Here is a 57671-nt window from a genome sequence, read left to right as displayed (position 1 = left end):
GGAAAAAAGGCCCGCTTCGAGGCGTTGGACGATGTAACGTTCAAGGTGATTTTCGCCGCGCCCAACGGTCTTTTCCCTCTGCGGCTGGCATGGGCGAACGACGATCAGACCACCCGTGCGCCGAAACACTACCTCAAGCAATTCCACATCAAGTACAACCCAAATGCTGAACAGGAAGCCAAGGCCAAGGGCGCGTCTGGCTGGATTCAATTGTTTCAGCGAGAAGCGGGCCTCGTCGTGGACAACGAGTTCTTTCAGAACTCGCAACGTCCCGTAATCCACGCCTGGAAGATGGCGGTTGCGCCAGGACAGAGCACCGACCGTGCGGTCGCCGAGCGCAACCCGTTTTACTGGAAGGTCGATACCGAGGGAAATCAACTGCCCTACATTGATCGCATCGTCTACCAGATGGTCGCAGACGCACAGGTGTTGTTATTGAAGGCGATGCAGGGCGAAATCGATCTGATGGACCAGTATATCGCCACGCCGGCAAACCGGGCAGTGCTTTACGACTCCCAGGACCAGGGCCAGTTTGGCTTATATACGCTGACCTCGACCGAAACCAATGAGATGGTTTTCCAGCTTAATCTCAATCATCCTGACGAAGCCAAACGCAAGCTTTACGGCAACAGGGATTTCAGGGCTGCGCTGTCAATGGCGCTGGACCGGCAGGCGATTATCGATACAGTTTTCATCGGACAGGGAACGATCTCCCAACCGGCCGTGCGGGCGGAGGATCCTCTTTATAACGAACGTCTGGCTACGCAATTCACCCAATACGACCCCGACGCCGCCAACGCGCTGCTCGACAAGATCCTTCCCACCAAGGATGGTGAGGGTTTCCGGCAGGATGAAAACGGCAAGCGTGTGACGGTCATATTCGAGATCGACCAGGCTCGAACCACATTCCTTGACATTTTCCAGCTGGCGCTGCCGATGTTTCACGTGGTGGGTGTGGACGTGCAGATGCGAAGCATGGACCGTTCGCTTTGGGAGGTGCGCGTGCGTCAGGGCATCGACTATGACGCCACTGCACACCGCTTCGGCGGCAATGCCGGCATCGCTGCTATTCTCGATCCGCGCTATTTCATTCCCAACACGACCGAGGCGCTCTACGCCAAGGGCTGGCAATTGTGGTACCGCGATCCTGCTTCCAAGGGTGCGGTCGAGCCGCCTCAGCCGGTCAAGGACGCATTGTCACGCTATGACCGCGTGCTGGGCTCGCCGGACCCGGATGTCCAGCGCAAGCTGATGTCCGAAATACTGGAGATCGCGGCCGACCAGTTTTACGTCTTCGGCGTTTGCCTGCCCAGCGACAGTTACGGCGTGGTGAAGAACAACATGCAGAACGTTCCCAAATCCATGCCGAATTCGTGGGGATATCCCACACCCGGGCCCGCCAACCCCGAAACCTTTTTCAAGGCCTGATCCCACCGTTCCATTCCGGCATCAACTGAACCTGGATGGAAACATCAAACCTTTTAGCCGCCCCCAAAGGGCGTGACGGCATAATATTGTCATTGGAGAACACATGTTGCATCGACCAAACGCCATTTCCGGAGCTGCCGCTCGTTCTCCGGATTGGTTTAAATCCGCCACTCGCTGGACCCAATTGACCTTTGCAGAAGACGATCCGGCGAAATATGATCCCGAGTTCTGGATCGACGTCTTCAAGCGCACCAAGTCGAATGCAGTCTGCCTTTCTGCCGGCGGCTATATCGCCTATTACCCAAGCGAAATCCCCCTGCATTACGTGTCCAGCTTCATTGGGGATACCGATCCGTTTGGCACGATCGTGGAAGGCGCGCGCAAATTGGGAATGCACGTCATGGCGCGCGTCGACCCACATGCGATCCACGAGGATGCAGCACTGGCCCATCCCGAATGGGTGGCCATCAATCAGGACGGAAGTCCGCGTGAGCACTGGGCATTTCCCGGTATCTACGTCACCGATGCGCTGGGAAGTTATAACCGCGACTTCACAACCGACGTCATTCGCGAAGTCGTAACCAAATATGACGTCGATGCCGTGTTCGCCAACCGCTGGCAGGGCCATGGCGTGTCCTACAGCGACGACAATCGCAAACGTTTCAGGCAGGAAACTGGTTTTGATTTGCCGATGAGACCGGATGCGACGGATCCGGCATGGCAGGCGTGGGCGGCGTGGCGCAGACGCATACTCACCGAGCTTGTGGTCTATTGGGACGAGACGGTCAAATCCATCCGTCCCCATGCCAGCTTCATTCCAAATATGAGCGGTTCGTCACTGATGGAATTCGACCTTTCGCTCATACAGAAACATTGCCCGATCCTGTTCGTGGACCACCAGGCGCGACAAGGTGTGGAGGTTGGCTGGTCTGCTGGACGGAACGGCAAACGCATTCGTGGAACGTTCCGTGACAGACCCGTTGGCCTCATCACCTCCATCGGACCAGAGGAAGAGTACCGATGGAAGGATTCCGTCCAGAGTGGTGAGGAAATCAAGCTCTGGATTCACGACGGCATTGCGCAGGGCCTTTTCCCATGGTTCACCAAATTCAATGCCTGCGTTCCTGACAATCGCTGGGTGCAGCCCGTTGCAGAAGCCTTTAATCTTCATGCGGACATTGAGCCGTATCTGGAGGGCATGCAGCCAACTGCCGAAATCGCGATCATTGATCCATCCACGACGTTGCGGCACTGGGCACCGGAGCAACGTCATATCGCCGAACATAATGATCTCGGCTTTTATCATGCGCTGGTGGAAGCGCGCATTCCGTTTGAATTTCTATCCGATCAGGTCATGACCCCGGATGCGCTTGATCGCTTCAAGCTCATTATTCTGGCCAATGCCACCTATCTGTCGGACGGACAATGCGCGGCCATCGAACAGTATGTACGGCGCGGCGGGTCGATCGTTGCCGCGCATGAAACCTCGCTCTGCAATGAAGTCGGCGAGCGGCGCGGTAATTTCGGACTATCAAATGTCTTCGGTGCCTCGCTGGCATCGACGCCACGTGGCCCGGTCAAGAACACCTATGTTGCACTGTCCGATCCGCACCCTGTGAACGAGGGCTACGAAGGCGCCGCTCGCATTATCGGCGGCACACACCTGATTGCCGTCGATGCCAATCCGGACGTTGAAACGCCTTTCCTCTACGTCCCTGATTTTCCGGATCTGCCCATGGAGGAAGTCTACCCACGCGAAGCCCCGAACGGCGCTGCGGTGATTGCGCGTGAGACCAGCCATGGAGGTCGTGTGGTCTACATCCCATGGAACATTGGCGAGGTCTTCTGGAAAGTACTTGCACCCGATCATGGCAAGCTGATCGCCAACGCCGTGAACTGGGCTCTTGGCCAAGACCATCGTGTGACGGTCGAAGGGAAGGGTATCATAGACATCGCCGTTTATGAAAACGAGGACTCGATGGCAATCTTCCTCGTCAACCTTACCAACCCGATGATGATGAAAGGTCCTTTGCGGGAGGTCTACCCTATCGGTGAGCAGACACTATCGATCGAGCTGCCAAAAGGTCGCTCGTCTGCCACGGTGAAACTGCTTGTGAAAAGCGAGGCCGCGTCCTGCAAGATCGTTGGCAACCGTGCAGAAATCACCGTGCCCTCCATCCGGGACCTCGAGACGGTTCATCTGACCTGGCATTCATAAGCCGGATAGCGTGTAGCGGGAGCAACCCATGCTGACATATGTGGCAAAGCGCGTTCTTTACATGATACCGACCCTGTTCGGCATGTCCTTGATCGCATTCATGATCATTCAATTGCCACCAGGCGATTATCTGACCTCGCTTCTCTCCACCATGGCCGATGGCGGGCAAAATCTGGACGAGGCGACGATTGCGCGCCTGCGCGCGCAATACGGTCTCGATCAACCTGTCTATGTCCAGTATTTCGTGTGGATCAGCGGAATATTGACCCGGGGCGATTTCGGATACTCCTTCGAGTGGAACCAGCCGGTCTCGACCCTGATCTGGGACCGGATGGGATCGACGCTGTTGATCTCGCTGGCGAGTCTTTTACTGGTTTGGGCGATATCCCTCCCGATAGGGATCTATTCCGCGGTCAGACGTCATTCCTTCGGCGACCACGCCTTTACGCTTCTCGGCTTTATCGGGCTGGCCGTTCCGAATTTCATCATGGCGCTGACCTTGATGTATGCGAGCTACCGGTTTCTGGGACAAAGCGTTGGCGGCATATTTTCTCCCGCTTTCGTTGATGCGCCGTGGAGCATCGCAAAATTCAACGACATGCTCAGCCATATGTGGATACCTGTGATCGTCATCGCCATGTCAGGCACTGCCGCCATGATCAGAATTCTGCGGGCAAATCTGTCGGATGAATTGAGCAAGCCCTATGTCGTCACGGCGCGTGCCAAGGGTTTGCCGGAGCGCAAGGTCATTGTGAAATACCCCGTCCGCATCGCGCTCAACCCTTTCGTCAGCTCGATCGGCTGGGTGCTGCCGGATCTCGTTTCCGGCGTCACCATCACCGCCATCGTGCTGAACCTTCCAACGGCGGGACCGCTTCTGCTGCGGGCGCTGGTCGGCCAGGACATGTATCTGGCCGGAAGTTTCATTCTCTTAATGGGCGTGCTGACACTGGTGGGCATGCTGATTTCAGACATATTGCTGGCGGTGCTCGACCCCCGCATCCGGTTCAATTGAAGGGGTGGCCATGTCAATCAACCAGAACCCCACCATCGCGCTGGAAACCGGCCCCGCCATCAGCCCTCTGAAGTCCGGGCGCAAGGTAGTAAGCCTCGAGGCTGCAGGGCAATGGACGCTCATTCGCCAGCGCTTCTTTCGCCACAAGGTCGCAGCATTTGCTGCGGGTATTATTCTGTTGCTCTATTTCATCGGTGCCTTTGCCGAGTTCCTGGCACCGGGCATGCCGAACACGTCGCGCCCGCAATATACCTTTGCGCCGCCGCAAGGCATCGCTTTATTTGCGCCGGCTGCCGATGGCGGTTCCCGCTTTCTGCCGCACGTGAAAGGCTACAAGATCGAGATCGAGCCCAAAGCCCTCCGCCGCAGCTTCGTAGTCGACGACACGAAAATCATTCCTATCGGATTCTTCGTCAAAGGGGCGCCTTACAAGCTGTGGGGCATCATCCCGATGGAAAGGCATCTGGTTGGGCCGCTTGACGCCCGCGACCCGATGTATCTCCTGGGTTCGGATCGGCTGGGACGAGATCTCATGAGCCGCCTGATTTATGGAACCCGCGTCTCCATGTCCATCGGCCTTGTCGGCGTTGCCATTTCGCTGACGCTCGGCGTCGTGATGGGTGCGGTCTCCGGTTACTACGGCGGCTGGGTCGATACCCTCATCCAGCGTATCATCGAGATTGTGAGCGCCATGCCGACCATTCCGCTCTGGTTGGGGCTGGCCGCTGCCATTCCCCTAAGCTGGTCACCGCTTTCGGTTTATTTTGTCGTAACCCTGATTGTTTCCCTTCTGAGCTGGACGGGTTTGGCACGCGAGGTGCGGGGACGATTCTTCGCGCTGCGCGGCGATGACTTCGTGACGGCTGCCCGGCTGGACGGTGCAGGGGAAAGGCGGATCATATTCCGCCACATCCTTCCATCACTTACCAGCCACATTCTGGCGGTGGTGACACTTGCCATTCCGACCATGATCGTCGCTGAAACCTCGCTGTCGTTTCTCGGGGTCGGTCTGAAACCACCGGTCGTCAGCTGGGGCGTGCTGTTGCAGGATGCCCAGAACGTGCGGACAGTTGCCACGGCGCCATGGTTGCTGATCTGGCCGAGCCTTGCGGTGGTCCTGGCGGTTCTGTCTTTCAATTTCTTTGGCGATGGCCTGCGCGATGCAGCCGACCCTTACGATAGCTGAAAGGAAGTGAGATGACGAAGCACGAAACCTTGCTGGCGGTCAAAGACCTGTCCATCGATTTCCATCTCAGAACCCATGTGCTCCATGCCGTTCGCAATGTCAGTTTTGACCTTGACCGCGGAAAGACGCTTGCGCTGGTGGGAGAAAGCGGTTCAGGCAAATCAGTGACCGCCCGTGCCCTGATGCGGATCATCGACAAGCCCGGACAGATGACAGGCGGCCAGATCGTTCTCGATGGGCCCAAGGGACCAGTCGATATCGCGAAATTTGCCGTAAGCAGTCGCGAGGTTCTGGCCATTCGCGGTGGACGGATCGGCCTGATTTTTCAGGAACCAATGAGTTCGCTGTCGCCGGTCCACACCATCGGCTCACAGATCATCGAAGCCGTGCGTTTGCATCGCCGCTTGTCGAAGAGACAGGCTCGGGAGCGATGTATCGAACTGCTGCGCCAGGTGGAGATACCGCAGCCGGAAGTGATGGCCGACAGATACACCTTCGAGTTTTCCGGCGGAATGCGCCAGCGAGCGATGATTGCCATGGCGCTGGCCTGCGACCCGGAAGTTCTGATCGCCGATGAGCCGACGACGGCGCTGGATGTGACGACGCAGGCCGAAATCCTCGATCTCATCAAGCGGCTGCAGGTGGAGCGCGGCATGGCGATGCTCCTCATCACCCACGACATGGGCATCGTTGCCGAAGTAGCGGACGAGGTCGCCGTCATGCGTTTTGGCAAGATCGTCGAAAAAGGGCCGGTGGACGAGATTTTCCACGCCAGTCAGCATCCCTACACACGGCAACTTCTGGAAGCGACGGTCAAGCTCGAGAGAGGCGCAGCCACGCGCACGCTGCCGGCGTCGCTGACGGCCAACGTGGCTCCGATCCTGTCAGTGCGCAATCTTTCCAAAGTCTACGGCGCGCCGTCCGGACTGTTTTCGTATGGCGGTGGGCGCGGGCTGGTGGCGGTGGACGATGCTGGTCTTGACCTATTTGCCGGCGAAAATCTCGGCATTGTCGGCGAAAGCGGATCAGGCAAAACCACACTAGGACGAATGATACTGCGGATCGTTGAGCCGAGTTCCGGCAGAATTGCGTATCGCGGATGCCCGGATGCGGCTCCGATGGACGTCACCACGCTAAACAAAGTGGATTTGCGCCGCTATCACCAGGATGTGCGTCTTATCTTTCAGGACCCATTTGCGTCGCTCAACCCCCGTATGACGGTGAAGCAGATCATCGGAGATCCTCTGGTCATCGCCGGTGGCATGTCCGGCAAAGCGGTGGAGACCCGCGTTGGCGAACTTTTGCAGAAGGTCGGGCTCGATCCCTTGGCGATGGAAAGATACCCACATGCCTTTTCCGGTGGCCAACGCCAGCGGATCGGGATTGCAAGGGCGCTCGCCGTCAACCCGAAGGTCATCGTCGCCGATGAGGCGACTTCGGCTCTCGACGTCTCGATACGAAGCCAGATCCTCGACCTGTTGCTCGATATTCAAAAGCAGCTCAATCTCAGCTTTATCTTCATTTCGCACGATATCTCGGTCGTGCGCTATTTCTGCGATCGCGTTGCCGTCATGCACAAAGGTAAGATTGTCGAGATCGGAGATGCGGAAACAATCTGCACCACGCCCTCGCACCCCTATACCAAGCGACTGATCTCTTCTGTTCCCAACCCCGACCCCCGCAACAAGCGCATGCTGCACCGCCTGCGCGCAGACCAAGTTTGAGGTCATTGCCAATGCCGAAATTCGCCGCCAATCTGTCCATGCTTTATACCGAACATCCGTTCATGGAACGGTTCGCCGCCGCCGCTGCCGATGGTTTTGCGGCAGTCGAATATGTCAGCCCCTACGAGGAGGCGGCAGAGACGATTGCAGCGGAGCTCAGGAGGTGCAATCTCACACAGGCTCTGTTCAACCTGCCGCCCGGCAACTGGGCCGCAGGCGAGCGCGGCATCGCCAGCCTGCCGGACAGGGTCTCCGAATTTGAGACGTCCGTTGAAACGGCGATCCGCTATGCAAAAGTTCTGGGATGCCGAAAGATCAATTGTCTGGCCGGTATTCAACCGCCCGGTGTCGATCCGCAAGTTCTGGAAGACACGCTTGTCGGCAATCTCGGTCACGCTGCGCAACGTCTGGCGGATTCCGGAATTGCCCTTGTCTTCGAGCCCATCAACACTCGCGACATACCCGGCTATTTCCTCACCAACACCGATCAGGCCGAGCGGATCATGGACCGTGTCGGGCATTCCAACCTGCTGATCCAATATGATTTCTACCACATGCAAATCATGCAGGGCGATCTCGTCGCGACCTTCGAGCGCCTGCAGGACAAAATCGGCCACGTTCAGATCGCTGATAATCCCGGACGTCATGAGCCGGGGACGGGCGAGATCAACCACGATTTCATCTTTAGGCGTCTGGATGAACTTGGCTACGACGGATGGGTCGGCTGCGAATATCGACCGGCGTCGACCACCAGCGCAGGTCTTGACTGGTTGAAAGCATATCAACGGGAGGATTGAGCCATGAAAATAGGATTTATCGGACTGGGGGTCATGGGCCGCCCGATGGCGCAGCATCTGATCGATGCCGGACATGAGCTTTATCTTCACAGGGTCAAACCCGTGTCGAACTCCCTCCTGAAAAGTGGTGCGAGGGCATGCGGTTCAGGTGCAGAAGTGGCGCGCAGCGCCGAGATCGTGATTTTGATGCTGCCGGACACGCCCGATGTGGAAGCAGTTTTGTTTGGTGATGATGGCGTCGCGCACGGCCTTGATGCGGGAAAGCTCGTCATCGACATGAGCTCGATTTCACCGATTGCAACGAAGGATTTTGCCGCCCGTATCGAGGCGCTGGGATGCGATTATCTCGACGCGCCGGTGTCGGGCGGTGAAGTTGGCGCCAAAGCGGCGTCGCTGACCATCATGGTCGGCGGAAAACCGGATATTTTCGAGCGCGCAAGACCCCTGTTTGAAAAGATGGGCAAGAACATCACCCTGATCGGTGACGTTGGAAACGGTCAGGTTGCTAAGGTCGCCAATCAGATTGTTGTCGCCCTGAATATTCAGGCCGTTTCGGAAGCCCTTCGCTTTTCGAAAAAAGCCGGAGCGGACCCCTCGATCGTGCGCAAGGCCTTGATGGGTGGCTTTGCCGCGTCCCGCGTGCTGGAGGTTCACGGCGAAAGGATGATCAACGAAACATTCGAGCCCGGCTTTCGCATACGTTTGCATCACAAGGACATATCGCTCGCGCTTGAGTCGGCGCGTCTGCTCGAGCTTATGCTGCCCAACACTGCGATGGTTCATCAGTTGATGAATGGCGCGCTGGAAAGAGGCCTGGGCGACAAAGACCATTCGGCGTTGATCAAAGCCTTGTAGTTCAAACGAGACCTCCTGATTGATAGTCGGCTTACCAGCGTAAAGCGCGCAAAATCAGTAGATTGGTCCCTCGGTCGGGCCGCAAGACCGTTGGCGAGGAGCCGCATGTAGTCATTTCGGCTTCCCGTTCTGGAGCTCAGCGAGGAACAGCGAGATTCCGGATCCCTTGGGTGGGCGGCGGTCACCTGAGAATGGGTGATCGCTAAGACGCGCGTCCTAAAAATGAATTTGCCCTGTCGACAGGTGTCGATGGCAACAGTTCTGCGTAACTTCCCCGTAATTTTCGGCGGCCATACGTCTCTGCCTCAAAAGTCAATCGACGACCGCCGTGGCGGTGAACGGAAGGATAGGCATGAAAAAGATTATCTCGGGCATACTCGTTTGCGTGGTATTGACCGCGTGCAGCCAGACGGAAAAGGGCGCCGGCATTGGCGCGGCGAGCGGTGCTATAATAGGCGGGCTGGCAAGCGGTACCTGGGAAGGCGCAGCAGTGGGAGCCGCCGCAGGCGGCGCGGGTGGCGCTGTGATAGGAAACATCAGCGAACGTAACGACAGGAACCGCCGGGACCGTTGGGAACGACGGGATCACCGCGACTACAGCTGCAGATACCGGGATTATTACGGTCGCTGCCGCTAGAGATTGCAGCCGGCTGCCGCACGTCAAAGGCGAGAGTGATATCGAAAAACTCCGGCTCTTCACCCTCCGCAGCCACACCACTTTTATGACATCGGGAAATCTGACGGTCAGGACGTCACGAACGTTGAGCTTATCTCGATCACGGGCGGTCGTTTTGCTGTAAGGATTATCGGAAACGACAGTGCGACTTGAATGAGTAGGCGACTATGAAACTTCTACTTATCGAAGACGATCCAGAAATGACGGATGCCTTGAGGGTGGCCCTCTCGCAGCATGGCATTGTTCTTGATGCCGTTGGCGATCTGGCAACGGCGCGGGAAGCAATCGCCATGGCGGACTACGATATCGTCCTTATCGACCGGCAACTGCCTGATGGTGATGGCAGTACCTTTCTTGCGGATTTGCGTGGCGCAGGTTCAAACACGCGATCGATCATCATCTCCGCTCTGAGGTCCACCGACGAGCGTATATCCGGGCTGAATGACGGCGCTGATGATTATTTACCAAAGCCCTTCGAAATCGCTGAACTGGTCGCGAGAATGAGCGCTGTGCTGAGGAGGGCTCCGACAACGGGATCGTCCCTCCTGGCTGCCGGAAACGTTACCTACAATCGTGTGTCATGCGATGTACATGTCAATGGCGTCCGCCTTGCGCTCACCCGCAGGGAACTGCTGATCATCGAGACGCTTCTGAGAAACCGTGGTCGGACCGTGTTGCGCTCGTCCCTTGAGGGGCAGGTCTATTCCTTTGATGATGAGATCCAGTCGAACTCACTGGAATCCAACATGTCGCGGCTGCGCAGAAAGCTTGGCGAAGCGGAGGCCAACATCGTTATCAAAAACATTCGAGGCATAGGCTATTATCTTCATGAGCAGCAATAGGATGACCAGCACCTCCCTTCGCTGGCGTTTCACTTTCGGTTTTATTGTCCTGCAGCTCTGTGCGGTCATCGCCTCGCTCAGCTTGGTTTTCTATCTCCTTTCCGGCCTCAAGCCCGATGTGGCAATTACGTCCATCTGGCTGTCTCAGGAAATCGCAGATTCAGTCCGTCTCGAGCCGAATGGCCGAGCAAGTCTGATGCCAACGGCTGAACTTAAAGAGATTATGGAAGACTCGCCTAACCTTTGGTTCGTGGCAGACCTGGGCAAAGATATCGTTCTGGCACATGGCGTGCCTCCCGGGAAAATTGCCGATAACATGCCATTCTTGCGGACGTTCAGAAGTGTCGAACTTCATGGCGATCTAGATGATCCGTTGAGTGTGGGCCGCATGGAGCGTTTCGACACCCAGGCCGGTGAGGCGACGATCTTTGCTGGCGGTGTCCCGATGTCTCAATATGGTGTGACCGTGCTGCTGGGGAACCTTGCCATCGGTATTCCGGCGCTGATCCTCGTCGCCATTTCGCTCATTGGCGCTCCGTTTGTCACACGCTGGGCTTTGCGATCCTTCAGCGACCTGACCACGCGTCTCGACAGGATCGATCTCGACACACGTGGCGCCTTGGTGGAAGAGCGGGGTCTGCCCAATGAAGTGCTTCGCCTGGTGCGCGACATCAACAGGGCGCTGCGTCGTCTCGATAGCGGCTTCGAGGCGACGGAGCGCTTCTTCGTCAACGCGGCGCATGAACTTCGAACGCCGATCGCTGTCCTGCAGGTGAGGATTGATACGCTTTCGCCAAGTTCTGACAAGACCCACCTGCAGACGGCCATCAAGCGACTGACAGCGATCGCGAACCAGCTTCTCGACACCGAGAAGTACCGACAGAAGCCCCAGCAGAACGCACCTGTCGATCTCAACAGCGTTGTGTCGAAGGTGGTTGCCGATCTTGCTCCCCTGGCGATCTCTGAAGGCTACGAGATTTCGTTCGACAGCGATGCGGAAGATCTGTTCGTTCCGGGTGATGCCGAAGCTTTGGAGCGTGCATTCGTCAATCTGGTCCGTAATGCAGTCCAGTACGGAGGCGGAAGAGGACAGATATCAGTGAGCATTGAGGCTGACGGTAGCGTGATGGTCGCCGATCAGGGTTGCGGAATCGCCAGCGATAAGCAATCGCGCATATTCGAACCGTTCTACCGGGTCAGCCCTCACGGCTCAGGCGCGGGCCTGGGTCTCAGCATGGTCAATGAGATCGTGACCCGTCACGGCGGTTACGTTGAGCTTTCGTCCGCTCCAGGCAAGGGCAGCACATTTGCCGTGCGCTGGCGCGAGAAGCGCATTTTCCAGCGTCGGTAGCGGCCGGTGCCTACGCTAAGGGGTCAGGGCATCCGTATCCCTCGGCGTTGGCTGGGCACGGCCGCGATCGCCTGATATGTGGCGGGCAATCTCTGGCACGCCACCCACACTGCAAACACTCTTTGCCGATCGGTTGATTTTACGGTGCATGCCAAACGGAGCAGCCGCGACGACGGCTCCCTGTAATTTTCAGGTAACTCTCGTGACAGAGAAAGCCCGCAAATTTCATAGCACGGGCCACGACTAAATGACACGAAACATCACCCGCAAGCGTCTCATCCTGTCGGCGGTAACCCTTGTCGGTTTGCTGGGCATCTGGCTTCTGTTTCTGCGTTCGCCGGCGAAGCCTGAACTGGTGACGGCGCAGGCGCGAACGGGTGACATTGAAGAGGTGGTGCTGGCGACCGGGGTTCTCGAACCGCTCGAGCTGGTGCGGGTCGGCGCCCAGGCGTCGGGACGCATTGAGCATCTTGCTGTCAAGATCGGTGACATCGTCGAGGCGGGCCAATTGGTGGCCGAGATCGATTCTCAGACCCGGCGCAACACCTTGCGGGACCGCGAGGCCGCTTTGGCCAACATCCGCGCCGTTCACGCCGCGCGCCGCGCCGGTCTGGTGAAAGCCGAGAAGGATTTCGAGCGTGAGCGTGACCTGCTGGCAGGTGGTTCCACGCCGCGCGCCCAGTATGACGCCGCGGTTGCGACGCGAGACAGCGCGCGGGCTGAGGTTCAATCGGTGGACGCTCAGGTCGCACAAGCGCAGGTCGCGCTGGAGTCTGCGGGTATAGAACTGGACTATACGCGTATCACTGCCCCAATCGCGGGCACTGTGGTCGCGATCGTCACTGACGAGGGTCAAACCGTGAATGCCCTGCAGACTGCGCCGACCATCGTCATGATCGCGCGATTGGACACAATGACGGTACGCGCGGACATTTCCGAGGCTGACGTCGTGCGTGTGCGACGAGGCCTGCCGGTCTGGTTCAGCATTCTTGGCGATCCGAAGCGCCGGTTCGATGGGGAGTTGCGACAGGTGGAACCGGCCCCGGCTTCCATCGCCAACGAGAGCAACGCCGCTGCTAGCCGGATTAACTCAACCAATGGCGCGGTCTATTACACCGGGCTGATCGATGTGGCGAATGCGGACGGGGTCCTGCGGCCGTCCATGACGGCGCAGGTGTCCATCGTCTTGAGCCGCGTCAGCGGCGCCGTGCTGGTTCCGCTCAGCGCAGTGGAACGGGCACCCCGGGCAGGTGATACGGCGCGCGTGCGGATACTGGACGCGATGGGCGAGGTCCAGATCCGGCAGGTCCAGGTCGGCATCGATAACGGTGCGGACATCCAGATTCTTGGCGGTCTTCAGGCAGGCGAGACCATTGTCCTGGGAGCATCCACGGACGAACGCACGGATGGCCAGGCGCAACTGGCCGCAGCGAAGCGGTAGGGCGCGCTATGACGGAACCACTGATCCGCGTACGTGGGGTATCCCGCGCTTTCCCCGCAGGCGACGAGATGGTGCGGGTGCTGAAAGACGTTGACCTCGACATCGAGGCCGGCGAGATGATGGCCATCATCGGTGCTTCTGGCTCCGGCAAGTCGACGCTGATGAACATCCTTGGCTGCCTCGATCGTCCGACGGACGGCAGCTACTGGATCGAAGGACGCGAGACCTCGAAGATGTCCGTGGACGAACTCGCGGCACTACGCCGTGAGCGTTTTGGTTTCATCTTCCAGCGCTATCACCTGCTTGGCGATCTCAGCGCGGCCAGCAACGTCGAGGTGCCGGCCATCTATGCCGGACGCAGCCGATCCGACCGTCACAAGCGAGCGATCTCCTTGTTGACCCGGCTGGGGCTCGCCGAGCGGACGGGCAATATTCCGGGCAAGCTTTCGGGCGGCCAGCAGCAGCGGGTGTCGATCGCCCGCGCGCTGATGAATGGCGGCGAGATAATTCTGGCCGACGAACCGACCGGTGCGCTGGATACGAACAGTGGCGCCGAAGTCATGAAGATCCTGCGCGAGCTTCACGCCGAGGGGCACACCATCATTCTCGTCACTCACGACAAGAAGATCGCCGAACATGCGGATCGGGTTGTAGAGATCAGCGACGGCGTCATCATTTCCGACGAGCGCAATATACCCAAATCCGCGGCGATGGCCCGTCCCATCCGCGAGCACGCGCCGGGCGCTGGCTGGCGCGGCGCAATTGACCGGATGACTGAGGCCTTTCGTATGGCGGGCGCGGCAATATGGGCGCACAAGATGCGCTCGCTTCTGACCATGCTCGGTATTATCATCGGTATCGCCTCGGTAGCGGCAATCTCGGCGCTGGGAGCCGGTTCGCAGCAACAAATCCTGAGTAGTATCAGTTCGCTTGGCACCAACACGATCGAGGTGCGGGCCGGTAAAGGCTTCGGCGATCTGGAAGCGGGCAAGATACGGACCCTGGTTCCCGCCGATGCAGAAGCGCTGATGAACCAGCCCTACGTCGACAGCGTGACACCAACCGTCACGACAAGCGTAACTGTCAAGCGCGCCGCCGTGGCCGTCAATGCATCAGTCACCGGAGTTGGCGCGGATTTCTTTCGTGTACGGGGTCTTGAGCTGTCGCATGGACAACTGTTCGATGCCCAGGGTGTTATCGCCTACAGCCAGAATGTGGTGATCGATGCAAACGCCACGAGAGACCTGTTTCCAGACGGGGTAAACCCGGTGGGGCAAGTCATCCTTCTGGGCACAATGCCGGCGAGGGTCATAGGCGTGACGAAACGGGAAAACTCCTTCGGCCCGGCGGTTGATACGTTGACCGTTTATGCGCCTTACACAACCGTTATGGGTCGCATGCTGGGTCGGCCGAACGTCGACGGCATAACGGTCCGTATCAGAGACGATGTCGACCCGGGCAATGTCGAGGCCGCAGTTTCGCGCCTTATCGAGCGTCGGCATGGCACGAAAGACTTCTTCCTCACCAACTCAGCGACCATTCGCGAGACTATCGAGACCACCACGCAAACCCTGACATTGCTGATTTCGTCAGTCGCCGTGATCTCGCTGATTGTCGGCGGCATCGGCGTGATGAATATCATGCTGGTGTCCGTGACCGAACGCACCAAGGAGATCGGCGTTCGCGTGGCCGTTGGCGCGCGCCGCAGCGATATCCTCTCCCAGTTTCTTATCGAGGCCGTCATGGTCTGCCTTGTCGGCGGCTTCATGGGAGTGATGCTCGCCCTTGGGATCAGCGCTCTTTTTAATTTGCTGAGCCCCGACTTCAAAATGATCTTCTCTTCTGGCTCCATCCTTGTGGCCTTCGCCTGCTCCACCCTGATCGGAATTGTCTTCGGCTTCCTTCCCGCCCGCAATGCGGCAAAGCTGGACCCAATAGAAGCCTTGGCACGCGAATGATGGCCGGAATGCATGCGTGATGGCATAGTGAAGACTAGCAGTGGCCATTGCCGTTTGGAATTCCAATTGGGTCCGCCGCTCTGACTCGATCCTCATCGCGAAGTGCCAATCCGCGCTTGAAGACATGCGATCTGCACTCCGTTCGACCACGCTATGCTGCTGCAAAGTGGAATGAGAAAGGAGAGCTACTAGGTGGTAGTATCCAGTTAGCTCCCACTCTCTTCATGTTTAAATCGTGGACCCGCGCGACTGTGTTCAGGTCAACGTGCCGCCATCAACGGTCAGGATGGTTCCGGTGATTTGTCGGGCCGCGCCAGATGCGAGGAACGCTACGGCAGCCGCGACATCCTCCGGCTCGCCGTACCGGCCGAGCGGTATCAGGGCGCGCTGAAAATCTCCGAACTCGCCCTCGGCCGGGTTCATGTCCGTGTTGGTTGATCCTGGCTGAATGAGGTTGACAGTGATGTCACGGGGACCAAGTTCTCGCGCCAGACCGCGGGTAAACGATTGAAGTGCCGATTTGGTCATTGAATAAACCGTCGATGGTCCGACAATGCGTTCCGCGCCTGCGGAGCCGATTGTGACGATCCGGCCACCTTTGCCAAGATAAGGCATCGCGGCTTGCGATGCCAGGATCGGGGAGCGAGCGTTGACAGCGAAAAGAGCATCGATCTCGGCAACGGTGAAATCCGCCACATCCTTGTAGATCGCGATAGCCGCATTGTTCACCAGGATGTCGAGGCCGCCCAAGGCTTGCGCCGCTTGATCAACCGACCGCTTAACCGCCTCTGGGTCCATGCTGTCAGCCTTGATAGCCAATGCCTTGCGGCCTTTGCCCTCGATTGTTGCGACGACTTGCGCTGCCCGATCAGCGGCGCGTTCGTACGTGATCGCAACGTCGGCCCCTTTTTCTGCCAGAGCTATCGCTATCGCGGCGCCAATGCCGCGGGACGCACCAGTCACAAGCGCACGTTTACCTGCTAGTTCACTCATTGATCATTCCTTTCATTGTCGATAGGGGAAATGTTCGCCCGGCCACATTGCGCAGGGCATCGTGCGGCCTGCCACCGAACGATTGTTTTGGTTCAAGCGATCAGGACCGGCAGACCGCTCAAGCGGCGATTGTCCATATCGTCATGCGCTCGGGCTATCTCATCAAACTGATAGCGGATGGTTTCGAGATCATCGAAAATGCCTGAGCGCAGCGCATCCCATAGCTCGGAAGTTGCGGTCTCAACTGCTCGTCCCCGGACATATTGAGGGGTCCCACCACTGCGGACAGCTACCCCCCGACGCACAAGATCTGGGGCCGGCGCTGGCTGACCCGTCGCGGCTCCAATCGCGGCAATCACGCCACCGTCACGGACACTCGACGCGCCCAGAGCAAAGGTCGCCCGGCCAACCAAATCATAGACGATGTCGACACCGTGAGGTGCGATCGCACGGATCTTGGCGGCGATGTCTGGCTCGCCAGCGTGGAAGGCATGGGTGGAGCCGGCCGCGACCCTGTCGAACTTGTTCCGCGATCCCGCGACGCCGATCACCATTGCGCCCAGCGACTTCGCCCAGCGAGACAGGATAGCGCCTACGCTTCCCGATGCCCCGAGTACCAGCACCGTCTCGGCGGATTTCAGATCATGGAGACCACGCATCCCCATCCAGGCCGTCGCACCCTTCGCCAGGAAGGTCGCCGCAGTCTCGTTCGAGATATCGGCGGGCAGGCGGATGAGCGGCGCGGTCGGAATGATCCTCTCGGTGGCATAGGCCCCTTCCGAAAAGAAGTAAGCGACCCGGTCACCGACCGACAGCCCTTCGACGCCGGATCCGACTTCGGAAATCGTCCCGGCCGCTTCAAAACCGGGAACCGCAGGCAACGCCATCGGATACTGGCCTTTCCGTATCATCGTATCGACAAAGTTGAGGCCGATCGCGTCTTGAATGAGCCTGACCTCGCCGGCACGTGGAGCGTGCAGGTCTTTCTCGATAACTTGCAAAACCGACGGTCCGCCCGCCGACTGCATTTGAATGAATCTTGTCACGATATTGTCTCCGGGCTTCAGATGGCGCGCCGCGCACCGATTGCACACGGCTGGAGCGCCGCGATGTTCAGTCGAACTTGACGAGATTGAGAGCGGGCAGGGGACCACCTGGGAACTGAAGCAGCTGGCTGCCGGCTGCAAGCCCGCCGAGATCGATCCCGAAAAAGCCGATGCGATTAATGATGGCAGAGACCTCAGCCTTCGCCCTCCTATCGTCGCCCGAGTAAAACAGGACGCGCCTGCCTCCTTCCGAGTGGGGGTCGCCCGTCAGTTGAGTTGGCGTCAGATGGTTGAACGCCTTGACGACGAGCGCGCCTGGCACAAGGGCGGTGAAAATATCCGTAGAGGTGCGGCCGCCAAGGTCCGCAGGCCTGTAAAGCGGCGCTTCGATGGAGTTGTTGGCGTCGATTACGATCCTGTCGTCAAAGTTCAAACCGGCGAGCGCGCCAGGTATCTTTGACCAGGGGACTGCCACGAGAACGATGGCTTGCGCCGCGGCCTCTTGGACGCTTCCAGCCCGGATCGTGCTTCCAAGTTTTGAAACAAGCGCCGTGAGGCTTTCCGGTCCTCGGCTGTTTGCGATCACGGCTTCGATTCCTGCCCTGCCGAGCGCAGTGGCAAATGCGCTCCCGATATTGCCGGCTCCGATAATTCCAATGGTCATCACCCACTCCTTTACGGTTCGTGAGAATTCTGTCTGCGACGGTCGGTTTTCCCGCTACATCCTGGGCCTGATGCCGGTGGCGTTGCAGAAATTCGCTTTTGCTGTTGATTGGAATATGGCTGGCAAATACACCCAGCATAAGTCATAGATGGATTGTTTTAGTTTCAATCAATGCTTGAAGGTTACGTTTAATGGAGACACTGGCAAACCTCGAAGCGTTCGTTCGAAGTGCAGAAGCGAGCAGCTTTTCTGGGGCTGCACGGCGTCTCTCGATCACGCCGGCGGCAGTCAGCCGGAATGTTGCAATGCTGGAACGCAACCTCGGTATACGGCTCTTTCATCGCTCAACGCGGAAGTTGACCCTGACCGAGGCGGGGGAGTCGTTTCTGACAAGCATCGGCGACAGCCTGAACCACCTTCAGGGGGCAATCGACGGGGCATCACAAACGAAAGGCGAGCCCGTCGGTGTTTTGAAGCTCAGCATGAGTTTGTCATTCGCGATGGGATACGTTCTCCCCGCACTGCCCGACTTTCTGGCCCGTTATCCGGGCGTCCGACCTGACTGGCATTTCGACAGCCGCAAGGTCGATCTTATCGCTGAGGGTTTCGACGCCGCGATCGGCGGTGGTTTCGAACTCAATCCTGGCATCGTTTCCACGACGCTCGCACCCGTGCACGTTATCGCGGTGGCATCGCCCAGCTATTTTGCTGCACGTCGCCGGCCGGCCAGCCCCGCCGATCTGGCCGATCATGCCGGAATCTTGATGCGGTCCTCGAATTCGGGCCGGATCAGGCAATGGATGATGCGGGACGCTCAAGGACGCGAAGAGCGCGCGCTCCTCAACGAGACGATTGTGATGAGCGACGCCGCTCCCATGGTGCAGGCGGCGATCGCGGGGTTGGGCATTGCATTGTTGGCTGTACCCGATGTGCTGCCACATATGGAAAGTGGCGCACTCGAACGTGTCCTTCCGAAGTGGTATGCCGATGCCGGATCTATCTCGCTCTACTACTCCGGCCGCGCGCTCCAACCGCTAAAGACACGCGCTTTCATCGACTTCTATACTGAGTATTTCCGTCGCGAGCGCCTCAGTGCCCGGCTTGCAGGCAGTCTAGGCTGATGTCCAAACGCCTTGTTAGCTTCCTTTGAAGCCGTGGTCGTTTGACTGCGTCGAATATCCCATATTCAACACATGCTTGAAGATGATCCAACCGATATGATGCTAATATTCTAGGACAGGGATGGGCAAATATATCACTCCACGGACACGCAAAAGGAGTGAAAAAATGACTGAATTAGCCTCGTCTCGATATCTTCCACTGAACGGGAAGATCGCACTTGTCACCGGTGGATCGCGATCTATCGGCGCATCAATCGCACAGCGTCTCGCAGCGGATGGCGCTCAGGTTGCCTTCACCTATCGTGGATCACCTGCGAAGGCTGAGGAAGTTGCTGTCGCCATAGAAAAAACGGGCGCGCGCGCGCTGGCTATTGCCGCCGATGCCGCTGATCCGGACGCGATACGCGCCGCCGTTGCCGCGACGGTCGATAAGTTCGGCGGCCTCGACATTTTGGTGAACAATGCCGGTATTGCCCTTGCCGGTCCCATCGACGAAATCGCCTTCGATGACTATCAGGCAATGCTCGCTGTCAACGTAACCGGCGTTTTTGTTGCCACGCAGGAGGCCGTGCGCCATATGAAGGATGGCGGCCGTATCATACAGATCGGCAGTTCGATCACGAAATATGCCGGGGTGCCCGGGCTGTCAGCATACGGCCTCACAAAAGGGGCCGTCGCCGGTTTCAACCGGAGTTTGGCTCATGACCTCGGGCCACGCGGCATTACAGTCAACACGGTGCATCCAGGCCCAACCGACACTGACATGAACCCTGTTGATGGCGAGTTTGCCGCTATGCAGATCTCGCGTATCGCGGTGGGCCGCTATGGAAAGCCCAAGGAAATTGCGGACGTGGTCGCATTTCTTGCAAGTCCGGAAGCCTCGTTTGTAACAGGTGCCGACATCCGGGCCGATGGTGGCTTCACGTCCTGAAAATGCCGGGGCAAAATGCAAAATTGCTGCGCCAAGCGCAGCGAATTCGACGCCTCACCAATAATCAACGGCTCAAGGCCGGCTTGAACGACGCGGTTGCAAGACGCCGCAGCGGCTTGGCACGATCAAAAACAAGGGTCGCCTTTGGTGGTTTCACCGTTGCGATCTCGATCTGGAATGCGCGCCCAGCCGCCGTTCAAGCGCAAAACCGAACCGTTTCATATGAACCCGTGTTCGCGCGTATCGGAACCGGACAATAAACACGCATCATCGACGGTGATCGAGGATGTTTTCCAGTCCTTTATCCCAGTAGGGTTGATTGCCGAAGCGATTTACAAGCCAGTCGATGAACACTCTCACTTTCGGTGCCAGTTCGCGAGAGCTTGGATACAAGGCCCAAAGCGTCTGGGTTGAGACCAGCGGGTACTCCGGAAGGACCGGAACCAGCGCGCCGGACTGTAGCTCTTCCGACGCGCACCACGTGGCCATCAGCGCGATGCCCAGCCCGGCACAAGCGGCATCGCGCACTGCAGTGCCGTCATTGATGCGGAGACCCGGAGTAACACGTCGTTCGATCACCATCGAACCGTTCCCCCGAAATGTCCAGAGATCGAGCGTGCCGACGACGAGGCAGGTATGTTCCGCGAGGTCGTCGGGCGTGCTCGGCCGGCCGCGTTTTTCGAGATATTCGGGTGACGCGACCAGCACCCGATTGTCGGGAGCAAGCCGCCGCGCGACAAAGGATGTGTCGCTGAGCTCGGTATAACGAACCGCCACATCAAAAGCACCTTCGACCAGATCAACGATGTTGTCCGAAATGCGCAAATCAAGTGCCAAACCGGGATATTGCCTGCAAAATTCAGCCAGGCCCGGCACAATATGCATTCGCGCGAACGAGGCAGGGGCCGCTATTCGCAATGTGCCGCGAGGCGCTGCTTGCTCTCGCCCAAGTGCCGCTCGGGCGGCCTCCGCAGCGACGACAATATGTTCCGCATGCGGCAGGAACGCCAGACCGTCTTCAGTCAAAGTTGCTTGCCGTGTAGTGCGATGGACGAGCCTTGCATTGAGTTTTCGCTCGAGAACCAACAGTTTGGCGCTAGCGCCAGCGGGCGTCAGACCCAAGTCGCGAGCTGCGGCACTGATGCTGCGAAGTTGAGCAATCCGCACGAAGAGATTTAATTCGTCCACGTCCATTCGTCGACTTTCAAAATTTTCTTGAAGGTGATCCTTAATATGGGCCACTACCGAAAGCAATCGCGATAAATCACATAGAACATCGAAACGGCGTCGACGCTTCGAGGCCGCAATGCTGCGACGGCGGAGCAGGTTTTCCGTCCCATGCCGACGCCGGCGACAAGAATCATTACCTTCGATAAAAGAGGAGCCTGAAATGAAAGCGATGTCACTCAAATCCTTCGGCGGTCCAGAAGCCTTTGAGCTCGTCGAAATTCCAAAGCCAGTTCCTAAGGCGGGGCAGGTTTTGGTGCGGGTCCATGCCACATCGATCAATCCCCTCGACTACCAGGTTCGGCGAGGCGACTATCGCGACCTGGTGCCGTTGCCTGCAATTACCGGTCATGACGTATCGGGCGTTATCGAAGCGACCGGTCCGGGCGTAACAATGTTCGCTGCAGGGGACGAGGTCTGGTACACGCCGCAGATCTTCGACGGGCCAGGCAGTTATGCCGAATACCACGTTGCGAACGAAAACATCATCGGGCGCAAACCCAGCTCGCTGACCCATCTTGAGGCTGCGAGCCTTAGCCTGGTTGGCGGAACCGCCTGGGAAGCGCTTGTCTCGCGTGCTGCCCTGAGGGTGGGTGAAAGCATATTGATCCATGGCGGCGCTGGAGGGGTTGGGCACGTCGCTATCCAGGTTGCGAAAGCCATCGGAGCAAAGGTCTTTACGACCGTTCGCGAAGAAAACTTCGAGTTTGCGCGAAATGTCGGAGCGGACGTCGTCATTGATTACAGGAAAGAGGATTATGTCGCCGCCATCATGCGGGAGACCGAAGGCCGCGGAGTAGACGTCGTGTTTGACACCCTCGGCGGCGAAACATTGTCCCACAGCCCGAAGGCGCTTGCACAACTCGGCCGCGTCGTCTCGATCGTGGACATCGCACAGCCTCAAAATCTCATTGAGGCATGGGGCAGGAACGCGAGCTACCACTTCGTCTTCACGAGGCAGAACCAAGGCAAGCTCAACGAGCTGAGCACTCTGGTGGAACGCGGTCAGCTGAGGCCGCATCTTGGCGCCGTCTATTCGCTCGCCGACCTTCCGCTTGCCCATGCGCTGCTCGAGAAACCAAACAACGGTTTGCGCGGCAAGATCGCGATTGCCATTGACCCGCAAGCCGACACAAAGGTGCAATCATGATTTACGAGATCGCTGTGCTGCCTGTCCAAAAGGACAAGATCAGCGAGTTCAGGCAAGCGTTCGGAGGTGTTGTTCCTTTGCTCACACGTGCGCGGGGTTACCGCGGTCATGTCCTCGCCCAGGGGATCGAAACGCCGGAGGTATTCAATCTGATCGTGCGATGGCGGTCGCTTGACGATCATACTCCGGGTTTCGACGCGAGCGAAGACCATGAGCAGTTCATGGGAGCCATACAGGAATACTTCTCGGGGGAACCGACGGTCTATCATCTCGAGGACGACAATAGCGGCTCGCGTGACTATCTTCCTGGGAAAAGCGGCGCGGCTTAGAGCGCACAACGGCACGGGTTGCGCTAATAGCAACGCCGGGTTTCTCTGACGCCGACTTCCGCGATGCCACCATGTCCTTATTCTCCTGGCAACAACCAGCAAGGAGATCGCGACATGCCTGCAGTTCTAGTCCACGGCGTACCCGACACCCACCGGATCTGGGACACCGTTCGCTCTCATCTTGAACGCAGTGACATCGTCACGATCGATCTTCCCGGCTTCGGTCATCCGTTGCCGTCGGATTTCAGGTCAACAAAGGAAGAATATCTCGACTGGCTTATCAACCGGATCGATGAGTTCGGCGAACCCGTAGATCTGGTCGGTCATGACTGGGGCTGCCTGCTGACAGGCCGTCTGACGTCGATCCGGCCGGATCTGGTGCGGACCTGGACCGGCATCAGTGGGCCGATCGATCCGGAATATCCGTGGCACTATCTCGCCAAGATCTGGCAGACGCCAGGTGAAGGCGAGCAATGGATGAAGGATCTCGACCTCGAGGAATTTGCGGCGAAACTCGTCGAGGCGCAGATGCCGAAAGATGCGGCGGATGAATCGGTTCGGCATCTCGATACCACCATGCGGGCAAGCATTCTCGCACTTTACCGTTCCGCAATCGAGGTCGGGGAGGAGTGGAAGCCGGATCTACGCAGGATAACGGCGCCAGCACTCGTGATCTGGGGCCTGGACGATCCGTTTCTGCCGCACCGCTTCGCCGACGAGCTCGGCAACGCCGCGCACGCACGCGCCGTCGTTAAGCTGCGCGCCTCGCATTGGCCGATGATAGAGCGTCCGGCCGATGTCGCGCGCGAACTCGAGGCCCATTGGAGACACGCTTAACTCCCCGCGCTTGCGCCCAATCATTTGTCGGGAAACGAAACCATGTGACGCAGCAAGGCTAGCATTGCCCGGGCTGCACCAGACAGGAGCACGCCTACATGACCAATTCACCAAACACCCGGATCGGCGTCGGCATCGTCGGCGCCAGTGCCGATCGAGGCTGGGGCGGAGTTGCGCACGTCCCGGCACTGCGGGCGCTCGATGCATTCCAGATTCGCGCCGTCAGCACGACGCGTATGGAGAGTGCGAATACGACCGCTAGCCGACTGGGCGCCGATCTCGCCTTTGACACACATCAGGCACTGGTCGTTCGGCCGGAGGTCGACCTGGTGGTGGTTGCGGTCAAGGTGCCGGATCACCAGCAGATCGTTTCCGACGCGCTCGCCGCGGGCAAGATGGTCTATTGCGAATGGCCGCTCGCGCGAAATCTATCGGAAGCCGGAGCGATGGAGGGGCTTGCCCGCAAACGGCGGCTGCGTACGGTTATTGGCCTGCAGGGCGGCCTGCACCCGCCGATCCGCTACCTTCATGACCTCGTCCGTCAGGGCGTGATCGGCATGCCGCTCAGCACGAGCATCCGAGCGCATCTGAACGATGACATGTGGGTCGGCCGATACGACCCGCCATTCGAGTACATGGCTCGCGCAGCAAATGGCGCGACGCTTCAAAGCATCATGCTCGGCCACGCGCTCCAACCATTGGCCCACGTGCTCGGCGGATTCAAGAGCCTGTCCGCCATCGTTGCCAATCAGCGCGGCGACGGCGTCCGCCTTTCGTATGGCTCGTCCCTCCCGAAGGATGCGCCGGACGAGATCATCGTCGCCGGCGCTCTCGAAGGTGGGATCGTCACTTCTCTGCACTACAGCGCCGGACAGTCCGCCGGCTTGGTGTGGGAGATCCAGGGCACGGAAGGCAGTCTGCGCGTGGAGACGGCTTCGGGCTACATCCACTTCGGTGATATGACCATCACTTTGCGCCGCGGCAGCGAGCCTGCCCAGCAGCTACAGATTCCAACACGATATGCGGCTCCCGACCTGCAACTCGAAGCGCCTGCGGCGGGTGTCGCGCGGCTCTATGCCCAGCTCGCCGCCGACCTTCGCGACGGAATCGCAGATGCGCCAGACTTCGCGGTCGCGCTCGATCGTCACCGGGTGCTTGAGGCGATCACACAGGCGAATCTGACGGGTCATCGCCAGCATCTCAACCCCTAAAAAACCCAGGAAGGGTTCCAGCATGTGCTGTGGCTCATCTTTGCGCGTGCAACCCAAAAGCCGAGCAACCGCGTAAGCACCGGCGTGCTTTCGTATCACGCTCCAGGTCGGCGGGTGGGCGCCCGGCAATGCAAACGAAGTCCGACTTCGGTACAGTGGTGTGGTCGGGTCCCAGCGTGTGTCCGGTGTTGGAAAGCGGCTTCAACACGTCGCGGACCTTTATCGAATACGAAGATCAGAACCAGTTGAGCCACCGTTTTCCGATATAGTGGCTTTGACGAGATCCGGTTTGCGTAAAGGGGCGCATCATTGGTGAGAGGCTGGGCGCAAACGTCTCCGCTCGAGCCTCACACCGAACTCGGAACTAGTCCCGTCGTCGCTCTCTTCTCATGCGCTCATGCTGCCGGCGTGCATCTTCTGCCATGATTTGGCTTAGCCTTGCCGACTCAAGGGCCCGCAGTTGCGCGTCGTCGCGACGCTGCTGTTGCTGGAGCATGCATGCGGTATGTGACGATGATCCGTATCGTGCGCCCATTCCAGAGCAGGTGTCGAGATCGGCGTAGCGTTCCTGTTCCGGTGTCTGGCAACCGGTCAGGATAAGGAGGCCCGCGAACATTGTTCCGGCAGACAGGCGTCGAATGACGATGTGATCTTGGGAGGCTTTGCTCATTTGGTGTACCTTTTTTTTAGGCAAGTCAGTCAATTGCGAGAGCGAAGCGCGATCCCGCCAGACCCATATGGAATCTCACAGTTACGCAGAAATTACGTGATTCCGCACCAAGCTGGCTTTCACGGTTGACCCCGACGCGACGTCATAGTTCAGGCAGTGTGTCGATATTGTTTGGGTCTGGCGGCCCGCGATGGCGCCGTCGGCGATGCGAGGTTCGACATGACTGCACCTGATCTCATCCCGATTGAAACGCTTTTTGGAATGCCAGAATTTTCGCGGGCGCAGATTTCGCCCGATGGCCGGCTGGTGGCCTATCTGGCGCCCTGGCATGGGCGGTTGAATATCTGGGTGCGGCCAGTCGGACAAGGCGCGGGGCGGCGACTGACTAGCGATGACATGCGCAATATCGACGGCTTCAGTTGGACGCGTGATGCTCGCTACATCCTCTTCGTACAAGACACCCAGGGCGACGAGAACTGGCACCTTCATCGTGTGGAGGTGGACGGGGCAGAGACGGTGGGCGGGAAGGCTAGGACTGTCAACTTGACGCCCTATTCCGGTGTGCGGGTAATGGGACTGGACTTGTCCGCCGCGTTTCCAGGCAAGGCTTTCGTGCAGATGAACCTCAGAAGTCCGGGTTTGATCGACCTGTACGAGGTCGATATCGAAAGCGCTGAAACCAGGGTCGCTGCCATTAGTCCCGGTCGGTTCGTACGCTGGATCATTACGCCGAACGCACTGCATGCCTTCATCATCAACGACGGGGGTGACCACGAACTGGCTCGGTACGAGAACGGTGCTTTCACCGCGTTGGCGAAGCTGAGCGGACGCGACCAGCCAATCGGCCCGATGCCGCTTATGGTGGCGGCGGATGGAAAGAGCATCTTAGTTGGCTGCAACGCGGGCAGCGACCACACCTATCTTGCTGCCATTGACCTTGCGACGGGCACGCACAGGGTAGTCGACAGCCAGCCCGATTTCAGCCTCGATACGCCGCGGCCAGAGGCCGATCCGCGCTTTCCCTCGAGCCTGATAACCAATCCTGTGACAGGCGAGCTGCTGGGACTGCGTTATCTTGGCAAAAGACAGCTGATACGGCCTCTGAACGCGCATTTTGCCGCCGTGCTAGACAGCCTACAGCGGCTGTCAGAGGCGGAAATAGGGTACATTTCCTGCGATGCCGATGGGCGACAATGGGTGGCGGAATTTTGGGATGACCGGCATCCCGGCACGACATGGCTTTACGAACATGAGAGCGGTGAAGCGTATGTGCTTGGCGAGCGATTCTCAGCGCTCAAAGCCGAGCGGCTGGCGAGCGTGCGACCCGTCGATGTGCTGTCGCGCGACGGATTGACGTTGCCGTGCCATGTCACGCTGCCCGTCTGGTTCGCTGCCAAGGATGAGCCGCGTGCGCTGCCGACCGTACTTCTGGTCCATGGCGGGCCCTGGTATCGCGACGCCTGCATCTATGATCCGGAAGTGCAGTTCCTCGCCAACCGCGGCTATGCCGTGCTGCAGGTGAATTTTCGCGGCTCGACCGGCTATGGCAAGGCGTTCATGCAAGCAGCTATAGGGGAGTTCTCCGGGCGCATGCATGACGACCTGATCGACGGGCTCGACTGGCTAATCGGGCAGGGTATTGCCGACCCGGCACGGGTAGCGATCTACGGGTGCTCCTATGGCGGTTACGCCGCGCTGGTGGGCGCCAGCTTCACGCCGGAGCGCTTCGCCGCAACCATTTCCTACTCCGGCATGTCCGATCTCCGGATGCTGGTGGATGGGGCCGTCCCGTTCGTACGACCCGCGCTGATCAACACCTACCTTTCTTACATGGGCGATCCTGATATTGAGACGCAGAACCGGGACATGCTTGCACGCTCGCCGGTCAGCCGGCTTGATTGCATTTCCAAACCGCTTTTGGTGGTTCACGGCGCGAACGACGTGCGCGTTGCAAAGGCACAGGCGGATCTGGTGGTGGAAAGGGTGCGTGCGAATGGTGTGGAGGTCGACTATCTTCTCAACGAGCGCGAAGGACACTGGTTCATCAACGAGGATAGCAATATTGAGCTTTATCGGAGGATCGAGCGCTTTCTTGCACGGCATTTGAGGGGCGAGTAATGAGGGCGGCGCATGCGCAGTAAGGAGATTGCAGGACTGGCGGGTGTAAGCATCCGCACGCTGCGGCACTACCACCAGATCGGACTTTTGCCGGAGCCGCCAAGACAGAACAATGGGTATCGCGCTTACAGCGTGCCGCATTTGATCCGACTGCTGCGTATCGGTCAATTGACAGCGCTCGGTTTCTCGCTCTCGCAAATCCCAGCCTTTCTCGACGGTCGTGCCGAAATGAGCGAGGACAGTTTGGACGCCCTTCTTGAGGGGCTCACGCGGCAGATCGAACTTCTGGAGCGTCAACGCCGGACTGTCACAGCCCTGCGTGACGGCAAAGGACCGCCCGACATGGCGCCGGAATTTGCTGCCTCTCTGATGCCGCTGGAGGTCGGGCGAGACCCTAAAGCGGTGCGGGCTGGTCGGGAACAATCCGTACTCCTGTCACACCTTTTGGATGAAGGGCAGCGCGCAGAACTGGCCCGGCTCTATGATCAACTCGCGGATCTCGAATATGGTGCTACCGTGCGAGAGCTGGGGAATCGTTTCGACGCGTTGGGGCCAGATAGTGACGACGTCGAGATTTCAGCTCTTGCCGAAGATTACATCGCCCATCTTGGATCATGGATGAGAGACTTCGACAACGCGCTGAGCGGCGGCAGGAAGCGCCAGGCGGCAACGCTGCTTTGGCTTCATGCCCTGGAGAATACGAACGATCAGCAGAAACAATTACTGAGGGAAATCAACAGTGGGCTGAAATCCAAGCGGTGATTGCGCGGTTTGCGCTGATAGTCGTGAGATGATTGACCGGTCGCGGGCGGTAATCGGATCCATGACGTTGACATGCGCCCCTGTCCCGCGTCCAGACATCATCAAGCCATATTCCAAACATCTGGTTATGGTTGGGGTCAATCATAATCAAGAGCAATATCATGGATATCAACGTTGCTTTAAAAGCCTTCATCCGCACCGTCGAGAAGGGGTCGATTACTGCTGCGGCACGCGACCTGGGGGTAACGCAGCCGGCGGTCACGAAGCATATTTCGAACCTCGAACGGCACGTTCAAGCCAGGCTTCTGGAGCGCTCTTCGAAAATCGTTCGCCCGACGGCGCATGGGCTCGAATTATACGAAGCCAGCCGCATTGCGATCGCATCAATCGACGCGGCGCTGGAGGGCGTCCGCATCAACACGGGTGAAATCGAAGGCAATCTAAAAATTCACGCCCCATCCTGCATTGGTGTTGGTCATCTCGAGCGGATAGTCGGGGAATTTCAGGATAAGTATTGCGGGATTTCCGTCGAACTGGCTCTCGACGAGCGCACAGTCGACTTGGTCTATGATAATTTCGATTTGTCAGTTCACTACGGGAAAATCGAGGATCAGGACGTCATCGCACGCCGCATCGGGTGGGTGGAGCGATTTCTCGTCGCTTCCCCTCTCTACCTGCAACAGGTAGGGCAAATTGACGATACGGGACGACTTTCAGAGCTCGAGGTCATTGGCACTCCGAAGATGCTTGCCCAGCGCAATACTATTTCCCTGTTGGGACCTGATGCGCGCGCCGAAGACGTCACCGTCAGGCCATTGCTCATAACGAACAATGCGCATGTCATGATTGCAGCACTTTTACGAGGACGGGGTGTGGGACTTGTGCAGAAGAACCTCGTATTGGACTTGTTGGCCAGCGGCGAGCTTGTAAGAGTGCTTCCCGGATATTGGCTGCGGTCTACCGAAGCATTTCTCGCCTATCCGTCCACAAAGTTCATGCGACCGGTCGTCCGGGCATTTACGGACTTTGTTATGCCGCGGCTCAGGAACATTGACGGGATCTCCCCGGTGCAGCGGTAGCGGCGCATGGCATAGCCAACGGTTATGACGGCTATCACTCATGCAGATATGGAATATTCCCTCTGTTGGAGGATACCGTGCGATGCAAGCACGTGTGCCAGCCGCAACCCGAAAGTCGCCTTCCATGATGCAGAACCGAAACAGTTTCATATCCCGTCGTACGTTCATAGTCGGCTCTTTAGCCGCGCCGGTCATACTCGGCGGATGCACAACAGTCCAAGAAAGATCGGCGCCAGGCTCGCCCCAGCCCATTGCCACCCCGCAGCCTTCACCGGTCGACCCGGATCTCGCTTCCCGTTACGCTGCATTTGAGGACGGGGGACATGTCGTTCCTGCAGTTCCTTTTGAGCGAATGAACCCGGAATATCTCAGGCAGCGCGTTGCTGACCCGACCGGGGAGGCGCCGGGAACTGTTGTCGTCGATACGCCAAGGCGATTTCTCTATCTGGTGGAAAACGGCGGAACTGCGTTACGATATGGCGTTGGCATCGGGCGCGACGGATTTTCATGGGAAGGGAACGGATATATCCACTGGCGTCAGCATTGGCCAAGATGGAAGCCGCCAAGCGAGATGATTGCGAGGCAACCCGAACTGGAAAAATACTCTGTAGCAAACGGAGGGATGGATCCTGGACTGCATAACCCGCTCGGCGCTCGCGCTCTTTATATTTTCCAGAACGGAAAAGATACGCTGTATCGTCTCCACGGCAATCCCGAATGGCAATCCATCGGCAAGGCTGTTTCATCCGGCTGCGTCCGCCTTATGAACCAGGACATCGTTGACCTTTACGACCGCGTTCCGTTCCACGCGCCAATCGTCGTGCATCAGACGCCGATGGCCGTGTGATGGCAAACTGATCGTGACGCGTTCGCTGCTTGCCGCGATACGATGGCCGCCTAGTAATACTGCGGGGCAAGATCGCTGCAGATATTTTCTGAAGAGAGCCACACGTGGGGAAACGCCGCGAGCAGACCGTTTCTCAGCCATTGCTGGGCCGGGTGCCCGTCATTGCGACGATGCCAGGACAGCACGAATGGGACAGGGTTTAGGGGGAGCGGGAAATCGAAGACTGCAAGACGCTCCGCAAAGCCTGAATGAGCAACCACGCTTTCGATGACGGTCGCGACCATATCCGACGATGCAACCAATGCCGGCGCGGCGTGCATATGGGGAATAGTCACGGCCGCCCGCCTCCTGAAATTCTTCGAAGCCAGTGCGGCATCGGCGACATCCAGTCCCTCATTATCGGGTGCCACCAGAATATGCCTCAGAGACAGAAACATCTCGCGATCGAAAGGGCGGCCGAGGATTGGATGATCCTTCCTAAGGATACAAACGAACCGCTCCTGGAAAAGCCGGGCACTCAGGATTCGGCTCGTGGGCGTGGGGGGAATGCCGACCGTCAGATCAACGCCGCCGCTGTCGAGCAGGGAAACCGCGTCATCACGGCTGCTATAATCCCTGACCTTGATATCAATTCCGGGGGCTTTTTCCTCAAGCAGCGACAGGAGGCGCGGCAATATGACTGAACCTGCATGTGCCGAAACGGCAATGGAAAAAGATACGGTCGATTTGCCGGGATCAAAACCCTGCGTGAATTGCAATGTCCGCTGGATGTCCCGCAGAGCAAGTGAGATCGGTTCGGCAAGTTCTACCGCTCGCGGTGTAGGTTGAAGTCCGTTCGGCCCGCGAACGAATAATTCGTCCCGCAGCAGAAACCGCAATCTCGACAAAGCCGCGCTCATCGCCGGCTGGGTCCGGCCAATACGGCTTCCGGCGCGTGTCACATTGCGCTCGGAATTGAGGGCATCAAAGGCAACGAGAAGATTGAGATCGATACCGTGTAAATTCATGGGATGGATAATTAAACTCATCCTTCATCGATCTCAAGCATCTTTTCCACGTCAGCGGGAGTGTCCGTTTCCGTCATTCAGCAACCAACCCGGATACTCGACAGGCAGACGACTGACCTCATCGAGCTTCGCCAAGTCGGTATCGTCCAGCGCAATCGATGCGGACTGAATGTTTTCATGCAATTGCTCGACGCGCTTGGCACCGACGATGACGGTCGAGACGATGCTTTGCTTCAGCAACCAGGCGATCGCGATCTGAGCCGGGCTAGCGCCGTGTTTCTCCGCGACGGCTTTAAGGATCGCGATCAGGGGCTCCCCCCGGATGCGATCGATGGGTGGAAAATCCAATTCCGTCTGTCGGCCGCCTGCTGCGTTACCACCGGCGGAGTACTTTCCGGTGAGATAGCCGCCGGCAAGTGGACTCCACACCATGAGGCCAACACGTTCAGATGAGAGCAGCGGGCCAATCTCCCGTTCCAGATCGCGCCCGACAAGCGTATAATATGCCTGCAGTGATGTTACGGGCGCGAGAGCTCTGGCGCGTGTTATCCCGATCGCCTTCATGACCTGCCACGCGGCCCAGTTCGAAAGGCCGATGTAGCGAACATCGCCGGCCCGGACGAGTGTGTCGAGCGCCTCCAGCGTTTCCTCGATCGGCGTCGCGGAATCGAAGGCGTGAATCTGGTATAGATCAATGTAATCCACACCCAGCCGGCCGAGGCTTGCCCGGCATTCGGAGATTATATGACCACGCGAAGCGCCGCGATGGTTCGGTCCGTCACCCATGGCGGAGGCGACTTTGGTGGCGATCACGACATCTCTGCGCGACACGCCAAGGTTCCTCAGCGAGCGTCCCAGTATTTCTTCGCTACGTCCGCGGGCATAGACATTTGCTGTATCGAACAGGTTTATGCCGGCGTCGAGAGCGGCCTTGACCAGTGCATCGGCATCCTCCTGACCCAGTCTTCCCACCTTGCCCCATAATCCGTCCGTCCCGCCGAACGTCATGGCGCCGAAGCACAATTCCGACACGAACAACCCGCTCTCACCGAGCTTGCGCATTTGCATGATGTGGTCCTTCTTTTTAATTTCCGAGATTGGCCGGCGGCGATGGCTTTTGTTGAGCGTATTCCCAATTGACGCGCTAACGGCCGGCTCGACATCCTGTGCGAACGCCGAGCCATTCTGCGACACGTCAAACAAGGTGTTGCCGTTCGCCAGTTCTTGCCGCAAGCTCAACGGCTGCGATCAAACGGCTGTTATGGCGCGCATGGTCGAAACCTGGAGTGGTGTATGTACCATTCGTCAGATCCCGCCCCAGGGACGCATAAACCTCCCCGACATTGATAGCGGCTCCTGCCCAGAAATCGGCGGCTGTTGGGCCGACACCATTGGAGACCGGCCTGTCGGGCGCAGCAAATTCCAGGCTTGACGAAATTGAAATGTCTCCGACCTGTACGCCTGCCAGGTGATTGCCGGTGAGCATAAGCGAGCCCTGCGAGCCACGGATCTCAAAAACGAAACTCGCGTTTTCTGCAGGGACGCCGGCCAGAATCTGCACGGATACAGGCGCACCACTTGCCGTCTTTGCGATCAGATCGAGATGATCCGGAACCTCTCGCTTCGAAGTATCACCTGTATCGACGATCTCGATCTCCGGCCAGAGCAACTCCGTGCGCGCATCAACCTCGGTGATGTTCCCGAGCACTGCCTCGATGACGTCCAGCACGTGGCCTGCCGTAATCGTCATGAAGCTGGCGCCGGAAGCGGCCTTGTTGAAATAGTCATACATGCTTGGAGATTGCGGACCGTAGCCGAATGTGGTCGCGCCGACACGCGCGGACATCAAGCGCCCGAGCTTTCCTGAAGCGACCAGTTCCGCCGCACGCCGGACGGCAGGATTATGCCGGCCTTGCAGGCCGATCGCGGTATGCAAAGACCCCACTGCCGCAGCCATCTCGTTTGTTTCCGACAGCGTTGCGCCCAGAGGCGCTTCGCAATAGACCGATTTGCCCGCCTGCAGGGCGGCCATCACGAGCTCCTTGTGTGCCGGCACTTTCACGGCGACCGTGATGACCTCAATGCTCTCATCTCTTATCATCGCATAGGGATCGGCAAACCAGAGTTCTGCGCCGAATGCTTCGGCCGCCGCCTTGGCGCTTTCCTCGCGTCGGGTCGCGACTGCCGCCAGCGTCAGGTGAGGTTGTGACGCCAGGGCTGGCACATGCGATGCGCCCGCCCAACTTGCGTGAGTGTCCGCTCCAATAATACCCACACGAAATTTCTTATCCGACATCTGTAATGCTCCAGGTCACGTTACCGAACGCTCCCCGGCGTCCTGGGCAAGATGTAATCGACCCTCGGCACTGCGATGAAATCGATAAATAGTATGAGCGAACATCCACGCGGTGGATATCGCCTACCGCTCCTGCGGCCACACTGCGACCAAAAGAAGTATTGCCCCGGTTGTCGCAATAGCGCTCAAGACCACTCGCGCCTGAAACGAAAGCGTCGGCGGGTGCCAAGGCATTCCTGACTGCCGCTTGGTCGGACCAACCGGATCGATATGGGCAGCACCGTTAGTGAACATGTGTTTATCACGGCGAATTTCCTCCAGCTTATGGCGAATGCGAATTGCCAGGAGCACAGCCAGATAGGCCGCGGTTAAGAAAGCCAACACCGCCGCCAGGCGCAAGGCGTTTTGTTGGGCAAGGACCCAATTTTGCGAAGCAATCGCGATGCCGTCGATACAGGCGCCGAACAAGGCCTGGCCGGTGAGAGCGCCCATCGAATTGACTGCCCCAAACAGGACGGTAAAACTCAAGAGTTCTCGGCTGCCTTTCTGCAGCGCGCTCGTGATGCCTAACACCAGCGCGGGCCCAAGAAAAAACATGGCCGCGAATGAGATCACCGCTTGGGACAGGTAAAACCAGGGCAGATGGTCAAGGCTCGTGGCGTAACTGTCAGCAAGTGTCGCAGCAGCTATCGCGGTGACCGCCAGCGTCATGGGCATCGCCAGTTTTTCGACATTTACCGTTATTGCGCTCACGATCACGCCCGCAACAGCGCCGACAAAGGTGACGATCGAAAGTGCTCTGAGGTGTTCGTCGCTGCCTCCTAGCGCCGTTAAAAATCTGGTTGCAACATTCTGTTCGGCAAGGACGATCCTGGCCATGAGAATTGCAAAACCAAAGCGGACAATATCACCGCTCCCAAGCCAACGCAGGTTGAGGAGAGGTGTGGTCCGGCCGTTCTCGAGTATCAGCGCGGTGATGATCACTGGAAGCGCAAGTGACAGAAACCAGATTATCCAAGGCGCCTCGAACCATCCTTCCAGTCGTCCGAGCCCCAACACTGCTGCAATCATAGCGAGGCTTCCACCCAAAAGCAGAAAGGTGAGGAAATCCAAAGGTTCGAATGCACGCTCTCGCTCGGCGGGTGGCAGCCGAAATGCACCGACGGCGGCGAAGGAGAGAAATGCAAGCCCGGCTTCGAACAGAAATATCGACTGCCAATGCGCGCTGACAGACAGCCATGGCGAGATGACGCTTGCGAGCGGGAACGCGCATTGCGAGATACCAAGGCCAAGTATGAGGCCCCGGATGCGCCAACGGCCTGGAAGGGCCTGCATCACGTAGAACAAGGACAACGGCGTTAACGCTGCTGTAACAAAGCCGCTTGCAGCCCGGATGGCAAGTGTGAGCCAGTGATCTGCGGTCAACAGATGGGTAAGGGAGAGGAGGGCATACAGGCCAAGGGCGAGTTGCGTGAATACACGCAGGCCATATTGCTGCCGGAGCTTGATCAGCGCCAGATTGGCGGAAATATTGGTCATGGCATAGGCCATTGGCAGCCAGGCCGCTTGAACGGAGCTCAACGCCAAGCCTGCCTGTAGTTCCGTGATGTTGACCATGACCAGCGCGTTGCCAAGCCCGCCTGTCAGGCCGACCAGAATTGCAACGAGGGCATAGGCGGTCCGCAGCGTCAGTGCATGCTCAGGCGTCGCCGGCGACCCAGCGACGACTGGTCTTTCATGCTCGGGAAAGTCCCATGTTTCCTCACGGAAAAAGCTGCCAACTCGTCGCGTCAGTCTCATCATCGTGCTCTCTTGTTCGATTGACCGCATCAATCCGCCGCAGTCTAACCCAACTTCCATGGCCTGCGGCGTTGCTGGTTTGGCAACATAAGGTTCGAACTATCGCGACTTGCTGCGAGCAGTCATTCGCTCAAAATCAGCGACATCATTCGACGCGCCCTTCATTCGCAATAGAGCGGATGGGCGCCCTTAACTTCAGGAGGCAAAGATGCTTCACAGGTCCATCAGCAGGATTACGAGGACACCGCCTCTCGGGCCCGGTTTCGCAGGCGAGCGGCACAAGGCGGCCCTCGTCGTCGCGCCAGGAGATTTTTCCGCAACTGATCCGTTCTTCTTGATGGCGGACGACCATGTGACCGGAGAGGGGCAATTCGGCGAGGCTCACCCACATGCCGGCCTGGAGACTGTTACGTTCATGCTTGACGGCACGATGGCAGATACCGGTGGGCGTCTAATTGAGGGCGATGTGGAGTGGATGACCGCCGGAAGCGGCATCGTCCATTCGGAAGATGCCCAGGTCTCGACAGGAATGCGTCTGTTTCAGCTATGGCTGGTTCTTCCCGAGCAGGACCGCAATATGGCGCCAAGGGTGCAGATCCTGAGGCGCGATAAAATGCCGGGACACCGCGGCGATGGCTTCGTGGCGACCGTTTACAGCGGCCGCTCGGCAGGGATCGTCGCGTCGACGAAGAATGCCGTGCCCGTAACCCTGGTCGACATTCGGCTTGAGGCGGGAGCCGAGTTTGAGCAGGTTTTGCCGTCATCCTATAATGGCTTTGTGGTGGTCATCGCGGGCGAAATCGAAGCAGGCACCGGAGCGACGACGCTAACGACGGATAAGGTCGGTTGGACCAATCCGGTGGCAACTGACGGTGAAAGCGCCATAAGGCTGAAAGCGGGTGAAGATGGCGCGCGCGTGCTTTTGTATGCAGGCCAACCGCAAAAAATCCATGTCGCAGCACAAGGCCCATTTATCGCAGGCTCCAAAGAGGAGCTTGCCGGCTACTATGCCGCATACCGCCAAGGCAAATTCCCGAATGCCGGCACGATGCGACCTGCCTGATCTCGCTTTCCAGCCGCCACGAAACCACAAGGGGTTTCGTTATCAGCAACCCGACGTTCCGCCATTGCTGTCTTTAGCCGTTCGACAGCACGGATATGTTTGCGAACAGCAGACCCGCAAACGGGCTGAGAACACAAGCCGCTTCACCACCACTCGTTCGAAACTCAAGCGGATTTCATCAAGCCTTCCGAACATGGATCGCCCCTGGTCCGTGAGCGGGATCACTCGCCCCGGTATCCGCAATCAGCCCATGGAGGAACAGATGACCCAATCCGCCACCGCAGCCGTACTGGAAGAAAAAAACGGCCCCTTCATCCTCCGTGAAGTGAAGCTTGAGGCGCCGCGCCCCGACGAAGTGCTCATCCGCATGGTTGCTACGGGCATCTGTGCAACCGATGCGTATGTCAGGCAACAGCTCATGCCGACGCCGCTCCCCGCGATCCTCGGCCACGAAGGCGCCGGCATCGTTGAACGCGTCGGATCGACCGTATCGCATCTCAAGCCCGGCGATCATGTCGTTCTTTCCTATCACTCCTGCGGCCACTGCAAGCCCTGCATGTCTTCCCATGCGGCCTACTGCGACCACGTCTGGGAAACGAATTTCGCCGGCGCCAGGCTCGATGGAACGATCGGCGTTGCAGCGTCCGACGGGAACAGGCTCAATGCGCACTTCTTCGGTCAGTCCTCATTCTCCACCTATGCGCTCGCTCATCAGCGCAATGCCGTCAAAGTCCCGGACGACGTGCCGCTTGAACTGCTTGGGCCGCTCGGTTGCGGCTTTCAGACCGGCGCCGGCTCCGTCTTGAAGGCGCTCAACGTGCCGGTCGGTGCTTCGATCGCGATCTTTGGAGTAGGGGCGGTGGGACTGGCTGCAATCATGGCTGCCAAGGTCGCCGATGCGGCAATCATCATCGCCATCGATGTCAATGCCGAGCGGCTGAAGCTCGCTAACGAACTCGGCGCGACACATTGCGTCAACCCGCGTGAGCAAACCGATGTAGCCGCGGCGATCAGGGATATCACCTCTCGCGGCGTCGAATACGTTCTCGACACGAGCGGTCGGAAGGAGAACCTCGATGCCGGCATAGGCGCTCTTGCTCCGATGGGGCAGTTTGGTTTCGTCGCCTTCAACGGCCATTCGGGCGCGGTTGTCGACGCATCCCGGCTCACGGTAGGGCAAAGCCTCATCGGGATTATCCAGGGCGATGCCATTTCCGGCCTGATGATCCCGGAACTGGTCGGTCTCTATCGAAACGGTCGTTTTCCCTTCGACAGGCTGCTCACTTTCTACGACTTCGCCGACATCAACGGGGCGTTTGACGATGTCGCGGCGGGGCGCGTGATCAAGGCTGTCCTGCGCTTTCCCCCGCAAGCCGCTTAACCACCCACTTCTTTCGATATTGCGAACATTGAGGATTGAGTAAATGTGCGACCGACACCAGAAGCTGATCAAAGCAACCGACGAGCCCAACTTTTTCGGGATCGACCATTACGGCTTTCCGGAGGCCGGGGAGCACCCGGCTGATCCGCCGGGATATTATCCTGAGTATTTCTCCTCCGACCGCTTCCAGAGGCTCGGCTACCATGTCGAGGAGCTTCGTGGCGGTTTCTATTGGGTCACCAGCGGCGGCTATGACGCGGCCTTCGTCGTGACCAGCGATGGTGTCGTCGCTATCGACGCACCGCCGACGATCGGTGAAAACATGCTGGCCGCGATCGAAGACGTTACGGACAAGCCGGTAACGCACGTGATCTACAGCCATTGGCACACCGATCACATCGGTGCCGCTTCGGTTTTCGGGCCGGATGTCGAGATCGTCGCGCACGACATCACCAGGGAATTGCTGGAGCGGTTCCCCGATCCAAACCGACCGGTGCCAACCCTGACATTCCACAAGGATCATTTGCTTGTCGTCGGCGGGGTGACGTTGGAACTCTCCTACAAGGGCGAGAACCACTGCCCCGGCAATATCTTCATCTATGCGCCGGCGCAAAAGGTACTGACCGTCATCGATATCGTCAGCCCCGGCAGCGCCACCTTCATGCATTGCGACGCATCGCAAAATATCACTGGCTGGTACGAAGCCCAGAAGCAACTGATGGAATATGACTTCGATTTCCTCGTCGCCGGCCATCACATGAAGTACGGGACGCCGGAAACGGTCGCGGCTTCAATCGAATATTTCCAGGACGTCCTCGACGGAGCGCAGGCGGCCGTGGCTCGATTCAGCCGGTCGGATGCGCTCGTGAGCATCCTGGAGGGCGCCGGCTGGGACCAGGTGTTTTCCGGCACCGAGAACTGGATCAATTCTATGGCCAATTTCGCCACGAAATACGTCCTGGAAAAGAAGAGCAGCAATGGCCAGCTCTGGTCCGAGCGGCTTGCCGGCGTGACGACCCAGACGAAATACCACGCCTATACCGTGCTGGAATCTATCCGCCTGGAAAGGCCCCGGCCGAATTATCGTTTGCGGGGCGAAAATCCGCCACCGTTCCTGACCTGACCGGGTTCGTCCGCCACCCCAACCCGGAATCGGGCGGGCAAGGCCTGCCCCGATATACGCGGAGGTCGCCACTCAAAGGGCGGGTCAGATCTCGCGCACCCTTGCAACGTCAGAAAGACAAGTCAATGACCACGTTTTCCGCACATAACTGGATCGACGGCACCTTTGTCTCATCTTCCAAACGCGGCCGCTCCATCGATCCAGCGACATATGAGACGATCGGAGATTATCCCGATGATGGCGGAGCGGCCGCGCACTCTGCCATCGAAGCCGCAAAACGCGCATTCCGCGAAACCGCCTGGCGCGACGATGCTGAGCTTCGTGCAAGGGTGCTCGATCAGATGGCATCGGCAGTCGAGCGAAATCGCGAGCGCCTGATCGACATCCTCTCGCTTGAAAACGGCAAACTGCTCGGCGAGGCGGCGCTGGAGATCGATGGTAGTCCGAGCAAGCTTCGATACTGGGCTGCTATGGCTCGTACGGAGGCAGGGCGAGCGACATTGCCCAAGCCCGGCAGCCTCTCCGTGATTCTGCGCCAGCCGATGGGAGTAGCGGGGATTATCGTTCCCTGGAATTCTCCTGTCATTCTTGCGGTCCGCTCCTTCGCTCCAGCACTTGCTGCCGGCTGCGCGGTCGTCGTCAAGATGCCCGGCCAGGCAGCGCAGATCGCCAGCGTCCTTGCCGAGATCCTCGCGGAAGCGAACGACCTGCCGGGCGGTATCTTGAACATGTTCATCGAAAGCGGTTCGGAGGGCGCAGCGCTTCTGGTTGAAAGCCCCGATGTGCCGACAATCAGCTTCACGGGAAGCACGCAAACCGGCCGTGCCATCGGTGCCGTCGGTGCGAAGAGGATGAAGCGGTTCGGGTTGGAACTCGGTGGCAAGGCTCCGATGATCGTATTTGACGACGCTGATATCGACGCCACGCTACCGGTTCTCGAAAAGGCACTGACCATCTTTGCCGGCCAGTTCTGTATGACGGGCTCGCGGCTGCTCGTACAGAATTCGATCTACGAACGGGTCCGCGACGGCCTCGCCGAACGGCTGCGTGCCGTCAAAGTCGGGCCGGCATCCGATCCGGCAAGCGACATGGGGCCGCTAATCGATAAGCAGAACGTCGCCCGCGTCGATAACGTGGTGAAAAATGCGCTGTCAACGGGTGCAACTGCGGTCGTTCGCGGAGGTCCCGTGACACAAGGCCCTTCGGCGAAAGGTGCTTTTTTTCGCCCTTCGATGCTGGAGGTTTCCGACAACGGCCTGCCGGTCGTCCAGCAGGAAACATTCGGTCCTGTGATAACCATCCAGCGGTTCTCAGATGAGCGGGAAGCCGTCGCGCTGGCAAACGATAACGACTATGGCCTGTCCGCCTCGATCTGGACGCGCGACCTCGATCGCTCGTTGCGGGTCGCACAGGCGCTTGAAGCGGGAAGCGTGTTCGTCAACGACTGGTCCAAGGTGTATGACGGGACAGAGGAGGGTGGCTTCAAGCAATCCGGTCTCGGGAGGCTGAACGGCGTTGCCGCAATCGAGGACTTTATCGAGTACAAGCACATCGCTCTTAAGCCGGGTTTGTTGCGATAAAAGGAGCCAGTTGGTCAGAAGGTGTGCTTCCTTCAAGCCAGCGCATCGATTGCTGGAGCTTCAATTGAAATTCGCATTCGGTCTTCCGGCGTAATCTCCACTTAATGTTACCAATCCAGTTTGGCTGACCGATGCAGACATCTGACAAAATTGGTCGGCATCTCCTCTGATTGAATACAGCAACTTCCGAGAGGATAATGATTTGCAAGACAAGGTCGACGCTTTGAAGCAGGCGGAAAGAACTATGATGGATGCGATACATGCAGCCATCATCCAGGCGGCAAAGGAATCGGAGGCTGCATTTCAGCCACTTGGACCACCAACCACCGCCCAAGCCTACTTCGCGGATGCCGCCATGCGTCAGCTGTTTTTGCACGTGTGTGGTGCGAATGCGGACACGGCCAAGGGTGGTGATCCAGACCACGCCTGGGAAATACTCTATTTGGGGCGCGGCACGGCCCGCTATTGGGAAAAAGAACGCGGAATTCGGTCGAGACGCCGAAAGGCAGAGAGCCATGCGGAACTCGAAATAGAGAGACGCGAGAAATCTGCCCTTGCGCTAAGTGCTCAGAAGTTCGCAACCGACACTGTTATCCGCGCACTGGTCGAACATGCCAGCATTTCCGACCCCGATCTGCGCGATCGTATAGCGGCCTCCGTCAAGCCGCGTGTCAGCGTCACCGATCCACTTTCGCAAGTCGGGCAGGAATTCCGCGATTTGGCTAAGGTTTCGCTCGCCCGCCTTATTGGCACGGCCACTTGAAAGCCATCGGCAATACGGAGCCACCGCCCGCTATCCGGTCAAGACCGCCTGGTCCTGCGGTTCTCCTTGCCGGTCGTGATCTTCAATGGACGTTAGGATTACGGCACCTTGGGTTTCTGAGACTTAGAGTAGCCGGTCTTAAAGGTGCCGTGTCTTGAACTCCCGGCGGCGGTTATTGAGCTCGACGAGCGGCAGTCATTACACCTCACGTTCGAATTTCTCATACAGGAAGTTCACCAGCGCGCGCACTCGAGCGATGCCTGCGCGCGCTGGTGGCATCAATATGTGCAAATCTGCTCCCGCGTGACTATAGCCTGGGACGACGACTTCGAGCTCACCTCTGGCAAGCGACTCTTGAACCATGAAGAGGGGCAGTACCACGATACCAAGTCCGCCGCGCGCCGCGGCAAGCATCATTTGACCGTTGTCTGTGCGGAATTGTGAGTTCACGCGGACTTGTTCCCATCCATCCGGACCTTGAAAACGCCAGCTGACCGTATCGAAGGAGTAGAGTATGGCGTTGTGCGCAGCCAGTTCAGCGGGCTTTGAGGGGCGCCCTCTGGCTTCCAGATAGGATGGACTGGCGACGACAGCCCAACGTACCTTTGCAAGTTTTCTCGTGATCAGCGCGGAATCGGGTATGCTTCCGATCCGTACGGCCAAATCATACGCCTCTGCGACAAGATCCGGCTGACGGTCTTCAAAGCGGACGTCGAAATGGATCCTTGGGTGGAGGAGGGCAAACTCTGCCAGCAGCGGAGCGAGACAGAACTCTCCGAAAGCGACGGGAACCGAAACTCTAACCTGACCAGATGCTTCGGTCGTCGACCTTACGACCATCTCCTGCGCTGATTCCAGTTCGGCCAACCCAGATGCTGCTCTTACATGGTACTCGCGGCCGACGTCTGTAAGGGTTGTTCCCTTCTGGGAACGTGTGAGGAGCGTTGCGCCTAGAAAATTCTCCAACCGACTGACCCGGCGGCTGACGATCGATTTAGCGATACCCAAACGGCTAGCCGCACCAGCGATACTCCCAGTTTCGACCACCCGAATGAAGGAGATCAAGTCCAAGATCTCGACAGACTCAGGTTCCGACATTAGCAACTCCCCCCTCAGGTAAGTGCGGCTACTGCAACATCGGGTGCGCGAAATTGTCAAGTCTCCACGTTCGGTGCTCACACTGACGTCCTACAGCGACCCCTGCAGGTCGAGCTGAATAAACGAAACGGGCAAGTTCCGTGCTTGGTAAAATTAGGTGTCCGCCGTCGCCCTGGAAACCGAGCAGTATGGCTGCAGCGGCTCATTGGAGCGTTGCCGCATCGACCTCACCTTGGCGGATCGCATAACGCTGCATAGGGTGCTGGCATCGTTCTTTTTTCCGCAACAATGGGTTTCGCTTTGGCAGCCTATTTTTCCCATGATCGGGGTCGCATGATTGAATTGATAGAAAAGCCAGGAGAGAAAATTGAACCTCCCAACGCATAATCCCGATAGCCGCAGTATGACGGTGCAACTTCTTGCAAAACGTCGGACACAGTATTTTCTGGGCAAAAACATCGCGTTCTCTGACAAAGAGATTGATGCAATTATTCGCGAGGCGGTTCGCCTGTCACCCTCAGCCTTTAATTCGCAAAGTTCGCGCGTTGTGATCCTGCACCGCGATGAAAATCAGAAACTCTGGAACATCGTGAAATCGGAGTTGAGTCATATCGTTGAAGGAGAGCCTAAGATGCACGCCTTCAGAAAAATCGACAGCTTCGCTGCTGGAGCAGGCGCAGTTCTTTTCTTCGAGGACCGAAATGTGGTCAGGATATTACAGGATCAGTGGCCTTTGTACGCTGATCACTTTCCAGATTGGTCCGAGCAAGCCTCCGGGATGGCGCAGCTTTCGGTCTGGATCGCGCTTGCCGGCGTGGGAATTGGAGCCAGTCTTCAGCACTACAACCCGCTGGTTGACGCAAAGATCAAAAGGCATTGGGACATACCGGAGACATGGCGGTTACGCGCGCAAATGCCGTTCGGCTCCAACGAGGCACCTTTTCCAGCAAAGACGACTATCGCCGATGGTGATCGCTTTCGAAGCTTCTTTCGCTAGACCTGCCGAAGAACGGCGATGCCTGATTATATAATGTATCTAGATGTTTAGGCAAATTGGACCGCAGTTTCAAGGTTCAAATGCCATCAAGAACAATACGATTTGAATTGCCACTCCAACAGACCTCCGCTCACTCTTCCCGATAGCTGGCCCGTTCCTATCAAGTTCCCGGAACGGAGGAAGTTGCGATCCGAATTAGACGCATGTCAACTACGACCTGAACGTATCGGCAATCCTGGAATTTGGTAGCGACTAGGAGGAAAAATATATTGAAAGGGGGAGTCCTTCTGACCTCCTTTCTCCGAGAGGCACAGCCGAGCGAGTTCGCCATTCGTACTTGTGAACGGACCGCGTCAGTGTGGCAAGACGACGTTGGCTCAACCCTGTTCCAGACAGATCGTCCGTATTTCAAGTTAGATAACGAAACGACCTTAGTATCAGCAAAGACCGATCCAGTCGGCTTCGTTCGTCAGATTAATACCGCCATCATAGACGAGGTGCAGCGGGCACCGGAGGCGTCGTATCGACGTATTTCTCGCGTTTTTGAGCCACATGCGCTGCGAAGCGTCGATGAGTTCGCTCAGTTCGTCCATCACCCACGGGTATTCGCGCACGATGTGCGCCTTGGACCCGATAAGATGCATGCCGCGCACGTAGCCGACTTCGTTGAAATAAGCGACTTCCGACGTCCGCTAACACGCCCCGCGGATCGTTCTATAGAATGCCAACCAGGACCAACACATGCCCGAATTGCGGTCGCGACGGGATATTCCCTTTCAGGATAGCGGCAGTGCATCTGGCATCCTCCCCGACTTTCTGTGACTTCAATCAGTGGTTCCGGACGCCGCCAGGAAACGCCATTGTTGTGAGAACCTGCTTTGGCGCAAAGCCGATTACTTCATGATGTCAATTTCGACAGAGAATTCGACGCCAGCTCCGTGTGCGACATGGATTGGCAGATCCAAGCCTGCGTCCCTTGCCTTGGAGCGCAGTCGACGGACCACTGCATCCAGACTTCGAGTTTCGGGGTTCAGATCCAGATAGCCCATTGCCGATGTTAAATCAGCCCTGGAAACGATACGACCACTCGCCTTTGCCAGGCAAAGGATCATCTTTGCCTCTCGAGAAGACAACTTTATCGCAATTCCTTGGGGAGAAAAGAGACGCCAGCTCGCGCAATCGATACGCCATATTGGTCGCGACGTATGAGCGGGCTCTCGGCTGTTCTCGATCCGCCTTATGCGATCCCTCAGATTTCTTACGGCATATACTAATTCGTCTCCGTCGACCGGCTTGGTGAAATATAGATTCGCTCCCTCCGCATACCCACGGATCCTGTCATCACGAAGAGTGCGAGCTGTCAGGATGATAACTCCAAGATCGGTCTTTTCAGTCAAAAAACGCGTCAGCTCAAAGCCGTTAGTGTCTGGCAGGTTTAAATCTACGATAGCAACATCGAATACACCTGCTTGAATAACTGATGCGAACTCTGAGCCGCTTCCAACTGAGGTGACAAAAAATCCGTTTAGCCGGAGAAAATCTGTAAGGCTCTGTCTCAGTTCGAAGTCATCCTCAACGAGAACAACACGAACGACCTGCCTCTCGCTTTCGGATTTTGCTTTCAAGTTCTCCGATGACTGGTCGAGGCCTTGCTTCCACAAATGATATAACTCCTTGATATTCTTATGGCCCGGAAGCGGGAAAACGCGCCAGTTGACATGTCCTAGTCGAATTTATCGAATACGGGCAGCACGATAGCTGCCTCAGTGCCCCCTTCGGCCCGGTTAGAAAGCATAAACTTACCATTGTGGGTCTCAACGGTACGCGCAACAAGCGATAATCCAACGCCCGTTCCTTCAATGTAACCGACATTCTCACCCCGGGCGCCGATTTTTACCAGTTCGTCCATATTTCCGTCTTTGAGGCCGATACCTTGGTCCGTCACACGCAGGAAGATTTTTTCGTCATGGCACGCCGCATTTAGCTCGACGGTAGATTTACCGGTCGGAACCGAGAACTTGACCGCATTCTCCAGGAGGTTAACCAACGCCAGCCGCAGCATATCCTTGTCAGCCAACACAAAGGTATCTTCGGAAACGTTGTCGACTGTAATGGTGATTTTAGCGCTTGGATTAAGGTCACGCGCGATAGATAACGCCGCGTCAATCAGCGAAGTCACCTTCGTTTTCGAGAAAGTCGGCTTGTAACTCGGACCTTGCAGCCTGCTTCGAGTTAAATTGACTTCAAGGACCTCGATAAGGCGCTTGACGCCGGCACTCGCTCTGTCCAGCCGCTCGCGATTGGCAACATCACTGTTTGGCAAGGTCAGACGAACGCTTTCAAGATTGGCCTTGATTACCCCGAGAGGTGTCCGATACTGGTGCGAAATCACTTCCATAAAGCGAACCTGTTGCTCCTGTGCCTTCGATTCGGCATCAAGTGCTGTTTCCGCCAGAAGCTTCGCTTTCTCTAGTTCGAGCGTGCGTTCTCGAACTAGATTTTTGGCCTTTTGTTCTGAGACGGTTGCTATCTCAAGGGCGCGACGATCAGCCTCCCTCGTCGCAGCCTCCGCATTTCGAAGCCGTACCGACAGTGAACCGGTCAACAGTGTGAAGTGCACGATGCTCGCGAGCGCATACGAACCGGCAAACCAGCTTGGCAATGGCAAGACACCGTATCGCTGACTGTTCGTTATGATCAACCCGAGCCAAAGTGCCGTAAAGGCCGAAAGGTTAAGCCCGTTTTGCCCGTCGCGCCGACGGACGAAATCAAGAATTGCTACGATCATAGCGGCTGTCGTTAGCAGCAGGATCACCGGCCCGGCAACGAGCGTGAAGTACCGGTTCACACCGATGAATACACAGACGACTCCGATAATCCCAACGATTGCGGCGCAACGAAAAAGAAAATTGATGCGTGGATACCGCTGACTGAGTTCCAAAATGGCGGCAATTGATATGGCGCCAAATGTGAGCCCGAACCATGATGAGCTGCTTGTAAGATAGTCGTTGCCAAGGCCGCCAGCGTCGAAGAACAGCAGACGCGCCAGACCCAGACTCCCAAAGTAAGTTGAGATCACCGCGAGGATATCCAAGGCGATGAAGAGATAAAATTTCTTGCGGTCGAAGTAGAAAAAGAAGAACTGGATAACGAGCAATATACACATGCCGCCAAACCACATGCCCCGAACGATGTTTTGAATAATCGACCTATATTCGTAATCGGACGTGGACAGCAGTTCTGCAGAAACATTCAGACTCGCATCCTGATTGCGCGCGCGGATGTAGATGATGGTGGTCTCGCCTGGATCCAACTCCAGAGGGAGTATATTTGCGGAGGTATTGAAGTGCACCTGCGATCGGGGGGAGTGGTCTCCCATTTCGTAGTGATTGAAGTCGTCTGCTGTCATGCCCTCTTTTTGAACGCCAACGTAGACTTCAAGCTCGTCCGTGAAATTTGGCATGAGGGACAGAAGCAGGTTCTGCGAGCCCTCCGCCTGCGGAGGTAGCGCGAGTGCAAAGCGCATCCATGCTGACGTCTGCACGAAACCCAGATTGATGTCGTGTCGGGCAATTGGCGAAAAGAGAAAGGGCCGCTTGAGTACGTCCGGCAATGTTACGGTTTCGTCCTTAAATAGGGCGACACCGATGAAGCCGTCCAGAGAAAGTGACCGTTGCGCGTCCGGTGGCACAGTCAGAACCCGCATATCGGCAGCGTCGCTATCTGCGCTGGCGGTAGCCGTTACCAAAAATAGCGCGAGCACTAATGTAAAACAGGTCCTTAGTATCGACATCATCCAATCATGGAGCAAGAAAAGCCTGTGCTTTCAGCGGGCAGCCGGTAACTCATTCTTCCTCTGCTGATCAAGCCTGCCCTTGCCTTGCCGGCCTGGCCGCTCGCTCGAACGTAACCCATGCTGATACCTGATTCTGCGTGCCGGACGCGCTCTGCGTTGCATTAGCGGCCCGATGTTACCGGCAAAGCACAACTATCGTTCCAATCCGTACCAATCCGTTTCGATTGCGCTCTTTCGAAACCTGGCGAACCAATTTAACGCGTGTGGAACCAGGCGATCTTGTTCCCACCATACAGAACCGGCGGACACACTCAGAAATGAATGGCACCAGTGCAACTTACCTTTCCGCAAAAACGTCATTCGTTTTGAATTTCATGAAGGTTGGGGTTTCGGCGATTGTTCTCGCCGCTTTTTTTATGGCCGGTATTGCGGCAATAACCACTCCCGCATTTGCGCTCTCAGCTGCCTGCACGACGCTCAACAGCAATAGCGGAACAACGAGCTATTCTGCGAATTTTCCTGCATCCGATTTTGCAGCAGGTGAGACGATTACCGTATCCTTCACCGACAATGGCACCGATCCGAAAACTGTTCCAGAATTCAACTCCGGTCAGATCAGATTAAACAATCGCGACAGCAGTACCGTTTTCTATAAATACTCCACTTATTCGGGGTCCGCTGGCCCACATTCTGGAAGCCATAATACCCTCAGTACAGATGGCCTCGGCATCATTGTTGACGCAAAAGGTCATCTGAGCGGCGTTACGATCGTTTGCTCTGCTGCTGTAGCTGAACCCACAATCAACGCAATTGTGCCGAGCACTGGCATAACGACGGGTGGGACTTCCGTTACCATCACAGGTACGAACCTGACAGGTGCGACGGGCGTCAGCATCGGCGGCGTGGCCGCAACCAACGTCTCAGTCCTTTCATCGACCAAAATCACAGCAACGACACCAGCTCATGTTGCAGGTCCGTCTAATGTCGCCGTGACCACGCCGGGCGGTACAGTCGTTATGGTCAACAGCTTCACCTATGTCGCCGCAAATCCGCCGGTCGCCAACGCGGTTTCCAAAAGCGTCGTTGTGGATTCTTCCGACAACATGATTGCACTGGATGTGACAGGGGGGCCAGCGACTTCGGTCGCTGTCACGACGCAGGCGAGCCATGGCTCCGCAACCGCGTCGGGACTGTCGATAACCTATACACCCGCGGCCGGATACTTGGGCCCCGATAGCTTTACCTATACCGCCAGCAATATTGATGGCACATCGGCTGAGGCAATTGTCACCATAATGGTTGTCGCGGCAGCACCGACCCTTACCGGCATTACGCCAAATACCGGGACCACGGCGGGCGGCACCGCCGTTACCATCACAGGCACACACCTTTCCGGGACGACGCGAGTGAGTGTCGGTGGCGTGGCGGCAACCGATGTTACAGTCGTTTCATCGACCACGATCACGGCAAAGACACCGCCGCATGCGGCAGGTCCGTCCAATGTCACTGTCAGTACACCTGGTGGTGATGATATTCTGGTCAACAGCTTCACCTATCTCGCCGAGCCAATCGCCATTTCGCCGGCGAGCGGAGCTTTAGCAGAGGCGACGAAGGGCACTGCCTACAATCAAACTCTTTCCTTAATGGGTGGAATGGCGCCGTTCCACTTCGAAACATCAGGGTCGGTGCCGGCAGGCCTCACCGTCAACCCAGCGACGGGGACCATTTCCGGAACGCCAACGGCGACGGGAACCTATGAATTTTCGGTTACAGTCGTTGACGCGAACAATCACATCGGTTCAGCCAGCTATGTACTGACAGTTGTTGCTTCGCAGACCAGTTTCGTGTTCACGCCACCTGCCGGCGCCTTGAAAGACGCCATGGCCGGTGAAGAATACAGCCAGCCTGTCAGCACAACGGGCGGCAACGGCGCTCTTCTTTATAGCCTGGTCGCTGGTGCACTTCCTGATGGTATGACGCTCAACCTTTCGACCGGTGAACTGACAGGCCCATTGGATGCGAATGCCGAAGCGAAAAGTTACGCCATTACCATTCAGGTACGGGATGGCAGCGGAGCCACCGGAATGGCGAGCTACACAATGGAAGTTAAGGCGCGTGCCGTAACCGTTGTTGATAAGGTCGTCACAGTCGAGGCCGGTTCTTCGCCTGCGGATGTGTATCTTAACCGTGGCGCCACCGGCGGCCCGTTCGTGCAAGCCGACTTGACCTTCGTAGAGCCGCCAAATGCCGGCACTGCGGCCATTATCCAGGGGCAACTCGCACAGAGCGGTCCCGTAACGACACCGATAGGATGGTATCTTCAGTTCACACCGAACCCGGCCTATAAAGGGCAGGTTCGTGTAGGGTTCAGGCTGACAAGTGCTCTCGGCGTCTCCAACACCGGCACAGTGACCTACAACATCGCCTATGATACAGAGCAGGTCGCATCCGACACCGATCGGTTGGTGCGCAGTTTCGTCCAAAGTCGCCAGAGCATGATCTCCTCCATGATCCATGTTCCAGGTCTTCTGGAGCGGCGGCGGATGGCCGAGGCCACCGATCCCGTTACTGCACGCCTGACACCGTCCGAAAACGGCATGACGGCCCACTTCTCCACCAGTCTTGTCCAGATTGAATCGGCACGAAACAGCGCGGATGGCATTGCCGGCAGTTACTCCTCTGCCTTCAATATCTGGATCGACGGCTCCGTCCTTGCCCACAATGACAACGATATCAACGGCGGCAAATGGGGAAGCTTCGCCATGATCAATATAGGCGCCGACTATCTGCTGAGCGAAAAGGCGCTGCTCGGCCTCTCCTTCCATTACGACCACATGACCAGCCCGACCGATGAAGACGCACAATTGAAGGGGAATGGCTGGCTGGCCGGTCCTTATGCGTCTTTCGAAATCGGCAAGGGCTTGTTCTGGAACGGCAGCCTGCTCTATGGCGGATCGTCCAACGATATCGATACACTGTTCTGGGACGGGTCGTTCGAGACGAAGCGCTGGATGGCGGATACCTCGATCGAAGGCGAGTGGGATCTCGGAAACGCTACAACGCTGACGCCGAGGCTCCGAGCAGTGTATTTCACAGAAAAGGTCGAGGACTACACTATCGGAAACGCCGCAGGCGACACCATTACCATCGACGGACTCGATGCGAAGCAGTTCCGGATCAGCATTGGCTCCGAGATCGCTCGCTCCTTCACGCTCGAAAGCGGCGCAACGCTCAAACCAAGCTTCGCAGTAACGGGAGGTTTTGCAGCTCTCGATGGATCGGGCGCTTTCGGCACGGCGAAAGCCGGCCTGTCATTGCAAACGGAAGAGTTGTGGACACTCGATGCAAGCCTGCTCTTCAACATCGAAGGTGAGGGTCAGAAATCCGTCGGAGCGAGGGTTGCTGCTGGAAGACAATTTTGACCGACACGAACTTTTAAACCCAAGGCCGTTTCGATATCATGTCAGGGGCACATTCCAATGTCGGGGCGAAGACGTGGAAAGAGACAACGATACAACCATCGAAACTTCGTTATGCGGCGTTGGGGGGAACTTTGACGGTTACAGTCACGAACCATCCGTCTAAGGGAAAGTCCTCCACAAATCGAGCATCGAGGGTTCGTTGAGTCAGCTCCGCGAACATCGTTCAGTAGCTGATGTCGATCTCTTTCAGCGCACAGCTTCCTTTTCGCGCTCGGTGATGCAGTTATAAGGATCTGCCAAAAACATATGACGGCGTGCCCGCGTGTTAAGGTTATAAGTGTTTGACAGAAACCCGTAGCGCCCGAGAACCGCGAACCCGCAAAAGATGTGCGTTTTGGCGGTCGCCGGCACGCCCACGGAGGCACTGACAGCGCTTCTTGGTCACGGACGCGCCGATCAACAGTGGAAGAGCAGCTCGCCAAGTTGAGGCCGCGAACCCGATCAAAGCTGCCATCACGGGCGCAACATGAACACCGGAAACCCCCAAAACTAACCTGACAAATGTCACAACTCGTGGTGGTTGCGTTTAGTAAGCTTTCAATTAAATTCGAAAATACTCGATTTCTCCGCACTGTCTACAATAGACGCGGCGAGAGATTGATCTGCGAGGCTAATGTGGCGGCTGTAAACCTATCATGCACACTTTGATCGGTTGGCAAATCATACACGGGGGCGTTGATGTGTGATATCCGACACGACACCGAGCAATTGTCCTTTTCATCGCGCCGCGAAGGTCTTTCGAAACTAAGCTTACCTTTGACCGCACTGGCTCTGACGTTGCCTTTCTCGGCTACGGCGCTTGCCGATTGCTCGCCGCTCTTGCCTTCGCCCGGCGATACCGTCGTCTGTAACGGCAACCCCGCCGGTTTCACAACGGCCGGGCTCGGCGCGCTGAATGTACAGATCGAGCAGGGTACCAACCTCAACGGGCCATTTACTGCCACTGCCATGGGCGCGTTAGCTGTAAACTCCTCAGGCAATCTGCAAAGCGTTGCCATTACCGATGCAAACAGCCTTATGTTCGACAATCGTGGCACCATCAATGGCGGACTGGTGGTGAATGGCAGCGGTAATTACACCGTCCATAATTTCGCCAACTCCTTCATCAACTCCGCTTTCAGCTTCACCGGTAACAGTGTCAATATCGTCACCAATGACGGCACGCTGAACAATGGCATCACCGTGAACGGCGATGGGCGGACAACCGTCACCAATAATGCGGGCGCATCGCTCAACAGCGGTATCTTTGTGACCGGCGCAAGTCAGACTTACGTCCAGAACTACGGCACGATCCAAAGCACTATTGCACTGGGAACGGGTGACGACACCATCATCAATTACGATCCAGGTCAGATCAATGGCAGCGTGTCGCAAGGCTTCGGCGAGGATGTCTTCGACATGCGTGGCGGACGTGTCAGCGCAACCGTCAATCAGGATGACGGCAACGACCGTTTCCTGCTCTACGGCGGCGAGGTGACGGGATCACTGGGGGCAGGTTCCGGTACTGACAGCATGTACTGGAGTGGCGGCCTGATCGGTGGCATCGACATGGGGACCGATGACGACACAGCCTATTTTGCCGGGCTCACGGATACCAATCTCAGGGGCATCCAGATTGACGGCGGCTTTGGTAACGATGTCCTGACTTGGTCCAACACCGTGGGCAGCAACCCCGGCCGTTTGATAAACTGGGAAAGGATCGAGCTGACGAACGGATCCCAGCTGACGATGAACAACAATCTGACGTTGGGCGACACGGGAACGCTGGCAGGCGGCTTGGTCATCGATGGCTCAAGCTATCTGAGGGCCGGCAGCGGGACCTGGAGCATATCGCCGGCGGTTAGCGGCAATCTAGCACAGGTCCAGAACTTCGGTGTCATCGATCTGACAAGTGGCTCGAATTCGACCTCGGACAGTCTTTCCGTCATTGGCAACTATCGCGGCTTCGGCGGGCAGCTCTGGATCAATACGGTGCTGGCGAGCGATGACGCACCCTCCGACAAGCTGGTGATTTCGAGCGGAACGACAAGCGGAGCCACGGGTCTTGTCGTCACCAATGTCGGTGGCAGCGGTGCCGAAACCAATCAAAATGGTATCCTCGTTGTCGAGGCGATAAATGGCGGAACAACCGGCGCAGGTACCTTCAATCTTGCCCGACGCGTTTCAGCCGGTGTTTATGAATACCAGCTGGTCCGAGGCGGCGTGACAGCCGGAACCGATAATAACTGGTATCTGCGAAACAATTTCCTGGGCATCGACGCAAGCAACCCGGATCTTCCGGAATGGTTGTTGCCTGGGGGCGGCGACGAAAATGGCGAAGAAGCTGACGGTGGCAACGGCGGTTCCGGCGGCAGTGGAAGCGGCGGTTCTGGCGGTGGCGGCGGAGGCGCGGGAAGTGGTAGCGGCGACGGTGACAGCGTCACCTTGATCCGCCCCGAAGTGCCAATCTTGGGCGCGACGCCAACGGTCGTTCGTGGTCTCTTGCGTGTTGCGCTCGGCACGTTCCATGAACGCCATGGCGAACAGTCCTGGTTCAGCGATGAGGCAGGCAGGGACATTGTATGGACCCGGTTTTTCGGCGACCATTATCGTCAGGACCTCAGTTCATTTGCCGACCAGCGCTATAATGGTAAACACTGGGGCCTGCAGTTTGGCGTCCCGGTCTACCGCGCCGAGCATGAGGATGGGCAGCTGGACACAGTTGGCCTTATGGCTGGTTATGCGCGCGGTTGGGGCGACATGCGCGCGCGCAATATCTACAATCGCGTGATCGAAATCGGCGATATCGATGTCGATTCCTATAATCTGGGTGCCTACTGGACGCATACCTGGGAAGACGAGTCTTATGTCGATGCCGTCCTGATGCACTCTTGGCTGAACATCGATACGAAATCCGTGGCGGGCTACAGCGCCAACTTCCACGGGCGGGAATGGACAGCGTCGCTGGAGACCGGCAAGAAGTTCGGCGTTTCGGAAAACTGGGTGATCGAGCCGCAAGCGCAAATTTACTGGCAATATCAAAACTTCAACGACGCCAACGATCCGGGTGGTCGTATCGCCTATGACAATAACAGTTCCTGGACGGGCCGGATCGGCATGCGCCTCGAAGGCGCCTACACGATTAACGAGCGCCCCTTTAACCCGTTTTTACTGGCGAATGTCTGGCACCAGTTCAAGGCGACGGATACGATCCGGTTCAATGAGACGACTCTTCGCCCATCTTGGGAGGAAACAAGCCTGGAACTCGGCCTTGGCTTTACGTCGAAAGTATCAGAAAACACGTCCGTTTACGCCAATGCCTCATACGAGTTTAATCTGGGAGGCGAAGACTTCCGTGCATTCTCGGGACGGGTAGGAGCACGTATCGTCTGGTAGTTAAAGAAACTGATATGATTTGGTTGCGGCCGACAACGAAGTCCGCGACGTCGCTGTTCTTCCCGCAATGTGACACAAACCTGCCTCCGTCCGATTTACTGTTCGAATAATTAGGCCTCCATTATCCTGCAGCTTCGACCAAGGCGAACGATGATATTCAGTCAGGGTGAAAATGTCAGGCCGACTATGCCTCACTATCTTGCTCGAATTAAGTGACCGTAACCTTTTCCATTTTCATTTGGGGCGGCCGACGCTTTGGCCCTTCCGATGCAACTGTAGAGCTGTGCACAGTCGGGACAACTGTCGTGGCGTTGATCGCCGGTCTGGTTGGCCGGCTCCATTACATTCTTGGCAAAACACGCTTCATAGCGACCGATAGGGTATCTCCGACAGACTTAAACTGATCTCGCTAAAAGCTCTTACGGCTATAGCGGCAGCTTGAAGGTTGCGTTCTCTTTGTGAGCTCGGCCCTACGACTATGCTGTCGATTCCGATATTGCTACCACGCTCCCCTTTGGGGTCGAGGTCAAGCGAGACTTCAAAGTAGGGGACGAGCATCGTCGCCGTGCATCGCACTTTTACAGAAGGATGATCCAGCGGGACGAATTTTGAGACAAGGCGCCACTCGTTCTCTTCACGAAACGACGGGTCCTTGAAGGCGCAGGCGAGTTGCTGGTAACGCGTGACCAGTTCGTGGGCCGATTGATCGACGTCATGATCTGACAACACCACTTTTACTCGGATGGCCGCCAGCCAATTGGCAACGAACTCTTTAGCGAGTAGAGCTTTTTGCGATTGTTCGTAGATGCAGCGTATGAGCCGAAATTCTGCCCTTGCAGCGATTTTCTGCAAGTCGCTGACCACAAAACCAAGGCATATCCCGCCGCCGCCGCTATAGCCTCGCCATTGGCTGAGCAGGTCATCGTCTTCGGCAAATGAAACCGTATAGACAAATCTTTGTCGGTATATTTCCACAAGCCCGATAGCCCGAAGAAGGACGACTTTTTCGGTGGGGTCTGCGTGGCCCGCTTCCGAGGCAAGTTCTTCGGTCAAATAGCGGAGACCGTAGGAAAATTCTTCCGAGTCATTAAGATAGTGAACGGGGAATGACGGCGTGAAATTCCAGCTCCAAAGCGTCATTCATTTGCATTACTGGCCCCAGGATGTGACGCCGATGCATCACGGCGCGTGGACCCGGCATGCTCTGGAAAGCTCCTCGATTCCGGATCTGCCCAGAAAGTTGGGAGACAGGTTAGATTAGTCGTAGACAGGCTCCAACCCAACTGAGGACGTTCAGTTGCCGAGATCCCGGGTCGAGCTCGACAAGCTGCGTCACTCATACCGCACCTTTCATGGCGGCATCGCTTGCCAGTTCGATTTTTCCATTCTCCTCGCCATCCCAGAACTCGATCGTGCGTGCCGACACCTTGATCAGAACTATACGTGGTGTGTCGGCGCCCTGCGGAAACCACCTGTCCAGTCCACTAGTCCAATGGGCGTCGAACTCGGGCCTGTCTCTGATCAGGCTCGCCTGACCGTTGACAGAAACAAATATTCCCGGTTTGCCAAGAATACCGGGTGGAGCAGTGAAAGTCAGTGTAACCGATGAGTCTTTGACTATCTCCTGGACTTTCTTCGTGTCTTCATAGGAGAAGAACCATGAGTCACCATCATATTCCACATCGCCGTTGTTGCTCATTGGTCGACTATTGATCTGCCCGGCGGGATCGTGTGTGTTGAACATGCAGAAGTCGATCTTGCTGAGTTTTCTGGAGAGCTCGCTTATCTTCATTGGTCAATCCTTTTCTTACATCACGAATTCAACCATTTTTGAGGTCTGAGGTTCCGCCGGTCGCAGCGCATGACCGTGATACGTGAGAAATACGGGCTGTTCGCGAGGGACTGCTCGCCTTCGGGAAGCCAAGGCTTCCATATCTCGACCGTGAGCGAAGCATTGTTCACTGACGAAAATTTCGGCCAGGCTGATAATTTTTGAAGCGCGAAGGCGATCGTTAGCGGCAGGTTTATATAATGAGTGCCAGACAGACGCCTGTTAAAAGGAAAGTCTTGTCATATAGCGGTTGACCCGTGGGGGAGGCAGCTGTGATGATCACGTTTGTGGGTGATGATGGAAAAACTGTGCAGGCGAAGAGAAGGTGAAGACTGCCACGGGCTCTGAGGGATCACCTGAGCGCATGGCGCTGGTTGCCCTGTCAAAGGCCTCAGCGAGGGCCGTTCGTGTCGAAACCGACAATACGCCTATAGCCCTTGCCATAAAACACTCGATACTCGAACAGGTGCGAACCCAGTCATCTTGCAAGTTATATTCTGCGAACGGATGAGGACCAGAACGTATTGTCTCAATTATTGTCCGACCTAGAACGACGCGCCTCGTGCTTTAACGAGGAAGTCCCGACCATAATTCTGGCCGCCCCCTCATAAAGCGGGAGTCCGAGCGAGTAGCCGCGTAGAGGGATAACGCACATTCGGAACGGGAAAATACCTCACACCAACGATTTTTTGTTCCCGTTCATCCCCGCCCCGTGTGCCTCACTTATACTGCCCTTGTTGTGTGAAGAGCCGGAAGACGTTCCGGTTTTGAAACGGAGCCAGCGCCGGTTGTGAGAGAAAGGCGTCACTCTCATATTTCGGGTGCTGACAGAGATTACCGTCTGGCAGTGACCGGAGGAGAGATGGAATCTGGTTTGTGGTGGGCCTTTCTATTTCTCCGAAACGCATTGGCTGAAGGATAAGCTCTGGCAGGCATAAACCGCTGAAGCGGGGCACTGATAAGTGTCTTTATTTTCCACAGGCGGCAATTTTCAGTGCCCCGTTGCAATGCCCATCGAGCTGAAAGGCTGATGGGGAAAAGAGATGAAGTTCACAACACGGTCGCAGCTGCGTCGCGTGATAGGAAAGGTGTGTTCAAATGGTTCTCTATGAAATGTACGTCCTTGCAACTCGCGCAGATACTGCCCTGATGAGGAGGAGGCTGGCACGATCTCTCTATGCCAGGGCAAAGCTTCTAAATCGGAATCTCAAGAAGCAATATTTACGCGACCAGAAGGGGAGCTTTGAGTCGATGGCCGATAGCAAGAGGGCAGGCCAGTTGCGATCTGGGCGACCTCCATAAACATATATTTATATAATAACCAACATAAAACATATAAAATATGCGCTGGTGGATTGTATATTTTTGACTGAAAGCGGATGAGAATCTGCGAGCAAGACTGATTTTATGGACCTGCGATTTGCGGATTGCGGGCCAATTACGCGCAAATATATGAATTTTATGTTGAATTTGCTGATATGAAAGGAGAATTATTATGCGTAGAAACTATATGAGCGAGATGGATTTGATTGGGATGGAGTTCAGATTTGAGTGGCGATCGATCGTAATAACAATATCATGATATTGTTATTACGATCGATCG

The 57671-nt window shown here is 57.2% G+C and carries 42 protein-coding genes and 2 pseudogenes (1 of these 44 running past the window's edge); 30 read left to right on the top strand and 14 right to left on the bottom strand.

Going from position 1 to position 57671, the window contains the following annotated elements:
- The 12 genes from K7A42_RS12850 to K7A42_RS12795 all read left to right on the top strand — a co-directional run.
- Positions 1–1428, top strand: partial view of an ABC transporter substrate-binding protein gene (locus tag K7A42_RS12850; protein ID WP_282455339.1) — the 3' portion only. 501 nt of this gene lie to the left of the window's left edge; only the last 1428 of its 1929 coding nucleotides appear in the window; its start codon lies off the left edge, out of view; it ends in the stop codon at positions 1426–1428.
- Positions 1429–1531: 103 nt separating this feature from the next.
- A complete protein-coding gene (locus K7A42_RS12845; protein ID WP_282455338.1) occupies positions 1532–3646 on the top strand; it encodes a family 10 glycosylhydrolase in 2115 nt (704 codons plus the stop codon).
- Between the two features lie 28 nt (positions 3647–3674).
- Positions 3675–4661, top strand: a complete 987-nt coding sequence (locus K7A42_RS12840; RefSeq protein WP_022557655.1) for an ABC transporter permease — start codon at positions 3675–3677, stop codon at positions 4659–4661.
- A 10-nt stretch (positions 4662–4671) separates the two neighbouring features.
- Entirely contained in the window at positions 4672–5847 is a 1176-nt protein-coding gene (locus tag K7A42_RS12835) for an ABC transporter permease (RefSeq protein ID WP_107327347.1), read from the top strand.
- A gap of 11 nt (positions 5848–5858) precedes the next feature.
- The gene (locus K7A42_RS12830; RefSeq protein ID WP_282455337.1) at positions 5859–7571 is read left to right on the top strand and encodes an ABC transporter ATP-binding protein; all 1713 of its coding nucleotides are present in this window, start codon (positions 5859–5861) and stop codon (positions 7569–7571) included.
- Positions 7572–7582: 11 nt separating this feature from the next.
- Positions 7583–8368, top strand: coding sequence for a 2-oxo-tetronate isomerase (otnI, locus tag K7A42_RS12825; protein WP_064263905.1), 786 nt, complete (start codon positions 7583–7585; stop codon positions 8366–8368).
- A 3-nt stretch (positions 8369–8371) separates the two neighbouring features.
- Positions 8372–9223: a 2-hydroxy-3-oxopropionate reductase gene (locus K7A42_RS12820; protein WP_282455336.1), complete on the top strand. Its 852-nt coding sequence runs from the start codon at positions 8372–8374 to the stop codon at positions 9221–9223.
- Between the two features lie 352 nt (positions 9224–9575).
- Positions 9576–9860, top strand: coding sequence for a YMGG-like glycine zipper-containing protein (locus K7A42_RS12815; protein WP_282455335.1), 285 nt, complete (start codon positions 9576–9578; stop codon positions 9858–9860).
- 206 nt (positions 9861–10066) lie between these two features.
- On the top strand, positions 10067–10741 hold the full coding sequence (locus K7A42_RS12810; protein ID WP_044459318.1) for a response regulator transcription factor: 675 nt from the start codon (positions 10067–10069) through the stop codon (positions 10739–10741).
- 196 nt (positions 10742–10937) lie between these two features.
- Positions 10938–12092, top strand: a complete 1155-nt coding sequence (locus K7A42_RS12805) for a sensor histidine kinase (protein ID WP_282455334.1) — start codon at positions 10938–10940, stop codon at positions 12090–12092.
- A gap of 247 nt (positions 12093–12339) precedes the next feature.
- Complete coding sequence (locus K7A42_RS12800; RefSeq protein WP_282455333.1) at positions 12340–13533, top strand: efflux RND transporter periplasmic adaptor subunit; 1194 nt, start codon at positions 12340–12342, stop codon at positions 13531–13533.
- An 8-nt stretch (positions 13534–13541) separates the two neighbouring features.
- Positions 13542–15491 (top strand): MacB family efflux pump subunit, encoded by a 1950-nt coding sequence (locus K7A42_RS12795; protein WP_282455332.1) that lies wholly within the window; start codon positions 13542–13544, stop codon positions 15489–15491.
- 255 nt (positions 15492–15746) lie between these two features.
- On the opposite strand, the gene K7A42_RS12790 is transcribed toward K7A42_RS12795, so the two are convergent.
- From K7A42_RS12790 to K7A42_RS12780, 3 genes and pseudogenes are all read right to left on the bottom strand, one after another.
- Positions 15747–16484: an SDR family NAD(P)-dependent oxidoreductase gene (locus tag K7A42_RS12790; RefSeq protein ID WP_278067437.1), complete on the bottom strand. Its 738-nt coding sequence runs from the start codon at positions 16482–16484 to the stop codon at positions 15747–15749.
- A gap of 92 nt (positions 16485–16576) precedes the next feature.
- On the bottom strand, positions 16577–17530 hold the full coding sequence (locus K7A42_RS12785; RefSeq protein ID WP_282455331.1) for a zinc-binding dehydrogenase: 954 nt from the start codon (positions 17528–17530) through the stop codon (positions 16577–16579).
- Positions 17531–17597: 67 nt separating this feature from the next.
- Positions 17598–18203 (bottom strand): annotated as a pseudogene (locus K7A42_RS12780) (NADPH-dependent F420 reductase); the annotation flags it as partial.
- Positions 18204–18385: 182 nt separating this feature from the next.
- Here K7A42_RS12780 and K7A42_RS12775 point away from each other — a divergent pair.
- Both K7A42_RS12775 and K7A42_RS12770 read left to right on the top strand, forming a co-directional pair.
- Positions 18386–19315, top strand: coding sequence for a LysR family transcriptional regulator (locus K7A42_RS12775; RefSeq protein ID WP_107327356.1), 930 nt, complete (start codon positions 18386–18388; stop codon positions 19313–19315).
- A 166-nt stretch (positions 19316–19481) separates the two neighbouring features.
- On the top strand, positions 19482–20246 hold the full coding sequence (locus K7A42_RS12770; RefSeq protein ID WP_112416864.1) for a 3-oxoacyl-ACP reductase family protein: 765 nt from the start codon (positions 19482–19484) through the stop codon (positions 20244–20246).
- A 267-nt stretch (positions 20247–20513) separates the two neighbouring features.
- On the opposite strand, the gene K7A42_RS12765 is transcribed toward K7A42_RS12770, so the two are convergent.
- Entirely contained in the window at positions 20514–21440 is a 927-nt protein-coding gene (locus tag K7A42_RS12765; RefSeq protein ID WP_282455329.1) for a LysR family transcriptional regulator, read from the bottom strand.
- Positions 21441–21636: 196 nt separating this feature from the next.
- Here K7A42_RS12765 and K7A42_RS12760 point away from each other — a divergent pair, with 196 nt between their 5' ends.
- The 8 genes from K7A42_RS12760 to K7A42_RS12725 all read left to right on the top strand — a co-directional run bounded on the left by K7A42_RS12760 (position 21637) and on the right by K7A42_RS12725 (position 30476).
- The gene (locus K7A42_RS12760; RefSeq protein ID WP_282455328.1) at positions 21637–22623 is read left to right on the top strand and encodes a zinc-dependent alcohol dehydrogenase family protein; all 987 of its coding nucleotides are present in this window, start codon (positions 21637–21639) and stop codon (positions 22621–22623) included.
- Entirely contained in the window at positions 22620–22952 is a 333-nt protein-coding gene (locus tag K7A42_RS12755; RefSeq protein ID WP_112554286.1) for an antibiotic biosynthesis monooxygenase family protein, read from the top strand. The genes K7A42_RS12760 and K7A42_RS12755 overlap by 4 nt, the downstream gene beginning before the upstream one ends.
- 114 nt (positions 22953–23066) lie before the next feature.
- Positions 23067–23789, top strand: coding sequence for an alpha/beta fold hydrolase (locus K7A42_RS12750; RefSeq protein ID WP_107327361.1), 723 nt, complete (start codon positions 23067–23069; stop codon positions 23787–23789).
- Positions 23790–23887: 98 nt separating this feature from the next.
- Positions 23888–25000, top strand: a complete 1113-nt coding sequence (locus tag K7A42_RS12745) for a Gfo/Idh/MocA family protein (protein WP_282455327.1) — start codon at positions 23888–23890, stop codon at positions 24998–25000.
- A gap of 889 nt (positions 25001–25889) precedes the next feature.
- Positions 25890–27788: a S9 family peptidase gene (locus tag K7A42_RS12740; RefSeq protein ID WP_112416895.1), complete on the top strand. Its 1899-nt coding sequence runs from the start codon at positions 25890–25892 to the stop codon at positions 27786–27788.
- 12 nt (positions 27789–27800) lie between these two features.
- Positions 27801–28550 (top strand): MerR family transcriptional regulator, encoded by a 750-nt coding sequence (locus tag K7A42_RS12735; protein ID WP_282455326.1) that lies wholly within the window; start codon positions 27801–27803, stop codon positions 28548–28550.
- 161 nt (positions 28551–28711) lie between these two features.
- The gene (locus K7A42_RS12730; RefSeq protein ID WP_282455325.1) at positions 28712–29629 is read left to right on the top strand and encodes a LysR family transcriptional regulator; all 918 of its coding nucleotides are present in this window, start codon (positions 28712–28714) and stop codon (positions 29627–29629) included.
- Between the two features lie 124 nt (positions 29630–29753).
- Positions 29754–30476: a L,D-transpeptidase gene (locus K7A42_RS12725; RefSeq protein WP_107341182.1), complete on the top strand. Its 723-nt coding sequence runs from the start codon at positions 29754–29756 to the stop codon at positions 30474–30476.
- 50 nt (positions 30477–30526) lie between these two features.
- On the opposite strand, the gene K7A42_RS12720 is transcribed toward K7A42_RS12725, so the two are convergent.
- The 4 genes from K7A42_RS12720 to K7A42_RS12705 all read right to left on the bottom strand — a co-directional run bounded on the left by K7A42_RS12720 (position 30527) and on the right by K7A42_RS12705 (position 35582).
- Entirely contained in the window at positions 30527–31504 is a 978-nt protein-coding gene (locus K7A42_RS12720) for a LysR family transcriptional regulator (protein ID WP_282455324.1), read from the bottom strand.
- Between the two features lie 30 nt (positions 31505–31534).
- Positions 31535–32551, bottom strand: coding sequence for an aldo/keto reductase (locus K7A42_RS12715; protein WP_107327391.1), 1017 nt, complete (start codon positions 32549–32551; stop codon positions 31535–31537).
- A 127-nt stretch (positions 32552–32678) separates the two neighbouring features.
- Entirely contained in the window at positions 32679–33779 is a 1101-nt protein-coding gene (locus tag K7A42_RS12710; protein ID WP_112554298.1) for a Gfo/Idh/MocA family protein, read from the bottom strand.
- 123 nt (positions 33780–33902) lie between these two features.
- Positions 33903–35582, bottom strand: coding sequence for an MFS transporter (locus tag K7A42_RS12705; protein ID WP_282455323.1), 1680 nt, complete (start codon positions 35580–35582; stop codon positions 33903–33905).
- 205 nt (positions 35583–35787) lie between these two features.
- Between K7A42_RS12705 and K7A42_RS12700 the strand changes: the two genes are divergently transcribed.
- From K7A42_RS12700 to K7A42_RS12680, 5 genes are all read left to right on the top strand, one after another.
- A complete protein-coding gene (locus K7A42_RS12700; protein WP_322784273.1) occupies positions 35788–36642 on the top strand; it encodes a pirin family protein in 855 nt (284 codons plus the stop codon).
- Positions 36643–36904: 262 nt separating this feature from the next.
- Positions 36905–38023 (top strand): NAD(P)-dependent alcohol dehydrogenase, encoded by a 1119-nt coding sequence (locus tag K7A42_RS12695; protein ID WP_282455322.1) that lies wholly within the window; start codon positions 36905–36907, stop codon positions 38021–38023.
- Positions 38024–38066: 43 nt separating this feature from the next.
- Entirely contained in the window at positions 38067–39146 is a 1080-nt protein-coding gene (locus K7A42_RS12690; protein ID WP_282455321.1) for an MBL fold metallo-hydrolase, read from the top strand.
- Between the two features lie 125 nt (positions 39147–39271).
- The gene (locus K7A42_RS12685) at positions 39272–40726 is read left to right on the top strand and encodes an aldehyde dehydrogenase family protein (protein ID WP_282455320.1); all 1455 of its coding nucleotides are present in this window, start codon (positions 39272–39274) and stop codon (positions 40724–40726) included.
- A gap of 202 nt (positions 40727–40928) precedes the next feature.
- Complete coding sequence (locus tag K7A42_RS12680) at positions 40929–41489, top strand: hypothetical protein (protein ID WP_282455319.1); 561 nt, start codon at positions 40929–40931, stop codon at positions 41487–41489.
- Positions 41490–41687: 198 nt separating this feature from the next.
- Here the strand turns inward: K7A42_RS12680 and K7A42_RS12675 are convergent, their stop codons facing one another.
- On the bottom strand, positions 41688–42587 hold the full coding sequence (locus K7A42_RS12675; protein WP_112416852.1) for a LysR family transcriptional regulator: 900 nt from the start codon (positions 42585–42587) through the stop codon (positions 41688–41690).
- A gap of 403 nt (positions 42588–42990) precedes the next feature.
- Between K7A42_RS12675 and K7A42_RS12670 the strand changes: the two genes are divergently transcribed.
- Positions 42991–43584, top strand: coding sequence for a nitroreductase family protein (locus tag K7A42_RS12670; RefSeq protein WP_112416851.1), 594 nt, complete (start codon positions 42991–42993; stop codon positions 43582–43584).
- 513 nt (positions 43585–44097) lie between these two features.
- Here K7A42_RS12670 and K7A42_RS12665 read toward each other — a convergent pair.
- The 3 genes and pseudogenes from K7A42_RS12665 to K7A42_RS12655 form a co-directional block, all read right to left on the bottom strand.
- Positions 44098–44276, bottom strand: a pseudogene (locus K7A42_RS12665) (nitrate ABC transporter substrate-binding protein); the annotation flags it as partial.
- A gap of 201 nt (positions 44277–44477) precedes the next feature.
- Entirely contained in the window at positions 44478–45245 is a 768-nt protein-coding gene (locus K7A42_RS12660; protein ID WP_153775674.1) for a response regulator transcription factor, read from the bottom strand.
- A 62-nt stretch (positions 45246–45307) separates the two neighbouring features.
- A complete protein-coding gene (locus K7A42_RS12655; RefSeq protein ID WP_282455318.1) occupies positions 45308–47377 on the bottom strand; it encodes a sensor histidine kinase in 2070 nt (689 codons plus the stop codon).
- Positions 47378–47517: 140 nt separating this feature from the next.
- Here K7A42_RS12655 and K7A42_RS12650 point away from each other — a divergent pair, with 140 nt between their 5' ends.
- Both K7A42_RS12650 and K7A42_RS12645 read left to right on the top strand, forming a co-directional pair.
- A complete protein-coding gene (locus K7A42_RS12650) occupies positions 47518–50802 on the top strand; it encodes an IPT/TIG domain-containing protein (protein ID WP_282455317.1) in 3285 nt (1094 codons plus the stop codon).
- A 738-nt stretch (positions 50803–51540) separates the two neighbouring features.
- Positions 51541–54237, top strand: a complete 2697-nt coding sequence (locus K7A42_RS12645; protein ID WP_153775671.1) for an autotransporter outer membrane beta-barrel domain-containing protein — start codon at positions 51541–51543, stop codon at positions 54235–54237.
- Between the two features lie 363 nt (positions 54238–54600).
- Here the strand turns inward: K7A42_RS12645 and K7A42_RS12640 are convergent, their stop codons facing one another.
- Positions 54601–55377: a DUF2971 domain-containing protein gene (locus tag K7A42_RS12640; protein ID WP_282455316.1), complete on the bottom strand. Its 777-nt coding sequence runs from the start codon at positions 55375–55377 to the stop codon at positions 54601–54603.
- Positions 55378–55573: 196 nt separating this feature from the next.
- Entirely contained in the window at positions 55574–56029 is a 456-nt protein-coding gene (locus K7A42_RS12635; RefSeq protein ID WP_107341176.1) for a pyridoxamine 5'-phosphate oxidase family protein, read from the bottom strand.
- Positions 56030–57671: the final 1642 nt, after the last annotated feature.

The sequence above is a fragment of the Agrobacterium sp. InxBP2 genome, assembly GCF_026191755.1.
Taxonomy (GTDB): Bacteria; Pseudomonadota; Alphaproteobacteria; order Rhizobiales; family Rhizobiaceae; genus Agrobacterium; species Agrobacterium pusense.
Note: the sequence above shows the minus strand (reverse complement) of the source record. Positions and strands in the feature narration are given on the sequence as shown.

Coding starts and splice junctions, on each gene's coding strand:
- K7A42_RS12845 (WP_282455338.1), top strand. CDS start 1,532: ATGTTGCATCGACCAAACGCCATTTCCGGAGCTGCCGCTCGTTCTCCG.
- K7A42_RS12840 (WP_022557655.1), top strand. CDS start 3,675: ATGCTGACATATGTGGCAAAGCGCGTTCTTTACATGATACCGACCCTG.
- K7A42_RS12835 (WP_107327347.1), top strand. CDS start 4,672: ATGTCAATCAACCAGAACCCCACCATCGCGCTGGAAACCGGCCCCGCC.
- K7A42_RS12830 (WP_282455337.1), top strand. CDS start 5,859: ATGACGAAGCACGAAACCTTGCTGGCGGTCAAAGACCTGTCCATCGAT.
- otnI (WP_064263905.1), top strand. CDS start 7,583: ATGCCGAAATTCGCCGCCAATCTGTCCATGCTTTATACCGAACATCCG.
- K7A42_RS12820 (WP_282455336.1), top strand. CDS start 8,372: ATGAAAATAGGATTTATCGGACTGGGGGTCATGGGCCGCCCGATGGCG.
- K7A42_RS12815 (WP_282455335.1), top strand. CDS start 9,576: ATGAAAAAGATTATCTCGGGCATACTCGTTTGCGTGGTATTGACCGCG.
- K7A42_RS12810 (WP_044459318.1), top strand. CDS start 10,067: ATGAAACTTCTACTTATCGAAGACGATCCAGAAATGACGGATGCCTTG.
- K7A42_RS12805 (WP_282455334.1), top strand. CDS start 10,938: ATGCCAACGGCTGAACTTAAAGAGATTATGGAAGACTCGCCTAACCTT.
- K7A42_RS12800 (WP_282455333.1), top strand. CDS start 12,340: ATGACACGAAACATCACCCGCAAGCGTCTCATCCTGTCGGCGGTAACC.
- K7A42_RS12795 (WP_282455332.1), top strand. CDS start 13,542: ATGACGGAACCACTGATCCGCGTACGTGGGGTATCCCGCGCTTTCCCC.
- K7A42_RS12790 (WP_278067437.1), bottom strand. CDS start 16,484: ATGAGTGAACTAGCAGGTAAACGTGCGCTTGTGACTGGTGCGTCCCGC.
- K7A42_RS12775 (WP_107327356.1), top strand. CDS start 18,386: ATGGAGACACTGGCAAACCTCGAAGCGTTCGTTCGAAGTGCAGAAGCG.
- K7A42_RS12770 (WP_112416864.1), top strand. CDS start 19,482: ATGACTGAATTAGCCTCGTCTCGATATCTTCCACTGAACGGGAAGATC.
- K7A42_RS12765 (WP_282455329.1), bottom strand. CDS start 21,440: ATGGACGTGGACGAATTAAATCTCTTCGTGCGGATTGCTCAACTTCGC.
- K7A42_RS12760 (WP_282455328.1), top strand. CDS start 21,637: ATGAAAGCGATGTCACTCAAATCCTTCGGCGGTCCAGAAGCCTTTGAG.
- K7A42_RS12755 (WP_112554286.1), top strand. CDS start 22,620: ATGATTTACGAGATCGCTGTGCTGCCTGTCCAAAAGGACAAGATCAGC.
- K7A42_RS12750 (WP_107327361.1), top strand. CDS start 23,067: ATGCCTGCAGTTCTAGTCCACGGCGTACCCGACACCCACCGGATCTGG.
- K7A42_RS12745 (WP_282455327.1), top strand. CDS start 23,888: ATGACCAATTCACCAAACACCCGGATCGGCGTCGGCATCGTCGGCGCC.
- K7A42_RS12740 (WP_112416895.1), top strand. CDS start 25,890: ATGACTGCACCTGATCTCATCCCGATTGAAACGCTTTTTGGAATGCCA.
- K7A42_RS12735 (WP_282455326.1), top strand. CDS start 27,801: ATGCGCAGTAAGGAGATTGCAGGACTGGCGGGTGTAAGCATCCGCACG.
- K7A42_RS12730 (WP_282455325.1), top strand. CDS start 28,712: ATGGATATCAACGTTGCTTTAAAAGCCTTCATCCGCACCGTCGAGAAG.
- K7A42_RS12725 (WP_107341182.1), top strand. CDS start 29,754: ATGATGCAGAACCGAAACAGTTTCATATCCCGTCGTACGTTCATAGTC.
- K7A42_RS12720 (WP_282455324.1), bottom strand. CDS start 31,504: ATGAGTTTAATTATCCATCCCATGAATTTACACGGTATCGATCTCAAT.
- K7A42_RS12715 (WP_107327391.1), bottom strand. CDS start 32,551: ATGCAAATGCGCAAGCTCGGTGAGAGCGGGTTGTTCGTGTCGGAATTG.
- K7A42_RS12710 (WP_112554298.1), bottom strand. CDS start 33,779: ATGTCGGATAAGAAATTTCGTGTGGGTATTATTGGAGCGGACACTCAC.
- K7A42_RS12705 (WP_282455323.1), bottom strand. CDS start 35,582: ATGATGAGACTGACGCGACGAGTTGGCAGCTTTTTCCGTGAGGAAACA.
- K7A42_RS12700 (WP_322784273.1), top strand. CDS start 35,788: ATGCTTCACAGGTCCATCAGCAGGATTACGAGGACACCGCCTCTCGGG.
- K7A42_RS12695 (WP_282455322.1), top strand. CDS start 36,905: ATGACCCAATCCGCCACCGCAGCCGTACTGGAAGAAAAAAACGGCCCC.
- K7A42_RS12690 (WP_282455321.1), top strand. CDS start 38,067: ATGTGCGACCGACACCAGAAGCTGATCAAAGCAACCGACGAGCCCAAC.
- K7A42_RS12685 (WP_282455320.1), top strand. CDS start 39,272: ATGACCACGTTTTCCGCACATAACTGGATCGACGGCACCTTTGTCTCA.
- K7A42_RS12675 (WP_112416852.1), bottom strand. CDS start 42,587: ATGTCGGAACCTGAGTCTGTCGAGATCTTGGACTTGATCTCCTTCATT.
- K7A42_RS12670 (WP_112416851.1), top strand. CDS start 42,991: ATGACGGTGCAACTTCTTGCAAAACGTCGGACACAGTATTTTCTGGGC.
- K7A42_RS12655 (WP_282455318.1), bottom strand. CDS start 47,377: ATGTCGATACTAAGGACCTGTTTTACATTAGTGCTCGCGCTATTTTTG.
- K7A42_RS12645 (WP_153775671.1), top strand. CDS start 51,541: ATGTGTGATATCCGACACGACACCGAGCAATTGTCCTTTTCATCGCGC.
- K7A42_RS12640 (WP_282455316.1), bottom strand. CDS start 55,377: ATGACGCTTTGGAGCTGGAATTTCACGCCGTCATTCCCCGTTCACTAT.
- K7A42_RS12635 (WP_107341176.1), bottom strand. CDS start 56,029: ATGAAGATAAGCGAGCTCTCCAGAAAACTCAGCAAGATCGACTTCTGC.